Raw genomic sequence first — 57,671 nt, 5'->3', positions numbered from 1 at the left:
CAGAATTGATCTTGGCGAAATCAAAAAAATCAGCACTTAAAGCAAAGTTTTATCAAGAATATGGACAGCTCTGCAAAGTGACCGGGCTGTATAAAAATGCCTTACAGTTTAACTCAAAGGCGTTGTACTATACGCAACGCTGCTCACAAGAGGATGAAAGAAAATATTTTCTGAGTAAGGTTTTTGCAAACCGCGCTGATTTTCTGTACGAAATAAAAAGAATAGATTCATCTCTGATCTATTTTCACAAAGCACTGAAAATTGAAAATACACCATTGATCAACAGTTTAATTGCCAAACATCATCTGTATTATTCAAAACAGCTTGATTCTGCAAAGTTTTATATTGATAAATCTCTTAAGCTTATAAAAAAAGATAAACCCTTGCTGGATGCCCAGGAAGGAATGGTGTACAGAATTGTGGGTGATTATTACAGGGAATTGAAAAACTATCCGGAATCTAAGGATTTTTATCAGAAAGCTTTGGATGTTTTTCTGAAGACTAACCGGGTATATAATATTCCCTTTATCTATCAGTCTATTGCAGAAGCTTATAAAGGGATAGGGGATAAAGGAAAAGAAAGAGAATATGAAAATAAGTACCTTGATGCAAAAACAAAGCTGTCGCAGGATCAAAATGAAACGGTAAACCTTCTGATTGATAAATTATTGACTGAAAAAGAGGATGATATTGAAGGCTTTAAGCTAAAGTTGTTGATTGGGGTGTCGCTTTTTATACTATTATTGATGACTATTTTCACTCTGAAATACAAAAACCTGAAATACAAAAAAAGTAAATTAAAAGAAGAGACCGATATTTTAAAGAACCAGACTGAACTTCTGTCCAATAAGGTGAATGAAAGCTTCAGTGACCTTATTATGCTGGCTAAAAGAAATGATTCTTCCTTTCTTGCCCGGTTTCAGGAGGTGTATCCGGATTTTATAGAAAAATTGCTGGATATCAATGAGGATCTTTCAGGAGCCGATTTACAACTGTGTGCTATGATTAAACTGAATTTCAGTTCAAAAGAAATTGCTACATATATATCTATTCTGCATAAATCTGCTCAGCAGAAAAAATACAGACTTCGCAAAAAACTAAATGTGCCCAGTGATCAGGATCTATATACTTTCTTTCAGGGATTGGATTCCTGATCTACAGATCATAAAATACAGTTATATATGATTGGCTGTACTAGCCTTTCTGAAAATAAAAGATTGATCTTTATATGATCTGTTAATGCTTAAAAGAAATGGTCTCTTGCAGGACCATTTTTTAGGATATATTCTCAATATTTGTTCCTTTTATACACTCCTGTATCCCAATCCTGCTATAATAAAAGAAAAACCGAAACCTAAGCGGTTCAGGAAATTGCACATCATTACAGATCTCTAAAAACAATACTTTATAAGTGGACATCAGACAGAAATTTGATTTGTAACTAACCCGAGTTCGGGATCATAAAATTAAGGATAATAGGCTGGAAGCTGGAAGAGAAAGGCTGGAAGTTACTATCGGAGCTACAATTTCTGACGTTGCCGTAAAATTTGATGAAACAGTCTTTAAAGGAATAATACATTACAGGGTTGTAAGTGTTTTTTTAACCTCAACTCACTTCCCTCTTCCAGCTCCAGGCTTACTTACTTCCTTACTAAAAACAAAAATGTCTTATCCCGAACTCAGGTTAAATACAAATATTGATTACGGAGAGGCAATAAGATCTAGTTATAAGAAACTGTATATGGTACGCTGGATAATATCCGGAAAAGAAAGAAGTTTGTGCAAAAGTTTTAAAGAAATGAAAATTTGAAGCTCTGGATCTTATTAGTCTTAATACCATGATTTCATAAATTACCACTGGCCAGTGTTTTTAGGCGGTGGACCTTTCTTTCCATCTTTGAGGCTTGTTTTCGTTTTCCATTGCTAGGTGTCGGATCTGCCTGTATATACCTGTGCTCAGATTCTTTTGCTGTAAAATGGCAGAAAGAATTCAACATCATTATCATGGCAATTGATGTAAAGAGGGATTTCATGACTTATTATTTTAAATTTATAAATATTCAAATATTCATTCTTTCGTACATAATTTTTAGAAATAATACCCGTTTAGGGTTCATAGGCTTTATGATGGGAAGCATAAAATCCATTAAACGAATGTTGGAATTAAGGGAAAGGTAGTATGGGAAATGAGCAGTTTGTGAAAGAAAGGGCATCACGTTATGCAGCAGCTTTGCGGGGGTCTGAAAAAATGAATCCTACAGATCCGAAATTAATAAAACAGCAGAAAAGTATGCTTGAAACTCAAGCCGGAAAATAGGCTTATGAAACGAAAATTTAAGGAATTAGAAAAAATACATAAGAAGGAAAGCGTAATTCTATTGATCATCAAATTGTATGAATGGCACCATTTACTGTAAATGATGCCATTTTGTTTTTAAGTATATCCTATAAGTTTCTTACTGAGAAATAGGAGTTGGAAGAAGTGAGTCCTGGTATATAAAAAACCACCATTTACTGTAAACGGTGGTTGGCTTGAAATATATTAAAATTGTTTTGCTTTTTATCTAATCATTCTGTTTGATTTGGGGGTTATTATTAATCTCTTTATTCGGGATTTGGAATTTAAATTTATCCGGTGTCAGGTTAAATCTTCCAAAGGTGTGGTTAGTTCCTGTATATATTCTTTCTAAGGGCGTATTTAATCTCTTCATATCAAACCATGCATAGCCTTCACCCCAAAGTTCGATTCTTTTCTGCAGGATGATTTCATTAATCAGATCTGCACCTGCTTTGGTAGATAGGGTATAAGCCTGATCTCTTTTGGATGCAATTTCAAATAACACCTGTTTGGCTTCCGCTTCTCTTCCTTGTCTTGCCAAAGCTTCTGCTTCTATATAATATAAGGAAGAAGCTCTGATGTAGATATAATCCCCTTCAAACATGCTTGGATCTTTGAACTTCCAGCTTACATAGGCAGGATAGTTTTTGGTCTTTCCGTTAAAGGTGTACTTGGCAGGCTGGCTTCCGTTGAACACTTTTTTACGATAATCCGTATCCGGAATGGCTTCATACAAACGCTTGTCAATAAGTTTATAAATCTGAGCTGCTCCTGCATATCCTTCATTGGTATTGTCAAACATGGAGAAGAAAGAAGCATAATAGTTTCCGATACTCATCGTAGAAATCGTATTATGGAATCCCCAGATCACTTCAGGATTACTGATATTGGAAAACCCTGTAGTGGTATAATCATTTTCCGTCATCAGGGGAATTCCCTGTTTACCGTCTGCAGCATATTTTACGGTTTTGGCATAGTCTCCTGTTTGTAAAAATACCTCTGCAGCAATGGCTTTAGCAGTTCTTTGATCGATCTGAGCTCTTGATGGACGGGCAAAGCTCTCCAAAAGAACTATAGATTCTTCAATATCCTGACCGATCTGCGAGTATACTTCTGCTACTGTTGATCTTGGAAGCCCCTGGCTCGGGTTATTGGTTGTAAGAACCAAAGGAAGCCCCGGATCCGACTGATGTCCTTTATAATCATTCGCATAAAAACGGATCAGATGAAAATATGAATACGCTCTTAAGGCAAGCAGCTGCCCTTTAATGGCTTTATTTTTGGGACTTTCATCCCCTTTTAAATCACTAAGAAGTTTATTGATGATGAATATCCTTGCATAAAAAGTAGTCCATACAATTTCTGAAGCGATATTACTGGGATTGGTCGCTTCATAATTATAAAACATTCCCAGATGCTGGTTTTTTGCCTGTATCACATCATTGGACATTAAATCAGCACCTGCCTTTATTCCCATGATCCCGAAATCAGAGTGAGATGAAACATTTCCTCCGGCACCATTACTTCGAAGGTCCAGGTAAATTCCGCCCAGGATTTTTTCTGGTTTTGACTGATCTTCATTCAGTTGTTCACCGGAAATATCTCCCTCCGGTAAGGTATTGAGATCATTAGCACAGCCCGTCGTAATGAGACTTACGGCTAAAGCTGATATAAAGTATTTTATTGTTTTCATAAATTCTTTTAAAATGTTAGTTTGAAACCTAGTGAAACACTGGATAATAAAGAGTATTTGTAAGCATCAGATACTCCTGTTAATGAAGCTCTCGGATCATATCCTTTTCTCTTAGACCATAGATAAAGGTTGTTTCCTGTAGCATAGATTTTTAATGTTGATAAACCAATCTGCTTAGCAAAATCGTCAGATAGCTGATATGATAATGTTACGTCCTGAAGGCTGATATAGTCAGACTTAACCAAGTATAATGTAGAATGCCCATTCTGGTTGGTAGAAGTAAGGTCTACACGCGGTAATGCTGCTGTTGGGTTTTCCGGAGTCCATGTTTTATCAAGATCAGTGGTGTAGTTAGAACCGTAGGTATCAGAGTGGAATAGGGATCTGTAAATATCATCATATCCGTATCCTCCAAACTGATAGGAAAAATTAACTGATAGGTTTACTCTTTTATAGGTTATATCCGTTCCAAATCCACCATACACCTTCGGAATTGCAGATTTCCCGGTATTATAGTCACTCGCTTCCTTATAATTATTGGTAACCGTTTTTTCTACCTGATGCGTGGTTGGGTTTATTGTATTTTTATACCATAATGCATCTCCATTCTCAGGATTTACTCCGGCAAACTCTTTTAGGTAATAAGTATATCGGTCTCCGCCTTCAGCAAGAACAAACAATCCTGAAACCAAACCTGTAGCTCTTTGCTGCTCTGGCAACTTGGTAATCTTGTTTTTGTAATGAGTCGCGTTAGCATAGAAATTCCACTGAAGATCTTCTGTTCGAAGAATATCTACACTAATATTGGCCTGAATCCCTTTATTGTACATGTCTCCAATATTTCCATACTTCACATACGAACCAGAATTGGATATAGCTAATGGAAGCGTATAGATCATATCCGAAACTTTTCTCTCAAAATAATCAGCATTTAAATTTATCCTGTTGTTAAGTAGAGAAAGTTCAAAACCGGCATTCAGGTTTTTGGAAGTTTCCCACTTCAGGTCTCTGTTTCCTTGTTTCTTTAAAGTAAGTACAGGTTTACCATCTCCAAAATCATTAATTCCATAGATGTCCTGATAAGCATAGTAATCTCTGGTCGTGCTGTTCAGAAGTATGTTGTCATTTCCCTGTTGTCCATAAGAGACTTTCAGCTTCAATGCATTAATTACTTTGTTGTCTTTAAGGAAATCTTCTTTGGCAACATTCCATGCTGCTCCTAATCCATAAAATGTACCCCATCTGCTTTCCGGAGCGAAGACTGAAGAGCCGTCTCTACGTACATTCGCATTAAAGAAATATTTACCGTCATAGTTATATAATAGTCTTGAGAAATAACCTTCTACCGCATATTCATATCCGTTTCCTGAAAGGTCTGTGATTTTTACAGCATTATCAAAAGACCATGACTCGGGTAGTAAAAGCTGTTGTTTCGTTCCGGAAAACCCTTCATTCTTTGTTTTATTCAATTCATGACCAACAAGGATATTGAAGTTATGCTTATCCAATTTCTTCTGATATGTAAGCAATTGCTGATGATTCAGAGTGTAATTAAATATGGATTCCTGAGTAATCGTTCCGCCCACAGATGAAGATGTTCCACCCAGCGTATTTCCGAACTGAAGATTTCTTAAATTTTCAAGATAAGCTCCAAAACTGTATGTGAAATCCAATCCTTTAATAATCTCATAATTTAACCCCAGATTGATGTTGCTGATATTGCTGACTCTCTGAGATTTATCCTGCTGAAGGTTTCCTACCGGATTTTCAAAAACAGCATAGGATCTTGTAGCACCGTTGGGACCTTGTCCGTCTCCATAATCATATAAAGCATTTCCGTGGTTGTCATAAAGCTGTTGGTAATTATCATTTCTAAGGAAAACAGGATAAAAAGGCGCTATATTTCTGGCAAACTGAAATGGATTGGAAAACCCACCCGTTTCTCCGAAATTCTGCTTGCTGTAAGTATAAGACAGCGCAGTGGTTAATCTTAACTTTGGCGTGATAGAGTAGTCTACGTTGGATCTGATCCCGAATCTTTCAAAACCGGAAGAAATAAGATATCCCTTATCATCCAGATAATTTAAAGACGTATAAGATTTCACCTGATCGCCACTGGCATTAATTCCTACCGTAGCCTCTCTTCTTAAAGCAGGTCTGAAAAGCAGTTTTTTCCAGTTATCCTGATAAAGCAGCTTGGCATTAGTATTAAAAGATCCGTCCGGAGCGATCAGCTGACTAAAAGGGACATTATAAACATTGTATCCAAGTCCATTCAGTGCAGACAGTCCTGCAGCATGTGGAGTGGTAGTGGAAGGAACAGCTCCCGGCTGCTTCTGTCTTGCAATTTCCCCAATTCGGCCTCTGTTATAGTAAGCGGTATAATAATCCTGTGGCGAAGTATACACTGAATAATCCTCAATAGATCTGAAGTTAACTCCGGTTTTTATATCAAGATCAACACTCAGTTTTTTGTTTTTACCTCTTTTGGTGTTCACAATAATAACTCCATTGGCCCCTCGGGAACCATATAAAGCGTTGGAAGAAGCATCTTCCAGAAAAGAAATACTCTCAATATCTGCTGAAGAAATACTGTTCAGGTCACCACTGTAAGGAATTCCGTCCAATACAATTAAAGGATCACTGGATGCATTAATAGACCCAATTCCTCTCATTCTTATCGTAGGTTGGGAACCAGGTTGTCCGTTGGAGATCACCTGCACCCCTGCCACTTTACCACCAATTCCCTGAAGAACATTTCCGTTTTGAAGATTACCCAGATCTTTAGCCTTTAGCGACTGTACAGAACCTGTAATTTCTTCCTTTTTTTGCTTTCCGAAGGCTACCACCACCACTTCTTTGATGGCAGTCTCCTGCGAAAGACTGTCTTTTCTCTGTGCAAAGCCATATTCTGCGAATAAAAGCACGGCCAATACACCAAGTTTGCATTGTTTTTTTCTCATTATATTAATCTTAGGTTTAAAAAAATTGAATTGTGTATTACTCTTTATCTTCCCGTTTAGGAAAAAATAAGTCCCTGCCTCCCTTTTGTAAGGAGGTGTCAGAAAGAAAATGTTAAAATAGAGGAGATGTACCCGGATTAAATAGGCCTTGAGCTTATCGGGCCTCAATTCCTACAATAATGTGCATATTTCTTTAGGAGCTATGGCATCATCATTTTACATACCATAAATTCAGAGCACATCATTTTAGAAGTAATATTGTGCTGTGAAAGGCTCTTCCCTGTACAACACTTATGTTGAACAGAAACTACAGCCATGGTAGTGCATTGGTAAGAATTAAAGTCATTCTTATTCATGAGAACAGAGTTTTATTTTTTTTAACTGGGTCAAAATTATTTAATAATTCATAAAACTTTGTTAAAAGGGAGTATGAGAAAAATCATATTAGTCTACTAATTTAGTAGGATAATTGAAAAATGAAGATATTTTGTCTTGGTTTTAGCGTTTAATTATTTGTTTATCAAGTGTTTGTTTTTTGTTAAGGAGCGGTTTTAAAAATTCAAAAAAAATCTCATTTTAAGAGATGAATAAAATTTAACACCATAAGTCTATTGTTTTTGTAGACTTTTTGTGTATTTTACGCCCGATTTCTTTTTTTAGGGAGCTTTATCCCGCTATCCACTCATACTCCTCACACCAGGGCTAAGGCTTACGCGTGTTGCGGGGTAACCGTTCCTATCGGGGCTAGGGAAGGATGGTGAAAGATGAAAAATATGTCGTTAAAAGGTTTATCATTTGTTTTTTTCAAATTGAAACTCTTTTACCAAAAAAATAATTATATTTTTGAATACTGTAATGGCAAAGTCTTTTTGCCGGTTGCAGGTTACTATTATTATGAGAAAATACCTTACCTATATTGTAATGTTGGGATTTCCTCTGTTGGGAGCCCAAACTAAAGTGGCAGAAAAAGCCACTTATCAGGAAAACTGGACCGCGCTGGAGAAAGAAAATGCGGCAATGGCCTTTGATGCAGATGTAAAATTATCTGATGCTGAGATCGCCTTGGATAAAAAATTATTCCAGATCAGGAAGCAGTTCCTTACCGAAACAGAAAAACAGCATATACCATTATCTAACCGTTCTTTTAATGAAATAAAACCATTGATAGAAACCGATAAGTTGTTTAAAGTCATTCAGACAATGCCTAAAGGAGGTTTGCTGCACACGCACAGTGGTGGTTTGGCCAGTGCTACATGGCTGATTGCAACAGCTAGAAAATATAAAGAATGCTATGTATATGATCAAAAAGACAATGATAAATTTATTTTCGGCCAGTTAGGTTTCTTTGAGAATGGAAAAGTTCCCAATGGATTTGTCAACCTCAATCAAAAGTTGATTTCAGATCCCGGATTTGAAAAAGAACTGCATGAACTTCTCCTTTTAAAACGGGATAATCTGTGTTCCTACACCGATTATTGGATTGAGTTTGAGAAACGTTTCCAACGCATTAATCTGCTGTTGCCTTACCGTCCTTTTTTTAAAGAATATTATCTAAAAGGCTTTCAGGACTTGGCTAAAGATAAAGTACAGCACGTTGAAATCAGATATGTATTTGATGAATTGTATGATTTCCAGCATGGGAAATATTCATTGGAAACTTCCATTACAGATTTACAGGATATTGTGAAGCAAATGCGTCAATCAGACCCTCAGTTCAGCCTGAAGCTGATATATTCAAGCTTTAAATTTCTGGATTCAGAAAAGATTGAAAAACAACTTGAAATTGCCTTTAAATTAAAGATGCAATTTCCGGATATGATTTCCGGCTTTGATCTTGTTGCTGATGAAGCAGCAGGAAACAGCATTAATTCTTTTCAGAAAAACTGGGCGAAACTCGATGAGATTACTAAAAAATCAGGAGTAGAAATGCCTTTGTTCCTTCATGCAGGAGAAAGCAATTCCGTTTTCAATAAAAATGTACTGGATATTACCTTACTGAACAACCAAAGAATTGGCCATGGTCTTAACCTGATTTACTTCCCAAAATCAATGGAACTGATTAAAAAACAGAATAAATTGGTGGAAGTAAGCCCTATCAGTAACCAGATTTTGGGGTATGTGAGTGACTTGAGAAATCATCCTGCAAGAGTGCTGTTAAGCAATGGAGTACAATGTTCCATTAATAGTGATGATCCTGCTGTATATGGTTATGAAGGATTAAGCTATGATTTTTGGGCAGCCTATGTATATTGGGAATTGGATGTAAAAGCTTTGAAAAAACTGGTTTTCAATTCCATTAATTATTCTTCTTTACATAAAAATGAGAAAAAACAATCCATAGAATACCTGAATACTCAATGGAATAATTTTGTACAGAAAGCCAATCAGGAATTGAATTAATATCCGGACAAAAAAGATGATGGTCTTTTGACTGTCGTCTTATGAATATCAAATAGCATCATTTTCGAATGGTGCTATTTGCTTTTAATTCCTTGATCTTACTTTGTTTTAGATGATCTTATTTAAAAATAAAATTAAGCAGATTGATTTTACGACAAGTTCTGTCGCAGTACTGTAGTAGATTTGTAGAATCAATGAAGGATCATAGAAGCACAATGAAATGTCCTTATACCTGGAAATAATTTATATTAAATCACATTTACAAGACTTGCGTGAACTAAAAAAAGTTAAATTTGTAAAAATTTGAAAAGCTAATTACTCAACTTAAAATAACACGGGAATGAAAAAGATTTATCTCAGTGCATGTACTGTATGCACCATTCTTGGGCTATCTGCCCAGGAAGTTCTCTGGCAGAAAGACATCAAATCCTCTACTCAGGATTTTCTAAGCCAGGTAACCACTACCATCGATCAGCAGTATCTCATTACAGGAAGCTCTATTCAGTCAGGAAGCGGGAAGATGGAGGCTGGAAGCAGACAAAATAACGGCTACGATTTCCATCTGATTAAATTGAATCAGCAGGGAGAAGAAGCCTGGGAAAAGTATTTCTCAGGAAACAATCACGATTATTTATCTGCGACAGTAACTACCCAGGACGGAGGTTTTCTTGTAGCCGGAACCTCTTACTCAGGAAAAGGATTGGATAAGAAAGAGGATTCCAAAGGCGGATCAGATATCTGGCTCATCAGGATCAATGAATTTGGAGATGAACTGTGGCAAAAGACGTTGGGAACTTCTTCTGATGAAGAAGCCAAAGCAGTCATTCAAAGTACAGATCTAGGCTTTTTTATAGCCGGAAATGTACAAAACTCATCCAAAGGATATGGATCCAAAGATGTCTGGATCACCCGACTGGATAAAGACGGAAAGGAACTTTCTCAATTGATCTTAGGCGGAAAAGGGTTGGACGAAGTAGAGAAAATGATTCCGACAAAAGACGGTGGAGCCTTATTGGGAATTTACTCCAGGAGTTCCGAGGTTCGTGTTTCGGGATCCGGAGATAGCCCTCGTGGAGCAGCATCGCCTTCTGAACCTAGTACCGCGAATCCCGCATCCCGCACGGGAAAATCTACAGAAAACTTTGGCGAAGGCGATTACTGGATCATCAAACTGGATAAAACCGGAAAAGTAGAATGGGAAAAGAACTTTGGCGGGAAAGGAGATGACCATGTAAGAACACTGGCCTTAACTTCCAACGGTTATATCATCGGTGGCGAATCCAGATCCGAAAGATCAGGAAACAAAACGGTTGGCATTGAAGAAGGAACAGACCTATGGCTGATTGCTTTAAACGAAAGAGGCGATGAGCAGTGGCAAAAGTCCTATAATTTCAAAAACCGTGATATTCTGATGGGAATGAGCGTGATTCATTCTTCAGATGACAAATCATCCAAAGGAATTTTATTAGGTGGTTATACCCAGGCCGAAGGAAGAATAGAAAAAGATGATGAGACCTTCTGGATGCTGTATCTGGATGGGAATGGAAATGAACAGTGGCGAAAACATGTGGCAGGAGAATCCAGACAAAAAGAAGAGCGACTTTCAGATTTGAAATTAAATAGAGACGGCTCAATTGTTTTAGCGGGAACCAGCGCCAAAGAACTTGGAAAAGAGAACTGGAAGATTGTCAAGTTGGGTGACAAACAGGTGAATGATCTGATTGAAAAATATGACATTAAGATCTATCCGAATCCAGTATCAGACTATGCGTATGTAGAAATCGGTTTTGATTTCAAGGATGCTGATATTATGTTGTATGATATGAGTGGAAGACAGCTTCAGAGCTTCAAAACCAAGAACAGAGTAACTAAAATTAATACTCAGGCTTTGGTACAAGGAGCTTACTTAGTGACGATAAAAACAGATAATAACAAAACAGCCAATGCAAAGCTGATTAAAAAATAAAAAACATTAATCATGAAAAAAATAATACTTCTGGCATCTGCATTGTCAGGTATAATAGTATTGGGGCAGGCTTCCATAGATCCCGGAACAAAAAATGATATTCAAAAGATATTTCCTACTACCCCTGAAACATACAGCATGTTCAAAGCAGGAGACTTTCCGGTAGATTACAGGACAGGTAAGCTTAATGTCTCTGTTCCTTTATATGAAATTAAAACCCGGTATGGAGTAACGATTCCTATCAGTTTAACCTATAATACAGGTGGAATTAAAGTAGATGAAACTTCAGGAGTGGCAGGATTAGGCTGGTCTTTATCCGTTCCAAATGGTATTTCAGTAGAAATGCATGGAAAGGATGATCTTGAAAACGGAGTTTGGTTTCCACAGCAGCCCGGGGATTATGCAACAGGGGATTTAAATACCTTCCCACCAGATGTTTTCCAAAAAATGTCAAGCATAAAGGAGGGGGTTATGGATTCTCAACCCGATATTTATCATTATAACCTACCCACTATTTCAGGTTCCTTTATCAAAGATTCAAACGGGAACTTCAGAACGATTCCTTATGAGGATGTAAAAATCTCTTATGCTGATAATAAATTTACGATCATAGATTCTAAAGGGGTTATCTATACATTATCAAAAGGAAACTCAACCAGTACTATTACTACAGGTAGTTTTGGAGAATCTTATACTTCTTCATTTATTCTTGGAAAAATTAAATTCCCAAATAATGAGGAAGTAAGTTTCAATTATGGGAAAAGAATGCTGTACAGGAATATTACCCACAGTTTTACAGATATTTATATTCCTATAGAACAGAATATTGCAGATTGTGCAAATTCGAGGAAGAGCCAGCATGTAACAACCAATAATATGTACGTAGATGCTTTGCTTACAGAGATTGTTCATAATGATGAGAAGCTTACATTCAATTATGCCAATACTATTCAGGGAGTACAGGGTAGGAAAGATCTGGACGGGGCGGTAGATAATACTTTTGCCCTCAGCGAAATTATAGGGACTTATAAAGATAGAGTGATTCAAAAAATGGCTCTTGAGCATCAATATTTTGAGACTTATGGCGGCGATCAACCTTATAAAAACTTTAGGCTGAAATTGAATAAAGTAAAAAATCTGTTAGATAATACAGAATACTCTTTCGAATATAATGAAAGTGGTAAACCATTTTTAGGAAGTTTTTCTCAGGATATATGGGGGTATTATAATGGTCAGAATAACTATGGGCTCATTCCCAATATGCAGTATTTCAACAGAAATTATACACAGGGTGGAAATCGTAGTGTAGATCCTCAATATTCACAGGCTTACATACTTAAAAAAATACAGTATCCAACCAAAGGATCATCTTCATTTACCTATGAAAATAACAATATCTGGCAAACACTGGTTATTCCACAGGAGGAAATAATTCCAAAATCAAACGTAATTGGGGTCTTGAACCCCGGTGCAGGGTATGCCGAAGAAACAGGACCAGAATTTTACCTTAATGATGCTACAAATGTACCAGGAGAAACTGGGGAATTTCTTGTGGATTGGACGAACAGTTGTGCTAATAATATTCCGGGTGGACCAGGATCTATACAGGTTACCAATGGGAATGGCTATCTGGAAGAACTGCAGCCAACGGGTAGCTGGAAAAGAATAGCACAGTTTAGGAATGATGTTCATGGTCCTATTTTGGAAGTTCCCGGTTCTCATAATCCTGACTATAAAAAACGATTGAGAGTCATGTTACAGTCCAATGACCCGGAAGCAGGCTGCTCTGTGTCTTTTTCTATTTCACGAAAAAGAGTGTTCAAGACTACCGTTAATCAGAATGCCATTGTTGGAGGGTTAAGAATCAAAAGTATTAACGACTTCGATGGCCAGACCAACTATACCAAAAGAACTTTTGAATATAACAAGCCGGATAACTTAAGTACCCAATCTTCAGGACGTACTGCATCCCCGTTGGAATTTTTAAAAACCCATTATAGTGTGACAAGACCTACCGGATCAAGCCAGCAGATTATGTGCAGCAATTACGCTTTAAGTGCAGATCAATCTATTAATTCAAGTCTTTCCGGAAGAGATGTGGTTTCTTATGAATATGTGACGGAACATACTCTGGGAAAAGGTAAAAAGATGTATCAGTTTTCTGCTATTGGAAATAACTTAGATATAACGGTTCCTGATATGGGCTGGAATCCTTATCAGTTTCTGAACAAAAATGTGTTGAATGAAAAGTCATATTCAGAAAGCGGAGCGCTGCTTCAGGAGAAAAACTATGAGTATGAAAACATGCTGCTGAAAAATCCATTGTCTTCAGATCATCTCTCTGCTTCGCCTTATAGTTTGGCCCTTTCCACATCATTTGCTTTCTTTGATTTGAATAGCCAAACTTTCAGCAGAATTAATAATTTTTATGTAGTGGAATCCGGGAAATGGTTATTGACCAAGGCTACCAATAAAACATATCTTAATAATATCCTTACTTCGGAAACCAATAATACCTATTCAGTAAGTGATATTAACAAACCTGTTAATCTTGTAAAGACTGAAACCCGCTCTTTTGACGGATCAGCAGCGGAAGCAACTTTCCAGTATGCAACAGATCAGAATAATACCGATATGATATCGGCTAATATGGTAGGGATCCCAATCCAAACGGAGGGTACAGAAAACGGGAAAGTGATTGCCAAGAACAAAACTGTATATGCTAAAAATGCATCAACCAATAATATGATCTTGCCGGTAGCCACTCAGAAATTTGATAAGGACAATCCAGCTTCAGCAAAAAACACGGTTGATTATAACCAATATGATGTCTATGGCAATATGCTGCAGTATACCACAAAAGGGAGTACTCCAACAGCTATTATATATGGCTATAACAACAGCCTTCCGATTGCAAAGATAGAAGGAGTTACTTATGAGAAAGCGATGAGTTTAGCTGCTGATATTATTGCACAATCTAATGAGGATACAGATGCAGACAAAGAGAAGGTATTGATGAAAGCTCTGGATGATTATAGAAATCAGCCTGCATTTGCGAATGCCAGTGTTACTACCTATACCTATGATCCGCTTATTGGGGTAACAAGTATTACACCGCCTACCGGGCTTAGGGAGTTTTATAAATATGATACAGCAGGCAGATTACAATCTGTAGTGGATGTTAATAACAATATTCTGAAAGAATTAAAATACAACTACAAAAACTAACACAAACCATGAAAAAATATTTGCTCTTAAAAACACTTTTTCTGTTAGGGTCGCTATCACTGCAAGGTCAGGATCTTACACAGACAGAAAATTATGTATACAGCAGGACATATTTAGAGCCTGTAGTTTTTTCCAGCAGTACTGCAAAGCAGGTACAGCGGGTTAACTATCTGGATGGCCTGGGAAGATCCAAACAGAATATCTCTATTAAAGCTACCCCTTCAGGAAAAGATATTGTAGTCCCTGTAGAATATGATGCATGGGGAAGACAGGTTAAAGATATGCTTCCATTGCCACAGCAGACCACCCAGAATGGAGGATTTTTTACCTCTCCGGATATGACGGGAGCTGTTTCAGTCTATGGTGCTGCGTCTAATTACTATTCGGAAAAGGAGCTAGAAAAATCACCCCTTCAAAGATTACAGGAACAGGCAGCTCCTGGAGATCCATGGAAGATAGGATCGGGAAAGACCATACAATATAACTATGAATCCAACCTCAGTTCAGAAGTCAGAAAATTTGTAGTTAATACCTCATGGGCTACTGTTTCAGGGGTAGCGGTAGGGAGTCCGGTGTTAAGCCTTTCTGCAGAAAATACAGATTATGCCTCAGGAGGGTTTTACAAAGCCGGAACACTGTATAAAAATACGGTATCTGATGAAGACGGTAATAAGGTAACCAAATTTACAAACGGTAAAGGGCAGGTTATTCTGGTAAGGAAAAATGATGGAACCCAGAATGTAGATACCTATTATGCTTACAATGAGTACGGGCAGCAGGCTTTTGTCATTCCGCCCTTAGCCGTTAAAGCAATTGAAACAGCAGGAGGAAATACAATACCTGCGGAAGTGCTGGATAATTTATGCTATCAGTACCGCTATGACAATCAGGACAGGCTGGTAGAGAAGAAATTTCCAGGGAAAGGCTGGGAATATATGGTGTACGACCAGCAGGACAGATTGGTATTGATCCAAGACGCTAACCTGAGAACAACCACCAATAATTTTGGAGGTAAAGGCTGGATGTTTACCAAATACGATCTGTTTAACAGGGTGGTATATACGGGATTCTTTGCCAATACGGCGACAAGACAGGTCATGCAGAATGCCCTGAACAGTATGACATCCCAGAATATTGAAAGCAGATCAGACAGGAGCCCTATTGTACAGAACGGGGAAAATATTTATTATACAAAAAGTGCCTTTCCTACAGGAAGTATGACTATCCTTTCTGTTAATTATTATGATTCTTATCCACCGGGTATTAATGTTCCTACAAGGCCAGATAATATCTTAGGACAGAACACTCTTGTCCCATCTCCAACAACTATGACGGTTAATGGAGTAACCACAAGCAGAAGTAGTAACGGGCTTCCTACAGCCAGCTATGTAAGGAATATAGAAGATTCCGGCTGGACTAAAGATTATTTCTGGTATGATACACAGGGAAGACCCATTGGAACTCATTCCATCAATCATTTGGGTGGGTATACCAAGACAGAAACAGAACTTGATTTTACAGGTTTAGCCAAGCAGGTTAAAACATACCATAAGAGGATTGCCAGTGATGTAGAAAAGATCATTACAGAAACCTTTGACTATGATAACCAAAACAGGCTGCTTGTACATAAGCATCAGGTGGATGCTAACCCAATAGAAATCCTTACCCAGAATAAGTACAATGAACTTTCCCAGCTGGAATCTAAAAAAGTGGGTGGAACTTCTTTAGGCTCTTCACTTCAGCAAATTGACTATAAATACAATATCAGAGGCTGGATGACCATGATTAATGATCCGTCAAACTTAGGAAATGATCTGTTTGGTTATAAGATCAATTATAATAAAGTAGAAGGGCAGCAAGTTCCAAATAATGATTATTCAGATCAAAAAGTAAAACCTAAGTACAATGGAAATATTGCTGAAGTATCCTGGAAAACGCTTACAGAAAGCAATGAGCCTCTTAAAACCTATGGTTATGTATATGACTCGCTCAACAGGCTTTCTGCCGGGTTTTATCAAAAAGCAGGAAATGAATTTTCTAAAGAATATTTTGAAAAATTAGAATATGACCTGAATGGGAATATTACAAGGCTTAAAAGATCTGCAGGTATGCTGATGGGAAGCAATACAGCATTGGCTATTGATGATCTAAAGTATGATTATATAGGTAACAAACTGATCCGTGTGACAGATCAGCAAATGAATTATTCAGGTTATCCTTACACAGCAAATCCTGGCAATATAGTTTATGATAATGGAAATATATCTGGAAATGGAAATATGACCAGTCATCCTGATAAAGGGATTTCATCAATTCAATATAATTATTTAAATTTACCTAAGCAGATTGTTCAGAATGCTAAGGTGACAGATTATACCTACAGAGCGGATGGTGTAAAAATAAAGAAGCTCTTTGGAGATTTAGAAACAGATTATCTGGATGGATTTCAATATAAGTCAACAAGACCTTCAGAAGAGAATTTATCAGGAGGGGGACTTGTTGTTGAACCTGATCCTTCCGAAGTAGCTGTACTCAAGCTAAGAATTATTCCTACGTCTGAGGGATATTATGATGTACTTAATAAATTATACATCTATAATTATACAGATCATTTGGGGAATGTGAGACTAAGCTATACGGATACCAATAAAGATGGATTTATCCAGCCAAGACAATATTTTCAGAGACAATGTGACGATGTTTCCTCAGATCCATGGGATATTCCTAATTGTATAGATATTTGGAAACCTGGGGAAATTGTGGAAGTCAATAATTATTATCCTTTTGGATTGCTGCATGATTATACGGCTACAAGCCAGAATGCTTATCAATATAAATTCCTGGGTCAGGAATTACAGGAAACAGGGTTTTATGATATGAATGCCCGTTTCTATATGCCGGATCTGGGTATATTTGGGCAGCACGATCCTTTAAGCGGGAAGACATTAGACCCATATGGATATGCTTATCAAAACCCTATCTTCTTTTCAGATCCCACCGGCTTGGAAGGTGATCCAGTGCCAGGTAGCTCAGGTACTGGTAATCCACAGGCTATAGGAACAGCAATAAGCCCTATTGATGTAGGAGAAATTGTTCTTAATCCTTCAATTAGAGCTGTATCTAATAATAATTTGGCAACCTGCTCATACTGCATGATAGGTCAGGGGCAAAATCTTAGACAACAACTTAATATTCCAGGACCTCCAAACCTAGAAAAGGCTTGTAGAGAGTGTAATGATGCAGCAATGGCTGGAATAGTATTGCCTATACCCTCTGCAGGTGTTTCGACAGGGACTGGAACTGCAGTTAGAAGTATATTAGCAGAATTAGCAGGTGGTTTAAGAGCTGGTTTATGGTCCCTACCTTTAATTCTTAAAGGAGATACACCAAAGAAAGAACCAACAATTACTTTATATCGTGGAGTATCTTCAGCGGCTAAAGGGACTATGTATTTTGAAGCAATTCAAGGAATTGCTATACCTAATGGGTTTAGACAGGTTGCTACTACATGGGGGCCACATAGAGATATGGAAGCGCATGCTGGCGGAGATAATTATAGTATTTGGACAAGTTGGAGCTCTTCTAAGGAAGTGGCCAGAAATTTTGCTACAGGTGTCGCTTTTGGAAAGGCAATACCAGGAATTATAATGTCGAAGAATTTTCACCTTAGTGAAGCCAGCCCAAATCCTTTTACTTTAGGAGAAGCAGAGTGGCTTGTTCCTGGAGTTACATATGGTGCAAAAGTAGAGTATGTTTTACCTCGGGCAGGACAATAATTATTTTTATATGTGAAAATAATTCAAACAATTACAATGAAATTTTGTATTTTTTATTAATATTTGTCTATAATAATATGTTAACAATTGAAGATGCTTTTGATTTAATAAAGCAAGAAAGAAAATTTCTTAATAATATTGAGCATTATAAGATCAAAATAAGCAACAGTAATAATTTTATAAGAGAAAACCTTATAGGTATATATAAGATTAGAGCTTTGAATGCTAAAAGAAATAGTAATGATAAATTAGTTCAGCAAATAGAAAAATTGATTTCAAACCTTGAAAATTGTTCAGATGATTATCTAAGATTTGTAAGTATTTCAGGTGAAAAGTACTATGGAATGTTTTATCTGAGTAAAAGTTGGGAAAGAATTATTGGATATTTAGAAGGAGAAATTGAAGAAGGAAATTCATTATTTTAAAAGAAAGTGATTTCTTAGAGTTACTACATTCTTGAAACAAAAGCTTATACTTTTATATTTTCAAAATTGAGAATATTTAATTAAGGTATTGATTTCAATACCTTAATTTTTAAAAAGTTTAGTTAGAAAAAGAATATGTTCTTGAAGTTGTAAATGCTAATAATTATTATCCTTTTGGATTGCTGCATGATTTTACGGCTACAAGCCAGAATGCATATCAATATAAATTCCTGTGGCAGGAATTACAGGAAACAGGGTTTTATGATATGAATGCCCGTTTCTATATGCCGGATCTGGGTATCTTTGGGCAGCACGATCCTTTAAGCGGCAAGACATTAGACCCATATGGATATGCTTACCAAAACCCTGTCTTCTTTACAGATCCTACAGGATTAGAAGGTGATCCTATACCAGGTAGCTCAGGTACTGGTAATCCACAGGCTATAGGAACAGCAACAAGCCCTATTGATGTTGGGGAAGTGATATTGAATGCTTCTGTAAAAGCAGTGGCTTCCAATACGCTATCTATAATGCCTTCTAACTGGTTAGTATGTAATGGAGGAGGGGTTTCTGCGCCAAGATTGCAGGATACTTCAACACCCAATATACCGGAGATCAGGAGGTCTTATAAGGATTTTTATCCTTACAGACCAGATAACACTATTGAATGGTATGGCTTTGGAGGACGTGCAAACTGGGGAATTGCAACAGCAGCAGCAAGTGTAGAAAATTTATCTGGTCAAGTAAGAGTCACGACTTATGGATCTTCTCTTAAGTTATATCGTCCTAATGCTAATGGAAATGTTTTTATTAAAAATCAATATACTAGAACTATGGGATTGAGTAAAATTGGTAATCTTGCAGGTAAGGCTAGTTTTGGACTTGGAGTTGGAATGGACGCTTGGGGCGTAAAAACTTATTATCAAGATCCAACTTCTCCCAATGCTGTTCATCCTGGTAAGGCAGGTTTTAATACTATTATGGGATATGTGGGACTAAAAGGAGGAATACCTGGTGCCATCATCAGTACTGTTTATTTTGGTGTTGATAATTATTACCCAGGAGGATGGGTTGGTGCATCTGAAACCGCTGACAAAATTGAAAAATATGAACAACAGACGACAGGACATCCATTTTTTAGTAATTCTGCTATAAAATTTTAAATAATGAAAAAAATAAAAACGATATATAATTATATATATTATACGCTATATAAAAATGCGGAAAAATCTCCCACACTTTTCTCCTACAATTTTGTTGCTGATGTATCAATTGATTTTTTAGGGATAATTACTTTTTTTTCATTAATATATTATTTTGATATTGATCTTGGAAAAGGCGCTTATATAGTCTCTGTAATTGTTATAATCTTATTTAACTATTTCATTTTTAAGCATAATAACAACTATAAGAATTATATACAAGAATTTGATAAACTTCCAGAAACGAAAAATAATAAATATAGATTAATTGTTTGGATAGGTATTGGAGGTATAATTTTCAACTTGATATATTCAGTATATTTTATGGACCAGCGTGCAAGAAAAAATCAAATTGGCCCCTATGCTCCGGAAGTTGTTACAAAAGAAAGAAGAGAAGATTCTTTACAGAAAGCCCAGCAAATTGAAAATTTGAAGAAAATATATGGGGAGGATAATAAAAAATAGAAATACAGATTTGTAACCTAATAAGCCATTACATTTTTGTAATGGCTTATACCATCGATAAATAATCTTTAGGCTGCAATTATAAAGGCTTTCTGGGAAATGTAAGACTCAATTATAGTAAAACTGATGGAGGAGGAATTGCGCTTCTGGGAGAAAGCAATTACTATCCTTTCGGATTTAAACATGAAGATTACAATAGCGGTTCTCTTTTAGAGACTAATTATAATTATAAATTCTTAGGCCAGGAATTACAGGAAAACGGATTCTATGATCTAGGAGCCAGGTTCTATGTACCTGAATTGGGAATCTTTGGGCAGCACGATCCTTTAAGCAGCAAGACATTAGACCCTTACGGGTATGCTTACCAAAACCCTATTTTCTTTTCAGATCCCACCGGTTTGGAAGGTGATCCAGTACCAGGCAGCTCAGGTACTGGTAATCCACAGGCTATAGGAACAGCAGCTAGTCCTATTGATGTGGGTGAAATTGTATTGAATGCTCCAATTAAGGTAATGGCTAATAACCCTGGATCAATCTTACCTAATAACTGTACACTTTGCTACAGTGGAAACGGAGCTTCATCAGGGCTAACGCCGCCAGTACTTCCATCAGAGGCAGAAGCGCTGCGTAGGATTCAACAACCTATTTTACATAATGGTTCTGCTCAGATGATGGATAGTATGTGGGATGTGATAGGTATCGCAATTGCAAATAATATAAAGCCTGAAAATAGATATGCTGCTATGGGTGTAACTTTATTGGCAGCATTGATAACAAGATCACCAAGTGTTGCTAAAGCAGAAGTTGGAATTGTAAAAGCTGAGTCTTCAATTTTAAAAGCTGAGTTAATAGCCGAAAAATCTGCATTTACAATAAATAAACATGGAAATTTAACTGATGGAGTATTTACAGTTTCTAAAGAAGGTATGTTAAAGCACAAAATGAATTTAGGAATCGGAGGTAAAAGCATTTTTTATCCCACTATAAATGCAGACGAAGCTGTATTAAAGGCAGCTCAATATGCGGAAAAAAATAATCTTTGGATATACAATGCAGGTACTAAAGCTAAAGTTCCTGTTTTAAATTCTAATATTGGAACATTAAGTAATGGACAGCCAACAAATTTTATAAATGTTTATAGAAATTCTAAAAACATAATACATGGAGCGCCAGGCACTCCTAAATAATAATTAAACTTTATGGATATAACAAATTTAGTAAAGAAAGCAATAAATTTAAATGTAAATTGGAAACATGGTGACTTTTATGAAATGATTGAAATTTTATCAATAAGATATATTGTGAACTATGAAATTAATGAGGAAAAAATTGCAATGATTCAAGTCGAAAATGAAATAATTGGTTTTATATTTTTAAATTATCCTTTGTTTTTTATCGAGAATAAATATTTGTTACAATTAAAAAAGGAACTAGAAAAATATGATTATATACAATTCATAAATGTTGATTCTATTTATCATAAATATTTATCAATAGATGAAAATTTATATAATACATATTTTGATTATATGGATAATATTGATATTTTTTCTGCACAAGATTTTTATTTTTATAATGTAACATAAATAATATAAAGAAAAGTTTATGATCTAGGAGCCAGGTTCTATGTACCAGAACTGGGAATCTTTGGGCAGCACGATCCTTTAAGCGGCAAGACATTAGACCCTTATGGGTATGCTTACCAAAACCCTATTTTCTTTGCAGATCCCACAGGTTTGGAAGGTGATCCAATACCAGGTAGCTCAGGTACTGGTAATCCACAGGCTATAGGAACAGCAACAAGTCCTATTGATGTGGGGGAAGTGATGCTAACTGGGGTTTCTAAAGCTAAACAAATTGACAACTCTCTTTCTTATATGGGAATTCATAGCTTAAGCAGTTACCAGGCATCAAAGAATAGATTAAATGAAGCAATTAATAACTGTAGAGAATGTAAAGAATTAGAAAGTGTAGAAAAAGGGTTATTTATTGGTATTCCATTGCTTTTAGCTACTGGAGGAGCTGGAGGTTTTGTATTTTCTGGAGAGATGACTGTTGGGGCTATAAGTACAAGGGCATTAACCGATGCTGGTGTACAGTTCACAGCAAATTTTTCAACGAATGGTGGTGATATTTCAAATGCAATAAAAAGGGTAAATTTAACACAAACAACATTAGCAGGATTAGGATTGAACTATATTGGTAATGCTGTAATTTCTACTGGAGTTAATGTTTCTATAAGTAGCCAAAGATTTGTTTTGAATGGAACAGTAAGTACCCAAGAATATGTAACTCAAGCAGGGATGAGTGCATTTGGGGGAGCTGCTGTAAGTAAGATTAATAGCTCACAACTATTTAAAAGTACAGTTATAGGAACATACATGCAAACTACAACAAGTTTAGGACAAACAGCAGGAGCAACAGTAGCAAATACATTAATGAATGTTCCTGACTATACCAGAGCTACTATTCAAAATAATATGCCATAATATGAATAAATTAAAAAAAAGACTACATTATTATATTTTTAAAAGACAATCAAAATGGAATTATTTGCTTTTAGTATTAATATTATCTCCTTTATTTTTCTATATATATTATAAGCAATCTCCAGTAGATAAGGGTAATTATACTATTGGTCAGGTATATAAAATATACTGGCCGGTAATTTCTAATAAAACAATAATGTTTTCTTATACCATTAATAATAAAGAATACACAAGTACTGATATATTTGATAGTAGGTACAAACCAGAAGTTGGAAAATTCTATCTGGTTCAAGTTTCCCTAGAAGACAATTCTTTTTCTACAATTTTTCAAAATATATCCGTGCCAGACAGTATAAAAAAAGCTCCAGCACATGGATGGAAAGAATTACCTAAATGGGCAAAGGAGAAGTAGTGTAAATTGTAAAAATTTAGGCGTTGTTTACTTAAACTTATGATTTGCTCTCAATCAATTAATTGATTCAAGACATAATTATTAGACTAATTACGTATCATTTAAAGTTTAGGCCAAACAGCAGGAACCGCAGTTGCTAATGTTTTAATGAATACACCAGATTATACAAGAGCAACTCTTCAAAATAATGTACCATAATGGAAAAACAAAAAAAGACGTTACGATATTATTTGACTGATAAGAGATCCAAGTGGAGCTATTTATTTTATTTCTTATTAGTGTCACCACTATTGTGGTATGTATATTATAAACAATCTCCTATAAAAGAAGGTCGGTATACAATAGCCTATGCAACCAAAATGTATTGGCCTGTAATATCTTATAAAAGAATAGAATACAAGTATAATGTAAATGGCAAAAATTATGAAGCTACCAATATTTACGCATTAGATCCTGAAGTTAAAATTCCAGCAAGATATTTGGTTCAATTTTCATTGGAAGACCAATCTTTTTCTACAATTTATCCCAATATTCCTATACCAGACAGTATTAGAACAGCTCCGCGTGAAGGCTGGAAAGAGCTTCCGGAATGGGCAAAAGGAAAATAATGAAAGTAAGTAAAAACTTTAGTAAATAAAATAAATGAGGTTGTCCTTTTGAGACAGCCTCATTTATCTTACTTTAAATAATCATTAGATTTACCAGTACAAGAACTTTCTGGAAAATGTAAGATTTAGTTACAGCAAAGCTGACGGAGGTGGAATAATGACTTAGGAGCCAGATTTTATATACTTGAACTGGATATCTTTGGGCAGCACGATCCTTTAAGCGGGAAGACATTAGCCCCATATGGATATGCTTACCAAAACCCTGTCTTCTTTTCAGATCCTACAGGATTAGAAGGTGATCCTATACCAGGTAGCTCAGGTACTGGTAATCCACAGGCTATAGGAACTGCAACAAGTCCTATTGATGTGGGGGAGGTGATACTAACAGGTGTTTCTAAAGCTAAACAAATGGACAATTCTCTTTCTTATATGGGGATTCATAGTTTAAGCAGTTACCAGGAATCAAAGAATAGATTAAATGAAGCAATTAATAACTGCAGAGAGTGTAAACAATTAGAAAGTGTAGAAAAAGGATTATTTATTGGTATTCCTGTACTCTTAGCTACTGGTGGAATTGGTGGATTTGCTTTTTCAGGAGAAGTAACATTAAGCTCGTTTGCTGCAAAGTCACTTACTGATGCTTCAGTACAAGCTTCAGCTAATTTTTCAACTAATGGGGGTAACTTCGAGAAGGCAATGAAAAATGTTAATTTAACACAATCAGTTTTAGCTGGTTTGGGAATGAACTATATTGGAAATGCAGTCGTTTCAACTGCTGTTAATATAAATGCTGCTGATAGTAAGTCCGTATTTACAGGAGGAGTGTCTGAGAGGACTTATGTAACTCAGGCAGGACTAAGTGCTGTAGGTGGTGCTGCGGTACAAGGAATCACGTCTTCTTCTGTATTTAAAAGTATAGTTGTAGGATCATATATGAGTACAACAGCAAGTTTAGGACAAACAGCAGGAACCGCAGTTGCTAATGTTTTAATGAATACACCGGATTATACAAGAGCAACTCTTCAAAATAACGTACCATAATGGAAAAATTATTTAAAAAGTTACATTATTATATTTTTATAAGACAATCAAAATGGAATTATTTAATTATTTTTATATTAGTATCACCTTTGTTTGGATATATATTTTATAAACAATCTCCTATAAAAGATGGTCAGTATACAATAGCTTATGCAACCAAAATGTATTGGCCAGTGATATCTTATAAAAGAATAGAATACAATTATAATGTAAAGGGCAAAAATTATGAAGCTACCAATATTTATGCATTAGATCCTGAAGTTAAAATTCCAGCAAGATATTTGGTTCAGTTTTCATTGGAAGATCATTCTTTTTCTACAATTTATCCCAATATTCCTATACCAGACAGTATTAAATCGGCTCCAGCAGAAGGTTGGAAGGAGCTTCCGGAATGGGCAAAAGGGAAATAATGAAAACTCTTTGGATAAAATAAAAGCCATTGCAATTTTGTAATGGTTTTTATCTTACTTTAGATAATCATTAGATTTACCATTATACAGATCATTTGGGTAATGTGAGACTAAGCTATACGGATAGCAATAAAGATGGGGTTTATCCAGCCAAGACAATATTTTCAGAGACAATGTGATGATGTTTCCTCAGATCCATGGGATATTCCTAATTGTATAGATATTTGGAAACCTGGGGAAATTGTGGAAGTCAATAATTATTATCCTTTTGGATTGCTGCATGATTATACGGCTACAAGCCAGAATGCTTATCAATATAAATTCCTGGGTCAGGAATTACAGGAAACAGGGTTTTATGATATGAATGCCCGTTTCTATATGCCGGATCTGGGTATATTTGGGCAGCACGATCCTTTAAGCGGGAAGACATTAGACCCTTATGGATATGCTTACCAAAACCCTGTCTTCTTTACAGATCCTACAGGATTAGAAGGTGATCCTATACCAGGTAGCTCAGGTACTGGTAATCCACAGGCTATAGGAACAGCAACAAGCCCTATTGATGTTGGGGAAGTGATATTGAATGCTTCTGTAAAAGCAGTGGCTTCCAATACGCTATCTATAATGCCTTCTAATTGTTTAGTATGTAATGGAGGAGGGATTTCTGCGCCTAGATTGCAGAATACTTCAACACCAAGTGTACCAACACAGGCACCATCTGAAAGTTGGTATGGTCTTGTGGGTAAAGGAAACTGGTTTTTTGGTACAGCAGGTCTTTTGAGTGGTTTTGCAGGATCTATGCACTCCAGAAATATGTATTCACAAGGTATTAGAAGAGGAATATCCAGAAATTATCAGCTAACCGGAAGAAACTTGAGCTTATTTGGAAAAGCAGCAATAAATAATGCTACTAGACCTATTTCTACATTTGGAAAAATAGGTAAAGGGGTAGGTGCAGGATCATTTTATTTAGGAGTGATATTTGATGGTATTGGTACCTTAAATTATATGGATAATCCTAACTCTTCAAATTCCGTACATCCTGGAAAAGCAACATTAAATACAGTGTTTGGAGTGGTGGGCAATTGGGGAGGACCAATTGGTGCATCTGTTGGGACAATTTATTTTGGAGTTGACAATTATTATGATGGTCCACAAGGACAAGGATAGCCAGGATTCTTTAATGGAGCTAATGATTTTCAAAGTGGATTAGATCAAGGATTTAATAATGCTGGACCTTACAGAATGAATATAATGGGGGCCCATGAACCTAAATAGTAATACTATATTATGATAAAAATAAAAAGAGCCTACTACTATGTTTTCTATAAATTATATAGATCAATAATTTATACCTCTGAAAAAGTTGGTGGAGAATTTTTGTCGGACTTTAAAGCTGTTCTCGCAATAGGAGCTTTAGAAATATGGGTTTTAGTTTCCATTTTTAGCTATTATTCATTAATAAGTAATGTAAGTCTTAATATAGATATTTCCAGTCCAATAGTTATAATTCCATTAGTTATAATATTTCTATTGAATTATTTTTCTTTTATTCACACTGATGTATGGAAAGAATATAATAAAGAGTTTGATCTATTACCTAAAGAAAAGAATAAAAAAAATGGAATGATTGTTTGGAGTATTATTATATTAATAATTTGTAATACAATATTTTCTTATTATTTATTATTTCAACGTGCAAAAAGAAATCAAACGGGTCCATTTGCCCCCGAAATTGTAGCAAAAGAGAGAAGAGAAGATTTCCTTCAGAAAGCCAAACAAATAGAAAATCTTAAAAAAATATATGGTGAAGATAAAAAATAGAAATACAGATTTGTAATCTAATAAGTCAATAAGCCATTACATTTTTGTAATGGCTTATACCATCGATAAATAATCTTAGACTGTAACTATAGAGGCTTTCTGGGAAATATAAGGTTCAGTTACAGCAAAGCTGACGGAGGCGGAATAATGATTCAGATAGAAAGTAACTATTATCCTTTTGGGTTAAAGCATGAAGGATATAACAGTAGTTCTTTCTTAACTGAATTAGAGACTAACTACAAGTATAAATTCTTAGGCCAGGAATTACAGGAAAACGGGTGCTATTTTTTATGAGACTTTGTTTTTCAAAAGTTTGAGTTTCCTTTGTGAAAAAGGTAAAGGATTTATTTATTGTCAGTTTAATAAATAGGTGTATGCTTATTCAAATATTAAATATACTTTTGAGAAAATGTATAATTTATTATAAATGAATGATTTTAACAGAAAAACACAGGCTGGAGCCGTTGCTTATTTTCGCTATTGTATAAAAAATGGTGATGTTGAAGGTGCATTGAGTTGTTTTCACCCTGAAGCAGTTTATATTGACCGGGATGGGAAAGAGTTAAGAAGCCTTGAACAGATACAGGTGGCTATGGAAAGTATATGCAGATTAAAGTTGAATATACAGGGAGAAATTCCGCATGTGACAGTAGTTGGTAATTTAGCAATGTGGCTTGACCGGTGGGTAATGACTGGAATTACTCCCGATGGCCAGCCTATAAAAATGACAGGCCATACTTCCTGCATTATGAAAAAGGATGAAGCTGACAATTGGCTATGGATTGTAGATAACCCTTTTGGCTCAGCAATACTGAATCATTAGTTTTTTAATTGCAGGATATAGAACCCTGCAGGGATTATGGATTTTACTAAACTTTCTTACTATCTCTATAATAGCATTTCTGAATCCACAGATCGTAATTTGATTTTCCAAACAGAAATTCTGTTACAACTTTCCTTGATTGGGATATTCAGATCTTTTATGCTTTTCTGACCATTGTCCTACCAAAACAAAAAGAATAGAGTAGTAATCAGAAATTAAAACAAGATGCAGACAATGTTAGGCGCTAATAGACATATTGTTGAAGAGCTGGCAAGAGAATTAATAAGAAATTTTACATCAGACGTTCGTATTGTCAGCAGAAATGCAAAAAAAAGTAAACGATACAGATGAGATCTTTTCGGCCGATTTATCTATTCGTGAAAAGGCGATTGAAGCAGTAAAGGGCAGTGAAATAGCTTATTTTAACCCGAGTTCGGGATCATAAAATTAAGGATAATAGGCTGGAAGTTGGAAGTTACTATTGGAGCTACCATTTCTGACGTTGTCGTAAAATTTGATGAAGCAGTCTTTAAAGGAATAATACATTACAGGGTTGAAAGTGTTTTTTAACCTCAACTCACTTCCCTCTCTCAGTTCCAGGCTTCCTTCCTTACTAAAAACAGAAATGTCTTATCCCGAACTCAGGTTATTTTACATTAGGACTTCCTATGAGTTCGGTTCTGTGGGAAAAGCAATTTCTATTGATCCTTCAAAATGTAATTGATGCCTGAAAGATCAACAGAACAAAGCTTGTATTCTTTGACATACGAAATCATAGGGAGTACTATTGATGTCCATGAAATTATAGATGGGGACTATAAGAATGTTTATAATCAATGTTTTACAATAAGTGTGTTAAAGACTCAGAGCTTGGTACACGGATGTATTTTATGCTTCGGTTAACTTACTTCATTTCATTTATTGCTATTTCTTTACCCTTTGTAAATTCAAATCCTGAAAATCGAAGCTAAAATCAATATTGGGAGAAATTCCTTTCATTTTTATGCTTTGTGCTTTTCCTTCTTCATCTAAGTTAAACATAGCAAGGGCATCACAATTCATATCTTTATAATCCCATTTAATGGCAAATGTATTTGCTTTATAAAAACTCATGGGTCCGTTTAATTTTGGTGAACGATAAGATTTAAACCATAATTGATTTCCTTTTAAGAAAATTTCAATTTTCCCAAACCATTTATCCTCATACAATCCAATTAGATCCTCATTTTTTATCGTCGTGTTTTTTGCCTTGCTTACCGTTTCCCAAACCTTTTTGGTTACCTCATCTCCAGATTCTTTTTGAGACTTAAAATAAGCTGCATACTTATCTACCCAACCCATATCGTTAAGCCCTAAATAGCTGTCAATAATGGTTTGGCTCACAGAAGAAAAAACACCTGAACCACCATTTTCAGTATTGGTAAGAATTACAATTCCCAAATTTAAATCAGGAATCATGGTAACGATGGAAAGCATTCCCGGTAAACCACCGGTATGGGAAACACTTAGATTTCCTTTTATATCGGATAAATTCCAGCCTAAACCATACCCATTAAAATGTTGGTTATATCTTGGGTTAGGATTAATTTGATCTACAGTACGGATTGTCCACATTTCATTTTGCCTTTCTTTAGTAAAAAGCTGTTGCTCTAAGGCAGATCCATACTTACCCTTGTTTAGCTGAACAAGCATCCATTTGGACATGTCATCAACATTGGAAACGATCCCTCCCGCAGCACCATTCACCATTGCCCCATATAAAGATATCTTTTTGATACTGCCTGATTCTGATGAATGTGGAGAAGCCATTAAACTAATATCTTTTACATGGCTTATGGAACTGAATGTGTTTTGCATCTGTAAGGGCTCCATAATACGTTTTTGGACAAAAGTTTCCCAATTCATTCCACTTACTCTTGCTATGACTTCACCTGCTACCAAATACAATTGATTATCATAATTGAATTGGGTTCGGAAAGCGGAAACAGGTGTGAAATATTGGAAAGACTTTATTACATCTTTAATAGTAAAATCTGTACCATCCGGAAACATCATCAAATCACCAGCTCCCAAACCAAGCCCACTACGGTGACACAATAAATCTTCTATGGTAAAGTTTTCTGTTACATAATCATTATACATTTTAAATTCAGGGATATATTTTTTAACATGATCATCCCAGGAAATTTTTCCTTCATCTACTAAAATTGATAAAGCAGCTGTTGTAAATGCTTTGCTGTTGGAAGCAATTTCAAAATTTGTATGTTCATCAATAGGCGATTTTGTATCTATTGATTTTACACCATATCCCTTTTTGTGAATTACTTTTCCGTCTTTTACAATGGCTACAGCAGCTCCTGCAACATGGAATTTCTCTATTGCATTGTTAACAAGAATATCTACCTCTTTAGAGGTTATTTGGCCAGATAAATGACTGCTTGTAAATAATGTAGTAATGGTAATGATGAGTAAAGACAATCTTAATTTTGTCATAATTGATTATTTATATCATGGTTTTATTAACCACTAAACCTCACGATTTGAGGTAGGTGGATATTAGCAGGACCAAATCTACCGATTAATAGTATAACTTCAAAATATGAAATCAATTTAAAATAGAAAAAAAATGTGATGACAGAGTGTCCTGCTTAAATATTTCAGAGGTATCTATGGTCTTTTGTTTTGATACCGTAAATTACTTACTGAAAACAGAAATGTCTTATCCCGAACTCAGGTTATATTACTATGGAATTGAACACTTTTTTAATGCTCAATTTTTTAGGTGTAACTTTCTCTAACGTCTTGTGGGAAATTGACTACATCATTGATTTGTCGTTCTGTATTTTTAATGATATTTTTAAAGAATAGTCTCATCCTATGATATATTGATGGGCAAGACTTAAAATAAAGACCACATGAAGGATGCTGTGAAATCAAATATAATATGGGTAGTGAAGATGCTGATGATCCTATCCGTATTCACTCTTATAGGCTGTAAAGAAAATAAAAGAACTTCACCGCGGAATATGGTTGGGCATACTGAGACAATACTATCCGTGAAAGTAGTTTCTGCAGGCGGAGAACTGGAGTTCTCTTCCAGTACAGTCATAGATAAAGATTCTATGCATTACCATCGTACCGTAGCTGCCAATGAAGCCGATAATATGGCATATAACAGAAAAGTAAAGCCTGAAGACTGGAAAAATCTGGTTGATAAAATTGATCTGAAAATGTTTGGAGCGGCAAAGGAAGGGCATAGTGTACAGCCTGTAGACGGGATTGATACCAAGATTATCGTAACCACAGGTGCTGGTGATATCTCCAAAATGAATGCCCATGATGATCCCGAATGGAAAAAAATTCTTGATGATGTGGAACAGTATGGTGCACAATATAAATAATTAATTTGGGGGGAATGGCCGTTTATATTCACTTTATAAAAACAAAAGAGCCCTAAAAGAGCTCCTTTGTTAGTTTTCATTATGTTTTTAATGAAATAATTAATGATTCATCTGTTATTGAAACATTCTTCGCCATTTGGTCATGGTATTTCTACTCAATCCAAAATGTTCAGCTACTTGCAGATTATTCATTTTATGATTTTTTTGGTAATTAAGGATGGATAGAATATCCGATTCATTGTAAGAACGGAGTTGCTGATTCATCTTTTTGAAATCTTGATCTTTAGTGCCAAAAATTCTGTTGTTCAGTTCCATAATATCCAGGGCAGAAAGTATTTTTTTTCCCAGTAACTTTTCACATTCTGCTTTCTTATAAGGAAATTTCTGTTCAATGATGTCCGAATAGATTCTTTGATAATTAGGTTGACTCTGTTTTTTCATTATATAAATTTTAAAATTCTAGATGAAGCTATCCAATGCTGAACATTGCTAACTTCTCATTTCTGACTCGATGCCGTTATTTATTTTTTGCAATCCATTTGCATAAAGTAGTGTAAGGAATTCCATACTCATCTGTAATTTGTCGTTTAGTCTTTTCTTGTTTCTCTATCAGTTCCAGAATGAAGTCTATCATTTCCCGCGTATAGATATTTTTCCTGAAACGGGGAAGCTTTGAGACATCAGATTCCCGGATTGGGGCAGAGGGTGGAGCGTAGAGTATCAGATGTTGGGAATAGAGTCTGAAAAAATCATATTCAAGCAGCTTGCTCCATCTCAATAGGACATCGGTGGATAGGCTTTCCTGTATATACATTTCGGAGACTTCATTCTCTGTACATTTAATGAAATTACAGATACGGTGTAAATCAATCTTATTTTCTTTAACCCGCAGATGTATGAGTTTTCCAATGTGAATATTTCTGAAATTTGAATTCATAAGCCTTATTTCTTTTAAAAAGGGAGAGAAGGGCATCACGGTGCTGTAAATCAATGTCTGAATGATATTGATGCTGTAAATGCCTTCCAATTAAAATATTGTTGACATGGTATTTACTACCATTTTTTATCATTATCTAGTTGTCAGTGCTTAAGTGTTGTAAGTAGACACAGGGCTAGGTTATGTATAGCCGCGTATGTTGTGTCATAGTATTGCTTATAGTGTTTAATTATTTAATTCATCCCATAGAATGTTGTAATCCATTGTTTTTAAATTGATAGACTTAGCTCCGTTCCGTATCATACTTTTCGGAGCTAAGAATCTATCAATTAATAAACTAACTTGATTTTTAATCAGGGCATGTCTGTGTGGATATACAATGCCAAGTCATGGATGAGTCACCTTCTTTAAGAGTGTATACCTTCATACATTTGTTGGTGGTATCATATACCATCATACCTTCCACAGGAGCTGTAATGACAGGAGTTACCCCATCAGCAGCAACAGGTTGATTAGATGCATTGAACTTAACCCTGTTTGGTACAAATCCTTTGGTTTTCGCTTCCATTGCTAACCATCCTCCTTTTCTTACCATTGGCCAGTTGTCTGCACTTCCAGCTCCGGCTCTTCCAAGAGAAGTAATTCCCACTTTTGTAGGCAATTCAGGATTACCGGCTGTAGCAATAGCCCCAGGTTTATAACAATAGGTTTTTCCTTCTGCAAACGTGATGTATCTTAAAGCATTATCTGCATTAAAATCATTCATGAATACCCATCTTCCGCCTGTAAATATTCCTGCAATTGTTTTTACGTTCGTGGTAAAAGCAGCATCATCTGCTACAATCATCTGAATATTATTTCCTGAGGAGAAAGTTGCTCCATAAGCTGAGAGATCAGCCTCAAAGTATAAAGCTCCCGGAGTATTTGAACGTTGAGACAACCATGTTCTCTGGATTCTGTTCATTATATTTCCGGCAATCGTAGTGTTTACAAGCGGTGTTGCTGTAACATTGTTATCTCCCATCAGGAAGTAGGTTTTGTCATTTACAAATCCTGTTCGTGTGGAAAGTTGGTTCGGAGATGCAAAATCACTGATTGTGGCAACAGTAAGAATTGTCCCTGCATTGACACTTTTTGAAACTTTCTGTTCAAAGGCTTCAATATCATCTCTGGTAACTCCAAAGATATTATTGTTGAATGTAGTATTAGTGGCTCCGTTCCATACTGTATTTCCATCTGTATTCAGATAGTGGTCTGTATTTACCTGCCCCAGCGTAATACCATATTTGATGGCAAGATAAGAATCCACTCTTCTTCGTTCAGCAGTAGTAAGATTCCCTGAGCCGTAGATAATAGTTTCTCCTAAATTACCTATGAATCCAAGGTTATCACTACCATTACCTCCAAATTGGGAATCACCGAATAAGTGCCCTCCATTCAGATTTCTTACCCCCGTTCCGGTGTGGTTGGTTGTAGCAAAATTTGCACCTCCGTTAAGAGCCTTAGTTGTAGTAAGTGCTGTAAACGTATGATACATAATGCTCGGAATAGTGGTGGAGAATGCTCCAGCAGGAGTTCCATAATAGTCAGTATTACCTCCTATATTGGAAAATCGCTCTATTCTGTTATCCATTACGATACCCAAACCATCCCATCTGCGTAGATCTCCGGTAAGCAATGCATTATCCACAAGAGATCTGAAGATACTCGGATGAGCACCACCACTGGTCATTCCTTCTTTGGTAAATGTAAATACATCATAAGAATCCTCAGAGAATGTTCTTACATTGATATTTCCAAGAGTTTGTGTTCCTGCCGTAAAGTTAACCCCTGGGTTGAAGTTGAAATAATTGGCAGCACCCACCTTGAATTTTGGAAGGGCATTGGTTCCCAGCTGTGCTGAAGTAGTTCCTGAGAACTGATCCGTCCATGCTGTAATATCTGTTCCATCTCCTGTGTTAACGGCATCTTTATCAGCTCGATACCAATAGGAAAGATTATTCACAACCCCTCCTGGAGCACGTCCGAAACCTGCAAAAGTAAAGAACTGTCCATTACTTAAGGTTACATTGGCTGTGTTGTAGATCACTCCATTGATGGTAACTTCCGTTGCCATTGGGGTAAAGCTATCTGTTGTATCAAACATCTCATCCGGAGATTGTACCAGGTACAGGTTTTTAACTCCTTTTGGCCAGGCAACTGTTACTTGTCCAACATTTTTTGTATTCTGGGCTTTCCAAATTGCTTCAAAACGGAAATTCGTTTCACCGTTAGTTCCGCTCGTATAAGCTAAAGGCATTTTCAGTCCTTGTTTCAGATTATTGTCTCCAACCATTAAGAACTGCTGGTTGCTTGGTAACTCAGTATTGTTGGCTGCATTACTCTCGGCAAGTCCTGTTGTAGAGATCACAAGCTTCTGACCACTGTTGACACTTGCTGACTGTTTTTGGTTCAATACAGTGACCTCATCTTTTGCAATACCGAAGATATTGTTATTGTATCCGGTATTGTTGGTTCTGTCCCAAATCACATTGCTGTCTGTGGAAAGATAATTTTCACTTAGGGTAACCCCGTTCTTTACAGCAAGGTAAGTATTGATTCTTGACTGTTCATTGGTTGTTAAGGTACGTTTATACCAAATAACTTCCATGATGTCACCAGGGAAAGCACCGGCAGCATCCCATCCGGCTTGCCCTACCCTTAGGTTACGACCATAAATCTGGAATTTATTGGTGTTGTTGAAGGTAGTTGTTTCATAAGCACCATTCAATCCTAATCTTTTTTCTCCACCCGAGAAAGTAGATGTTCCTCCGTTAGCAACAGAATTATTTGCTATTGTCGAGAACACATTGGATGCACCTATATTGAAATCTGTAGAGAAATCTGTAGAGGTGATAAGATTATAATATTCATAATGTCTTGGCTTTCCATTGGCAATTGAGGTTGCAGGTTCAGAAGCATAGGTTGCATCATCATCAATTCCTGTAATACGTCCGGTTCCTGCCGTAGTAGGTCTTACTGCGGAGAAAATGGAATGAGAAATATTAGGCAGCTCTCCATTGGTAGGGTTCATTACTGAAGCATTATTATAGAATAATTTCGAAGCGCTGTATCCTGTAGTATACGGATGGAAGTTATGAGCTTTGTCAGCTGAAGAAAGAGCCCATGTTCCTACAGCAGGAATATCATTAGCGTTGATGGAATTATCTTTCCATGCGGTTGCAATATTTCCTGCATCATCAGATCTGATCCAGAAATCTGTTCCGGAAACCCCTCCAGGAGCGTATAAATATCCTGCAAAGGTAAAATATTGCCCATTAGCTAATGTTACATTGGCTGTGTTGTATACTACACCATTTACGGTTGTTTCCGTGGTCATTGGGGTGAAAGTAGACGTTGCATCAAAAACAGAACTGGAAGACTGTACCAGATACAGGTTTTTAACCCCTTTAGGCCATGCCACTGTCACAGTTCCTACAGCATTGGTATTCTGAACCTTCCAGATCGCTTCAAAGCGATGATTGGTTTCTCCATTCATTCCTGCTGTGTATACTAATGGCGTGTTCAGGATTTGTTGAAGACCATTGTCTCCTGTGATAAGGAATTGTCCGTCTGTTAGGGAGTTGGTGTTGGCAGCGTTGGTCTCTGCCAATGAATTTCCAGCACCAATGATTAGCTTTTGGCCATCATTCACACTTTGTGATTGCTTTTGGTGCAGAGCAGAAGTATTATCCCTTGCAATACCAAGGACATTGTTGTAATAGTTGCTTGCTAATCCATCCCAAACTACTGTACCTGTAGAACTCAAATAATTTCTATTTTGTTCTTTGTTCAGCGTTTGTCCATATTTAATAGCAAGATAAGATTCTACTCTATTTACTTCTTCATCGGTTAGTTTATCAGCAAAAACGATCATTTCATTTTGTTGTCCAACTAATTGTGCCCCTGCATCCGCTTTTCCAACCATTAGGGCATTACGAGTGACAGCAGTATTTACATTCGAAATATTGGTATTATAAGTCTGATGAAAACCGTTTAATGTGATATTAACAGCATTATTTCCACTTGTTCCTGCACCATTTTCCCAAGTACCCCCACCGATGTAAGAACCATTGATTGTATAAGTACTTTGAGGAGTATATTCACCTATTACAGGATAGAATAAAAATTTATTTCCTGTAAAACTGTACAAACCTGGATCGTCCATTGCATTACCGGATCCGGCTGTTCCAAAACCAAATAAAGAAGATGTTGCGCTGGTTGTATTTCCAGCAGAAAATAAAGCTCCTTTGATTCTGTTCAACATATAACCTTGTGCATCTGCTGGAGCATATTGTAACCACTTTTGGGTTCCATCATAGATTACAGTTGGGTTGAAGTTGGCTAATGTTGCGGCATTGGAAAACTTCGGACGATAACCTGCTGTTGACTGTAGAAGAGAGAAAGGTTTGTTGTTGAATTCATTCCACTGCTGAACAGTTGAATTATCCACGGCTACAGTAGTACCTGCATCTGAGAATAGATTTGAAGCAGCATCTGCACGGTACCAAGCAGCAGAGAATACTCCCCCTGGCGCATAAGCATACCCTGCGAAGGTAAAATATTGTCCATTTGCCAAGGTTACAGTAGCTGTGTTGTATACAACTCCGTTTACGGTAACCTCCGTTGCCATTGATGTAAAGTTGTCAGTAGCATCAATGGTAGCATCAGAAGACTGAACCAGATACATGTTTTTTACCCCTTTAGGCCACGCAATTGTTACAGTTCCTACATTTCCAGTATTTTGAACTTTCCAGATGGATTCAAAACGGGAATTCACTTCTCCATTGGTCCCCGCTGTATAAGGTAACAATGTTTTCAGTTCTTGCTTCAGCCCATTATCTCCAGCGATCAGGAATTGTCCTTCTGTCAAGCTGTTTGTATTAGCTGCATTGGTATTGGCTAATGAATTTCCAACCCCTATGATTAGCTTTTGATTGGAATTTTCACTTCGTGACTGTTTCTGATATAAAGCTGAAAGATTGTCTCTGGCAATACCGAAGATATTGTTTTGATAGGTTGGAGAAGTAGTCCATACAATATTGTTTGTGGAATTTACATAATCACTCAATAGTGTTGTTCCCCATTTAACGGCCAGATAAGAATCTACACGAGCTTTTTCTGCTGCTGTAAGAGGAGTGGCAAATACAATGGCTTCATTCATCTGCCCATCATGGCTACCCCAGTTAGTATCACGTCCGATTCTAAAAGCACGGGCTGTATTTCCTGTATTTACGTTATTAAGCGTATTGTTATAAACAGATTCATTCCCATCTAACCATACTTTAGCTAAAGGATTTGAAGCGGTAGATCCTGCGGCATTCAACCATGAAGATCCAGCTACAAAAGGTTTTTTATCAGCAAATATATTGGTAGATAATGTGGTATAGCCGCTTCCTGCTGTATAGAACAATAATTTGTCTGTAGTGGCATTATTGGAGATATGCAGACCAGGATAATCCATAGTCTGATCAAAACCTGCTAATCCTGCAGCACCTAAGGTGTTCATTTTACCAGAAATATAAATACTTCCTTTAGTACGGTCTATGATTTCATTTCCACTTCCCGGATCTGCAGCCATAAAGCCTCCTTGTCCTGTTCCATGTGCTGTTGAATTGAAGGTTACCGTTGGATTGAAATTCGCAAGGGTATTCTGATTCGAAAAGGTAGGCTGTAGGGTAGTGGTAGCCTGTACAAGATTGTATCCTGTTCCCATTTGGTCAGTCCATTGGTTCAGCGGCGTATTATCCGATGAGGTAATGGCATCTGCTTTGTACCAAACCGCTGCTGCAACACCACCAGGAGATGGAGCGGTAACATTCACCGTCAGATCACTGAAGCTGCTGCAAGTACCGGTGGTAACAGTCCATCTGAAAGTATAGGTTCCGGAGGTGTTAAGTCCTGTAACATTAGTGTTATATAAGGATGGATTAACTATCATAGGATCTGAGGCTCCGGCTGGCTTTGAAACCAATGTCCATGAACCTGTTGATGATACTCCCGGATTGTTTCCGTTGAGGGAAGCTTGTGTTGCCCCTATTCCTAAGGTTTGATTGGATCCTGCATTGGCATTGACCTGTGGGGATACGAATATGGAAAATGTACCTTCCGGAGAAGTCCCAGAGCAGGCATATTCTTGATTTATGAATCCGGAATCCACACCTCCTGCATTAGGAACAGCTTTTATTTTGAAGACATATTCTCCCTGCTTATCCAGATTACTTATCGTGGTAGAGGTACTGGTAAATGTTCTGAGATTACTGGCTTCATAAACAGGATTGGCTGCTCCGGCTGGCTTAGAGACTAGGGTAAAGTCATATTTGCCGGGAAACCCCTGAAGATAACTGGTGTTAACTACTCCTTGATATACTGTAGGTAAAGGAACTGTAGCGGTCACAATACCGGAACCAGTGTAACATATTGTACTATTAGGAACCGTCACATTTGGACGGCTGCCATCGGAAATATGAATATAATAATCCTGACTATTACCGCAGGCACCACTTTTGATTGATAGATTAACGATGTAGGTTCCCACTCGCCATCCTCCGGCAGGAGGTGTTGCTACTACATTCCTGTTCATCGTTCCAGCTCCGTTCAAAACCAAGGCGGGATTTCCTCCAGGAGGAACAATTCCTGAATTGCTTACTGTGGAGGTAATTGTTGCTGGATCTGAGGGGTCAATCTTGAAATAGATGGTAATGGGGGTTGTTTTTCCTGCCATATTGCAGTATACAGCGCCACCGCTACCACTTGCATAGTAAGATTGCATTTGTTCAGGATGGGAAGCATCAATAAAACTTACTAATTTAGGATCTGTTCCATTGTAATTATAGGTAATCTGAGGAGTAGTGTATGTTCCATTGGCATTGGTGACAGTGATGGTGAATACATAGCTTCCTGTAACATTTACACCATTGAAGTACATTGAATCATTCCTTATCTGATAAAATGAAATATTACCTCCAGCCGGCTGGCTGATGACATTAATGGTCACGGTGGTCCCAAATGCAGGATTTCCCGATGAGTTTGCCGTATTGCTTGCAAACACTGGAGAAGTTCCGCTCAAATTGATATACCGGTTGGTATCTGTTGAAGGATAACATCTGTTATGAGTTGCAGGAAGACTTATTTGAGGATTAGGAATGAATCTGACAATAGCATCATCTTCGTACCAACAGTTTGGATTGTTGATAGAGGTTATCCTTAATACCGCACGATAGGCTGGGTCAATATCATGATTAGCTTTCTTTGTTAGGGTTAAGGTAGGGGTTGCTGTTGTCGTATTGGACATGGTTGCATTCGTAGTGGTGGTCTGATTATAGAATTCTTTATTATAAATGTTATAATAAGTCCACGATGCGGTATACCCTGCAGGAATTACTGCGTTTAAGGTTGCAGTCCCTGTAAGGGCAGAAACGTTGGTGATGTCAGGCCCTGCAGTAAAAGTAGAGACTGCTCCCGGAGCCGTAACGGTTACCTGTGAGGTTGCCGTTCCTGTTGTACAGGTCTGGGCAATCTGGAATACATAATTTCCAGGATAGGTCATTCCTGTAACATTGGTATTGTAACCTGAGGGTGTTACAATAACCGGATCCGGTGCACCTGAGGGTTTAGATACGAGGGTCCATAATGGGTTTCCAGCTGTACTTCCGCCGGGGCTTCCCGAGAGATTGGCTGAGGTACCGCAAATAACGGCATTGGCTCCTGCATTGATGTTGCAGTTCTGTGCCAGAATCATCATATTACCCATAATCAGGAATATGAAGAAGAGGACGGTTTGTTTTTTCATGACTTTATAGTTTTTAGCCGGATTTCCGACAAAGGGTGTTTTTAAAGAATAGGACTAATAAAACTGTATTTCTTTCATTTTTTATCGGTTTAAGGTTTCCAAAAACTCCAAACTGTACCATTGTACACCGCTATCTGTTTCTTCACGGTATCATAAGCCATCATTCCGGGGGCAGGGTTAATGATGTTGAGGTGTGGGCTCACCACTTTAGGTAATATCATCGCCTTGTTGGTATCCGTTAAAACCAATACTCCCGGTGTGGGGTCTGTAGCAGCTGCTGATCCGATAGCTGTTTTTGCCGTTGTGGATTCAGTTTTGCTGGTTTGGATCAAAATGTTAGCAGCTCCGGTGTTGTCAACACTTAAGTCGGTCCACGTTCCGGAATCCTTCAGGTATTTTACTTTGTGATCGGTGGTATCATAAATGATGGTACCGTTCTCTGTAATTCCTGTTTTCGTTTCTACATAGGGAAGTATCAATCCCCGATTTTCTGTATCTGCAAACTCCAAGGATACCGCAGTATTGGTCACTGTCGATTTTCCTATGGCAATCTGAGATTGTACAGTACCCGTTACAGCAAGTAGAATTGCCATGGGTAGAAGTAGTTTTTTCATGATTTTTAATTAGGTTTATATGAATGGAATGTTTTCTTTCTTGATATTGTCCTTTCCAAAAAAGGATGGTTTGTTATTCTTATGGGTTTACAGTCAACGTCAATCCGTTGCAGCTTTGTCCTCCTGTCATTATGTTTACAGAGGTGGTTCCGGAAGCAGTGGGAATACCATTGATGTTGTATACCAGGTTTCCGGTTCCTATGCTGAAGTTTCCGGCTGTAAGGGTAAATGTCAATCCATTCTGGGTAAAACTTTGTGCTGTGTAAGTCCCACCATTACCGCCAGTGTAGGGTATTGTAAGTGTACCTGTATATGAAGCGCCTTGAGAGGCCGTTGCTGGGCTGAATGATGCAGAAGAACAAGTAAATCCTGAAACAGTACCGGATACAGAATCCAAGCATCCGGACCACTTTGGAGGATCATCTTGGTATGCTTTTACGCAATGTTCGGATGTATCAAAGACCAACATACCAGGTTGTGGGTCGTTAATGACTGTGGTATTAGATACTCTATTCAGATAAAGTACCTTGTTGACAGCACCGAGGTCAAGGTCGGAGCTGGGGTGTGGAGTTGGAGTCCCTATACCCACTTGAGAGGAAACAAAATTTCCTATGATGATGAGTATAAGCGTTATATATTTATTCATAAGATTTAATTATTTAGTTTTTAAAAGGAGACTGAAACCATCTGCCTTAGATCAGATGGTTTTATAAAACTTATTACTCTTTGATGCAACGTACAGAGCCGCCAAAACCAGGGCTATTATTACCGGTGTTGGTGTAAACAATACCATTCTGCATAAAGGAAGTACCACCAGCGCCACTACTAGTGACATAGCCATCTGCTACCATATAGTGATCGATACTAGTATTGAATACACCAGTATTAACACTGTGAGCACTACCTTCTCCGGCCTTAGTTAATTTCAGTTTTTTGTTGGTAGCATAGATGCCGCCACTGCCAGAAGCAGTGATTACTGCTTGCCATTCTGCTTTTACTGGTACTTTAAAGCCCTGTGGGCATGGGTTATTTGGAGAAGAAGCGAGCCATCGGTTTCCCGGAGGTGGTGTCGTAAGTGATGTCCATTCCAAGCTACTGGTATTATTTATCCTGCTAGGTTGATTAGGTGACCAGGTTGGTACTTGCCCGGTTATAGGCCCATATTTATAAGCCGGATCACTTGAGATACTAAGATCTCTTACTATAAGCTCATGCCCATCCGCTTTTCTACCCCATTGCAAGAGAGATCCCATCGCATTGATATCTGTTTGGCTCGTTGCCTGCTTGGTAAGATTAAATATTGGGGAGTCCACATTGGTATAGTTTGCTCCCAGGTTGTTGTTCAACCAAATTTTGCCGTCTTCTGCCTGTATCGGAAGATAAAGGAAGTTATGCTCATATTTATCGGCATTATCTATCTGTCCAAACATTCTGTCCGGTATGCCTGGTATGTCGCGAAGCTGGTAATTGGTAAGCGTACCTGCTGCGTTGTATGGGTATTGTAAAGTTCCTAATAATAGCCCCAGATAATCATTTCCTATCCCTGCATTGATATCCAGTTTCTTGGCAAGCAGATCATTTCCGACAGCTTTTATGGTCGCCACAAGAGACGTATCATTAGTGGTAAGGGTTTGTGCTGCCCAGGATAATGTTACTTGTGTAGCTATACCATCCTGTGTAAGGTTTGCTGGGATGGTAGTGGTGGTACTCCATGCTGCGACAGTCCCTCCACTTCCTGTTACGGTAGTAGGAATATACACTGTGATACCTGTGGTAGAGATAGTTCCCTGCACATCCACCAAGGTATCCGGTGTACCATCTGCATTGATGATGGCAGTGCTGGCAGGCACTGTTGGTGTGGTATACGGCATATAATCGTTATCATACACTGAGGCTACCCAATAACGGCTGTTCTGTGCTAATGTAATAGTTCCGGGTAATACACCGCCGGGATTGCCTGTTGCAGGATTCACTGTAAGTGATATAGCATTAGCTCCGGAACAACTTTGTCCTCCAATAGTAATATTTACTGTAGTGGTTCCTGCTGTGGTGGGAGTTCCGGTAACATTATAAACCACATTGCCATCTCCGGTGGCAAAAACACCTAAAGGAAGGTTGAATGTGAGCCCGTTCACAGTAGTGGTTTGTGCAGGGTATATTCCGCCATTACCTCCAGTGTAAGGAACCGTTAATGTTCCTGTATAAGTTTGACCCACTGTTGCAAAATTAGGTGTAAAATAAGCGCCAGCACAATTAATGCTGGTAACTGAGCCTGTAAGTCCGCTGTTCCCTATGATACATCCTGACCATCCTGCCGGATTACCCTGGTATGCTTTTATACATTTATCTGTCAGGTCATATATAACCATTCCAGATTGCGGATCGTTGATTACAGAAGTATTGGCGACTCTATTCAGGTAGAGCGCTTTATTGTTGGAAGCCAATTCCAAAGAAGCACTGAGGTGTGGGTTTGCAGTACTGATTCCTACTTGTCCAAAAGCAGTGATGCTAATAAGGAATGTTGCTGGTAAAATTGTTTTTTTTTCATTTTAAGAGGGGTTTAAATGTATGTCAGGGTGAACCCTGATGTGTTTTTATTCTTTCAAGTTTTTTTTAGGCTTAGGTTTGCAGTGTAATATTCTTTTCTTATGATTTAAAATATCATCATCTGTTTTATTGAGTCAATACATGCTACTCCCTGTTCGCTTCGGATAAACCCGGCGAAATGGATGAACTATGCTGAATTTTTCGCTGAATAAAAGAATGGAAACTACCTGATGAATTGAATTAAACGGTAGCCCTTTTGAGGAATGGTGGTGGACGGTTGAAATTTTGGGAAAACGTTAGATTGAAAAACCACTGATCTTTATAAATCTTTTTCAGAAAAATGTCCAGTAGACTCATTAATCCCAGTGTTTTGTTTTCTGCCCCAAACAGAAGGAATTTCATCGTATGCTGGTTGGGTCTTACAATCTGCTTATCATGGTCGGAAATAGCCAATAGAGATTTTTCTGATGGAGTATTCCTGATGAAGATTGATACGGCTTTAGGGCTGTTCTCAACTCTTTGAGAAGTAATCTTCTCTTTTTTCTGTTTTCTTGTGTTGGATACTGTTAAATTCTTTCTTTTGAAAGTTTTCTTTATTTTTTCTTTTTTGGAACTTGGAGCATATATTTGTTCCATACCTGAAACTACGGTGCCCTCAGAAATAAATAATTCATTTGATGAGGGAGAAGGCTCTGATGAAGGAGCCTCATGATGTTTACAAATAGCCTGTACGATCTGAAAGTTCATCAGCAACAAGATCAATAAGAAAAACCTTCTCCCTCCAAATAAATGTAGAGAGAAGTGTTGGTTCATCATGTTATTTTCAGAATCAGTTATCATTTTAATGCAATATTATGATTACCACAATGTCTGTACAAGTCTAGTACAGGAATAATTCGGAAAATTTCATATGCTGTTTAATCTATTTTACAATTTTTGAATACTGTAAATCAATGTGTTGTGTTTTTTTAAAATATTTCTGTATAATAAAGAAAAATAGTAAGTAGGTATTTGTATTTTTGGAAAGTATATTTCATTAAATTTGTACAAATGATAATCGAAAACAGGGTGTGCTATAGGAAAAAATCAATATGATGGGGGTTTGTGATGTATTGAAACTAAAAAATGAATTACTATGAATTTTTTAATAATAAAAGCATATTAATATATATATGATAGTTGCTAAACTTCTTTTTTATTCTAATATAAATGTTGGTATCGCTGTTGTTTTTACCCTATTAAATTCTCACTCTAAAAGCTAATCCCTATTCCCTAATGAAAAAAATCTATTTATTTTTTATTCTTTTTGCCTTTTACTCAGCATTTGCCCAAAATGTAAAAAAGGAGGGCTCTGAACCTATCACAAAAGATGTGATTATTAAGAAACTGAAATACATCAAAGCAAATGGTGATTCTATAGATTTAAAACAACAGGAAAGCATGTTGCTTCAATTAAAGGCAGTGTCAGAAAAACTAAAGTTTGAAAATGGGATCTTATTAAGTGGTAATTATTTGATAGGTGCATATAGTATGCAGGATAAAAATAAGGAGATTGTTGAATTGGGTAATGAACTTAAAAAAATAATTCAAAATAAGAAGGAAGATCCCACGGGAGTCATATCCGGTATATATAGGAGTAATGCATTGGCTTTAATGTATATAGGTCTTGATACTGCCAGTAAAAAGGATGTAGAAATAGCCGTCAGATTTGCAAAGACGATAAAGAATCCAGACAGAAAATACCTAAGATTGACTCAATGCTATATGGATCTACATTCTTACTATATTAGTATGGATCATCAATTCCAAAAGAAAAGATACAAGGATTCAACAGTGTACTATCTTAATAAAGCTTTGGAAGTGGGTCTGAAAATAAAAGATAATAACGGAGAAATATCTAATCAGATTAAATATACCGAAGTCATATTTACCTATACCCGTTTAGGTATGTTTTATCTGGAGCATTCTGATGAAAAAGGTAATCTGGAATTGGCAGAAAAAAAATCTTCTGAAAGCAGAAAAACTTCAGGAGGAAACGAAGGCTTTGCCTATCCGCCCACAAACTACGCTTTTGAATCAACTGAGCTGGCTGTATATGGAAAAAAAGGAATATCAAAAGTCCATTGACTATGCCAATCGTTCATTACAATTGGAAAAGCAGCAAAGGCGGCCATCTTCAAGAGTGGAGTCTTTTGAGTTTTTAGCTACCTGTTATATGGAAATTGGTGAAAAAGAGAAGTCTAAATATTATATGAGAGAATATACTAATCTTAAGGATAGTATAACCACTGCGGGTAGGACAAATGCTGATACTACGATAAAGAAAATGGTTGCAGAGGTAGACAAAGGACACAAGGAGAATTCTAAAAAACAACTGATTATCACCAGTGTTATGGTCCTTATTGCTATAATAGTAAGCATTATCCTTTGGAGAAGGAAAAAAAGAATCATTCACAAGAAATATGAGGAATTGATTACTAAGATCAATGAGGAAACAAAAGAAGTGAGGGAAGCAGAGGTATTGCCCAATCTTAAAAATGATGAAACCAAATCATCCATTGTCATTACTGATGAAACAGTAAAAGCTCTGTTAATTAAACTTGAAAAATTTGAGAAATCAGAGAAATATCTTCGAAAGGATATGAGCCTTACCTGGATGTCCAATCATCTCAATACCAATCCAAAATACCTTTCAGAGGTTATTAAGATTTACAGAGAAAGTAATTTTACCAGTTATATCAACGAGCTACGGATTAACTACATCATCAGGAAGCTTTATGAAAATCCAATATATAGAGAATACAAGATCGCTTATTTGGCAGAAGAATGTGGATATACAACTCCCAAAGTATTTGTAAATGCTTTCAAAAAAGAAACAGGTTTCACACCTTCTTACTTTGTGGAGCAATTGAAAGTTTCTGCATAAATTTTCAATCCTTTACAGCTCAATTCTGAAGAGCCCTTTCAGTCCTTTTATGTTTTTTGACTGTCGGGATCGTGAAAAATACCAATTCAATATAAAATATCATTTTATGGCTAAAAAATTACTTTTGCAAATATCTCGGTTTGTTTGGAAAAGTAGTAATCCGTTTTTTCGAAGATTGTACTCTACTTTTATCTGTTTGTTGTTTTTCTTTTCTTTTTCCTTCGTAAATGGTGCAGTAATTTCATGCCCCGGAAATGAAAATATAGACCAATTAATAGATCAGGCAACCTCTCTTAATAACAACGGGAAAAGTAAAGAGGCTCTAGCACTGTTTCAAAAAGCAAATGATCTTGCTAAGGCTGAGGGATGTGAAAAAGGAGAACTGGAGGCAATAAAAAATATAATGTTGATTTATTCCCAAGATTATGACTATCAAAAGGCTTTGGAAATCTCAGACAGAGTCAGAGATTTGGCAGTGAACCAGAAAGATTATAAAACATTATCTATTTTATACAATAAAAGAGCAATATTACATGAGAACCTAGGCTTATACGATGTGAGCTTAAAGGAATATGAAACTGCTCTGAAATATGCAAAACTGATTCTTGAAACAAATCAAAGGTATTATCAGACTTCTTTGGTCTATTACAACATGGCACCGTATTACCAGGGGCGATCGGATGAAAAAGTCTTGTACTCTTTGGAAAAAAGCAGAGAAGAAATTTTAAAAGTAAGTGATAAGAGTAAAGATGTTCCTTTAGAGCAGAAGATTGATATGCTGATATCCGTAAATATGAATCTGGGGATTCATTACAGGGACTCCAGAAATAAAGGAAGGGATGTTAAACGGTCTGAATTCTATTTTATGGAAGCTTTAAAGCAGCTTGATATTATTAAAGGAGAAGTAAATCCAGAGACAAAAATAGATTTGTATCAGGCACTCCAGGAGTTTTATCAAATGAAAAAAGATTATCAAAAAGCAATAGAATATGGAGAGAGTATGCTGGCTTTGGAGAAGTCTAACAGCATGCCTTATAATCGGAGAGTAGGATATATGGTATTGGCGAAATCTTATCTGGGGATTGGGGATAGCCCAACATCTCAAAAATATCTTGATCTTTTTTCAAAATTGAATGACAGTATCAATTCCATAGAAAAAGAAGCCGTAGAAGTTCCTGTAAAAAAGATCATTTCGGAAACTAAAATCAACGGAGAGAAAAAGGTAAATATAATTGTTTTTATTTCTATTATTATCCTCAGTCTTATCACCGGAGGAATGCTGATCTATCGAAGAAGAAGCAATAAGATTATTCATAAAAAATATAAAGATCTGATTGAGAAAATAAGTCAGGAAAATGAAGGAAATCAAATAGAACCAGTAGTAGAGAGAAATAATGATATAAAATCTTCTATTACCATTACAGATGAAACCGTAAAAGGCTTACTTCTTAAGCTTGAAAAATTTGAAGCCTCAGAAAAATATCTACGGAAGGATTTGAGTCTTACCTGGATGGCCAATAGTCTTACTACCAATCCCAAGTATCTTTCGGAGGTCATAAAGATCTACAAAAATCATAATTTCACCAGTTATATCAATGAGCTTCGTATTAACTATATCATTAAAATGCTCTACACCAACCCAATTTACAGAGAGTACAAGATTGCCTATCTTGCAGAAGAGTGTGGATATGCCACTCCACGAGTATTTGTGAATGCTTTTAAAAAAGAAAAAGGATTCACTCCTTCCTATTTCGTAGAACAATTAAAAACATCTGTACAGGTTTAAATTCTGATTTCAAAGAGGATACAACAAAGATTGTATTTCCATATTGCTTTGTTTTAAGGGTAAGCAGTGTATGTTATTGATTTTAAGCTTTTTTATATTGTTTTTTTTCTTGAAAATATTATCCTTTGAAGTCAAATAGTCATCATTTTTATTGAATTGTTTTTTTTAAAAAAAATTAAGTATCATTTCGATTTGGAATTTGATTAATTTGCATCAAAAACTAAATCATTATGTCCGGACAGAACAGTCTAGATTTTCATAAGAAAATCACCCTTGCAGGATCCCTGATCGCCATAGGAATTGTATTCGGTGATATTGGGACCTCTCCATTATATACACTCAATGCTGTTTTTCACAATAAGATCATCACAGAAGCCATTGCACTTGGTAGCTTGAGTTGTATTTTCTGGACTCTGGTTTTCCAGACTACGATAAAATATGTCATCATTACGCTACAGGCTGACAATAAAGGAGAAGGTGGAATCTTTTCTCTTTACGCACTGGTACGGCGGTTTAGCGGAAAGTGGCTGGTATTTATTGCGATGGCTGGCGGTGCTTTCTTAATGGCGGACGGAATCATCACGCCGCCTATTTCTGTTTCTTCAGCAGTAGAAGGAGTCCAGGCTGTAGTTCCTGGTTTAAATACCGTTCCGGTTATCATCGGAATTTTAGTGTTACTCTTTATTTTTCAACAGTTTGGAACAGATAAAATAGGGAAGGTTTTTGGCCCGGCAATGATTATCTGGTTTGGATTCATTGGTACCATAGGTGTGATGGCAATAGGGGACAACTGGGAAGTTTTCAGAGCTTTAAACCCTTATTACGCCTATCAGATGCTGGTGAATGAACCTAAAGGATTCTGGTTTCTGGGAAGTATTTTTCTATGTACAACCGGAGCAGAGGCTTTATACAGTGATATGGGACATTGTGGAAGAAATAACATCAGAATCACCTGGATTTTTATAAAAGTTGCTCTTATTCTTTGTTATGCAGGCCAAACAACATGGCTTTTAAACCATGTGGGAGAAGAAGTGGGAAGCTTAAGCCCTTTTTACCATATTGTTCCGAAATCAATTTTCTGGTTAGCCTTATGTATTGCAACATTAGCCACCATTATTGCTTCTCAGGCACTGATAAGTGGCTGTTTTACATTGATTAATGAGGCGATACGCCTCAATATATGGCCCAAACACATGGTGCTTTTCCCAAGTAATGTGAAAGGGCAGCTTTATATTCCTGCTATCAACTGGTTTCTGATGTGCGGATGTGTGGGAATGGTACTTTATTTTAAGGAAAGTACCAAAATGGAAGCAGCATTTGGACTGAGTGTGACCCTTACTATGTTGATGAGTACCATCTTAATCAATGCCTATCTTCGTATAAAAAGAGTCCCTTTTATATTGAATATCTTAATTACAGGGATTTTTTTAGCCATTGAATTAAGTTTTTTAGCAGCTAATCTTCAAAAAGTGAAAGAAGGCGGGTGGATTACCCTGTTGCTTGGTTTCTCATTATTTGCCGTTATGTATATCTGGTGGCGGGGAAGAAAGATCAAATCGGATATTCTGTCTTTTGTGAAATTTTCAGATTATCTTCCATTGTTAGCCAAACTAAGTACAGATGAAAAACTTCCGAAATATGCTACCAATCTGGTTTATCTTACCACTTCGGACTCTGAAAAAAGAATTGAAAAAACGCTGATGGATTCAATCCTAAAATTCGGGCTTCCAAAACGTGCCGATATCTATTGGTTTGTGCATGTTAATATTCTGGACGAGCCTTATGCTCAAAAATATTCTGTAGAAACCATTATCAGAAATGATGTGTATTATGTTCAGTTTGATCTCGGATTTCGTGAAGACCCAAGAATTGGATACTATTTCAAACAGGTTGTTAATGACATGATCGAAAATCATGAAGTAGATGTTGAAGACTCTCTGGAACAAGCTTATCAACAGAATAAAATAGGTGATTTTAAATTTATGATTATGGATAGCTTTCTTTCTTATGATAACAGAATGCCATTCTGGAAGAATTTTGTGATGAAAGGATATTATAACCTACGTTATCTTTCTGTAAAAGATTATATCAATTTCGGACTGGATAAAAGCCATATTGAAACAGAGCAATATCCATTAGTGGTGGTTCCGTTTGCAGAGAATAAACTTGAGCGGAAACGGTAAAGGATACTGTTATATTAGACAGATTCAATATTATTTTGAACCATGGCTATAAGGTAGGCTCGGGCAAAAATCGAAGATTTTTGCCCGAGCCTTTTATCATGTTCTCAATGAAACAATTCATTACCTTATTTTAATTCTAAACATTAATATGCTTCACACACCTACTCTTTATGAGGCATAAAAGCAATGGCGTCAACTTCTATCATCATGCCATCCAGTGCTAATCCTGGTACAGGAATTAAAGTACTTGCTGGAAACTTATTGTTTTTCCATACTTTATGCATTTCTTCTGTCCATATCTTGAGTCTCTCCTGATTGTGATCAACAATGAGTACTGTAATTTTCAGAACATCATCAGGCTTCAAATCATATTCTTTAAGCACTGTTTCTAAGTTTCGCAGAGCGAATTGAACTTGTTGTCTAAAATCTTCAGAGAGGTTATGATGTAAGTCTTCACCGCCACTTTGTCCGGATATAAATACATAGTTTCCGTTACCTACGCTGCTTGCTGCATGTGAAAAAGCAAAAGGAGTAGGGTCAAATAGAGTTTCCGGGTTCTTATATGCGATACTTGTCATATTTTTTTGTTTGTTGGTTTTATCATTGTTAGTTTGTAAACAGCTTGAAAATAACAATATAAAAATAAATGAAGCCAGAAGAAGCTTTCCTTTATATATGATATTTTTAAAATGAATCATGATTGGTAAGGTTTACATTGATGAAGCAAAGGTAACCTCAATCATTTTTCAAAACGTTTACATATGTTGAGAGAATTCAATATATAATTCATAAGGTGATTGCTTTCTCAACAGATATAAAGATAAAGCAATAGAGACAATCAGTCATTTATACAGTTCTCCGATGAGGCAGACGATAGTAAAGCCTGAAAATTTGTGTAGATGATGCTTGAGTCAGCACGTTTAGTTTCGAATTTAGCCAAATTTACATAGGGAATTCCTAAATTACTAGGATAAAACTAAAATGGCCATAGAGATAACACCAATAGATTTAAATAAATCTAAATCAGGATTTTATTACAATAATACACAGGCATTGATTGATCAATATTTGTTGGGAGATCATTCTTTAGAGACAGTTAGTGCATTAATAAAAGAACTTATAGACGACGAACTTCCATTTTTTACAGAAGAGGAATTTCCTTATACAGAATTAACCAGATGTGATTATACTGTTATTTCTGAAGATACTTTTAATCAACTGCAACATAATAAAATATTACCTTCTATGTTGAACTATTCTTCGGCTATGTATGTAAATTTTAAATATGAAAATAATGAGTTTATACATCCGGAGGGTGAACAAAATTATTTACATTCAAATATGCCATGCATGGTTTATTTCCAAAATAACATCGTTACATTTTTTATTCTTGATGAAGATGGCGATGCTTATTTTTCATACTCTTTGAGTGATGATGATTTAAAATAACTATTTACGATTACATTAAACAATTAAAATAATAACATGCTGAATATAAAACGAGAATTTAATTACTCTATATGCTACTTTGATTCTACATATGAAGATTCAGTTATTCTATCCAATTATGGAAAAGACTTTGGGCATGGGAAGATAAAAGATATTTTTGGAATAAGCTTAGGATGGGGAGGAGTACAAATATTCTTTTTACCAAAAACTGAAAATGTGCAAGATTTTTGGTCTCCTATAGCGAATTATGATCTTAATCAACAAGCAGAAGATATATATAAAGAAATACTATTCCTAGAGTCTTACATAGTTATACCTTGCAATGAATGGGCAGGACAAGTGAAAATTATAGAACCTGATATTAAAAATTCTTTAATTCAGCCTAAAAAAGAAATGATATTTAAATCTAAAAGTTTTATTTTTTTTATTAGCGAACAGGAATATGAAATTTATAAACAAGAAGTAAAAGAAATACAGGAACTAAATACTTTAGAAGAAGAAAAAGAATATTTAATTATAAGTCATACCCGAACAGAGGATCTGGAAAAGCGTATGAAGATTCCTGTATTCATAAAAGAGAAGATTATTCCTTGCTTTGATAAGCATGATCTCCACTCTATAGAAAGAATAAAGGATGAAAACGATAATATTGTTTTTGGTGGATTTTAATACATTTGTTACAATAATTTAATTTTTTACAAGGGATTAAGTTACCTGCAATATGAAAAATTATAGAAAAGAGTTTAATTATATCATATATTATTCAGATAGTACAAATGACCAAGATGATTTGCATTTTTATGCAGAAGAATTTGGGCCGGAAAAAATGCAAGGTATTTTCAAGCTAACTTTAGGCCTTCATTTTCCAGAAATTTTATTCTTGCCAGGAATTGAAAATATTAATACATATTGGCCTCCTTATATAGATTATCGTTTGATACAATCCGCTGAAGATATATGCAAAGCATTACTTCTTACGGAGTCTTATATTGTTTTGCCTTGCAATGAATGGGCAGGGCAAGTAAGAATATTAGAACCTGAAATTAAAAACCCGATTCCTTCAGATCCAGAAACTTATTATGGATATAAAAGTACCATCTTTTTTATTAGCGAAGAAGAATATAAAAACTATAAACAAGAAGCAAAAAAAATAGAGGATTTAAATGACTTAGAAGAACATAGAGGATATGAAACTATGAGTAAAACCCGGACAGAAGATTTGGAAAAATATATGAAATTACCTGTTTTTATAAAAGAAAAAATACTCCCTTATTTTGATGATCGTGATTTGTATGATATTAGCCGAAAAAAAGATGAAGAAGGTAATATTATTTTTACCCAAACTATAGGAAATAAATAAAAGTATGTCATGTTTCTTTTTTTTTAAATCTTTTTTGATCCTATTGTTATTTTAAATTAAGGAAAATTTTTCCGAACAAATAACTCTATTCGGCCATGAAGTAGTTTACTACGGACATCTATGATTTATTACCTGAATATAACATAAAAGTATAAAGCATTTGAGGAAATACAGGTAGCATTGGACGATACCTAATTTAATAGATATCTGGAAAGCAAAAATGAAACAGAATAACTCAGGCTACTTTCTGAAATTGAAACCCTACTGCCCCAGATTCCTTATTTTTTCGTAGTTTGACCTTTTAAATAGAACAATCACATTGTATATATTATATGAAAAAGAATTTTATCAATCAAAATGGAGTCTCTGATAAGTTTTGGAATATTGAGTACAAGGGAAATACACAAAAAATAATATTTGGAAAAACGGGAACCAAGGGGCGGGAAACCATTAAAGAATTTGTAGATGAAGCGGAGTGCATCCAAGAGTCTGAAAAACTGATCGGACAAAAAATCAAAAAAGGATATACTGAAATATCTGAAAATGATGAGATTCCACAGAAAACAGAACTTTCCGAAGCTGAAAAAGCAGATATTTATTTCTGGGAAGCCATAGAAAAATCCAATAAATACAAAAAAGCCCATTGGAGTGAATATGATATTGATGAACATCTGGAGAATCTCACGACCTATCTTTCCAGATTCGGAAAAGAAAGACTGATCCTTTTTGAAAAGACTCTTCAGGAAAAGCTGAGTGAACTCTATACTGCTGAAATTGCTGAACTCTCCATAATTCTTGAATGTGATTTCACCTCTGAAAACGGCAGCTATATTTTTGATGATTACCTTTCTGATGACGGATTTATTTATTTCCGTTGCTGGCTGCTCTTGAAAGGCAGAGAATTTTTTGAAGATATTAAAAAAGATATCCAGGCATTTGTCAGTGGCAAATATAGTTTCAATATTGGCGACTGCTGGGCAGAAGGATTGTTGTATGTATCTGATGAGGCATATTCGGAAAATCATGACAATGAGGATGAATCAGAAATAAGAGATGCCGTCAACGATCTTTATCCAGACCATCATTATGATAGCATGGATCGTCAGATGAACCGGGAACCCATAGGTGGTGCTGATTTACAGAAAATGTACCCCCAATTGGTAGGAGAAATCAGTGAACTGAGAAATACATAAAATCTGTTAATCTTTATTTCTAACGTTAAATGATCTTTTTAAACAATAAAAAACGGCACATATCTAAGATGTTTGCCGTTTTTTATGAAATAGCCTTTGCCATCATAGATAGTAGAAATTTGATAATTGAAAAAACAAATTTTTATTGATTTTTTTTAATGTGGTAATATCTGTATAGAGATGAAATTACTGTTGTTTTTTTATTCAGCTATTTCATGATCCATAATAAAAATATACTTTTGCATTCGACAATATAAGATCATAACGGATACTGTTGTCAATTAAAAAACTAAAACTAAAACCTGAAAACTAATTAAACCATGAACACACTCATTGTACGAATTCATCATAACTCATTGTTTTCAACAATGTAATCTTACTAAGAACTCACAGTGTCTTTAGCATCAAGTTGTATTTTATCAATATGACTATACGATTATTTTTTCAGATCAAAAAAAAGATACCAAAATATAGGAGGTATCTTGCTATTGATTTGGAGAAAAGTAATGCTTTTGGAACTATTTAAGCAGGTTAAAAATCAAAGAATTTAATAATAAACCAATCAATTTTTATACGATCATGACAAAAAAACTACTAATCATTGCCTTCGCAGGCTTATCAAGTACTATGGCTTTTGCAGCCGATTTATATGTTAGAAACGGGGGAACCGGTGGGGCTTATTCTACCGTAAGTGCAGCCATCACAGCCGCTTCAGATGGAGATAGAATCATCATTCAGCCTAAAACGAACGGTGCTGCCTATGTTGAAAATCTTATCATCAACAAATCGTTAACCTTTGTTTCTGAAACCAATTATAGTAAATATTTTATTCAGGGAACCATTACCATTAATCCGGCAGCGGGAAGAGTAGTAACCATACATAATTTAAGTTCAGGGAATTATAGCATTTACAATGTAGTAGCAAGCGGAGCTACAACAGGGGGAAGAACTACCATCAACCTTTATAATTGCTATTTAAATAAGGTTCTTACCAACCAGGTCAATACAACTACCAATATTTCCGGATCTACAGTGTTGGGGACGATTAATATTTCTCACGGAAGAGTGACGGCTAATAAAGCACAGTCAATTTCAGCTGACGCTACCGCGGTCGATACTAGTCCTGCAACGTCAGATATTGAGGTGTATGGTAATGCTACAAGTCTTGGAATATCGTATGCGCAATCCAGCTATAATTTTAAATTCTATAATAATTTTTGCCGTGGTGTATTTGTGTATGCTATTAAAGCGGGCAGTACCAACGAAATTATTAATAATACAATCTATGATCCTTTTGGTGGTGATATAGCACCATTTTCCATTAACCTAAATAATGGAAGTACCGGAAATATTTCCATTATGAATAATGCAGCATCTTTTGTGGTGGGAGCAACCAATGTTTGTATTAGTAATAACAATAATGCTACAGTGACTGCAAGCTACAACGTATTTACCAATCCATTTGTTACACAGGGAAATATTACCCAAAGTAACAATTCAGGGGGTGTCAATATGAATTTCAGCGATACAGCATTCACTGTAACCGGGATGAATGTAAATGCAGGAAACCCCGATGTAAACTATACAGACTTAGACTTAACCAGAAATGATGCAGGACACTATGGAGGTTCTAACAGCTGGGCTAATTATTGGCCTGCAAATGCTGATAATAAGCCTCAGGTAAACTATTTGTTAACTCCAAGAACTATTAGTGGTGGTACTTTGAATATCAATGGATCTGGTTTTTCTAAATAATTTCTAATGATATAACAATATGAAAAATTATATCTATAGTATAATCGCTTTGCTTATGGTAATACTGTGCCCGGCACAAGTATTTGTAAGCCAGGCCGAATATTTCTGGGATACCGATCCCGGAACAGGAAACGGAACCGCGGTATTAGCTGCGGATGGAAGTTTCAACAGTGTTTTCGAGCAACTTATTAAAACAGATATTGCTACACCAGGTAATGGTCTGCATAAATTCTCTGTCCGTATTAAAGATAATACAGGTGTTTGGGGACCAGTTTTTACTAATGTTATTGACGTTCAGCAGCCTGTAACATCAAATGTGATTTCTCTTTCACAGGCCGAATATTTTTGGGATACTGATCCTGGAGCAGGAAATGGTACTGCGGTATTGGCTGCGGACGGAAGTTTCAACAGTGTTTTTGAACAACTGATCAAAACAGACATTGTTACACCAGGTAATGGTTTGCACAAATTCTCTGTCCGTATCAAAGATAATACAGGGGTTTGGGGACCAGCTTTTAGCAATATTATTGATGTTCAGCAACCTGTAACGTCAAATGTGATTTCTCTTTCACAGGCCGAGTATTTTTGGGATACTGATCCTGGAGCAGGAAACGGTACTCCGGTATTAGCTGTGGATGGTAATTTTAACAGTAGCTATGAACAGCTAACCAAAACAGGTATTGCTTTACCTTCTAATGGTTTGCATGTATTTAACGTCCGTATCAAAGATAATACGGGAGCTTGGGGGCCTGCTTTTAAAAATGTTATTAATGTAGAAACTCCAATACCTACAGGTTGTTGGCAAAGTTTGAGTGCAGGAGGTGAATATTCATTAGGAATAAAAACAGATGGAACACTATGGGCATGGGGTAATAACCAGAATGGACAATTGGGAGATGGAACCTCAATTTCAACAAATGTTCCTGTTCAAATCGGAACAGCAAATAATTGGGTGAAAATAGCTGCTGGAAGTTCTCATGCTTTAGCGATTAAAGCAGATGGAACTTTATGGGCTTGGGGTAAAAATGAGTATGGCCAATTAGGGGATGGAACTAAAATGAATAGATTTACTCCAACTCAGATAGGAACAGGAACAAACTGGCAAAGTATTAGTGCTGGAGTTTATTCTTCAATTGCGATCAAAACAGATGGTACGCTTTGGGGCTGGGGACATAATTATTATGGGCAGTTGGGAGATGGAACAATCTCACCTAAAACTGTCCCAACACAAATAGGAACAGCAACGAATTGGCAAAACGTACAAACAGGTTTATCACATACTCTTGCTATTAAAACAAATGGCACCCTTTGGGCATGGGGATATAATAGTACCGGTCAGCTAGGTGATGGGACTACATTAGAGAAATACGCTCCAACACAAATTGGGGCAGATACGGATTGGCAAAGTATAGATGTTGGGAATATGCACTCTGTAGCACTTAAAACAGACGGAACCCTTTGGGCATGGGGTTATAATGCTTCTGGACAGGTAGGTGATGGAACCAATGTGTATAAAAATATTCCTACACAAATCGGAACAGCGTCCAACTGGCAAAATATATCTGCTGGAGGTAATTTTACTTTTGCAAATAAAACAGATGGTACTCTTTGGAGCTGGGGATCAGC

Annotated in this window: 39 protein-coding genes and 3 pseudogenes (2 of these 42 running past the window's edge); 31 read left to right on the top strand and 11 right to left on the bottom strand. The window is 36.4% G+C overall.

The window, feature by feature from the left end; translation table 11 throughout:
• Positions 1–1,154: the 3' portion of a hypothetical protein gene (locus tag CHSO_RS17940; protein ID WP_045499007.1), read on the top strand. Its footprint begins 304 nt before the window's first position; 1,154 of the gene's 1,458 nt are visible here — the last part of the coding sequence; the start codon falls outside the window, past its left edge; its stop codon occupies positions 1,152–1,154.
• A 1,410-nt stretch (positions 1,155–2,564) separates the two neighbouring features.
• On the opposite strand, the gene CHSO_RS17935 is transcribed toward CHSO_RS17940, so the two are convergent.
• Both CHSO_RS17935 and CHSO_RS17930 read right to left on the bottom strand, forming a co-directional pair.
• The gene (locus tag CHSO_RS17935; RefSeq protein WP_045499005.1) at positions 2,565–4,031 is read right to left on the bottom strand and encodes a RagB/SusD family nutrient uptake outer membrane protein; all 1,467 of its coding nucleotides are present in this window, start codon (positions 4,029–4,031) and stop codon (positions 2,565–2,567) included.
• 8 nt (positions 4,032–4,039) lie between these two features.
• Positions 4,040–6,994, bottom strand: a complete 2,955-nt coding sequence (locus CHSO_RS17930) for a SusC/RagA family TonB-linked outer membrane protein (RefSeq protein WP_045499002.1) — start codon at positions 6,992–6,994, stop codon at positions 4,040–4,042.
• Positions 6,995–7,849: 855 nt separating this feature from the next.
• Here CHSO_RS17930 and CHSO_RS17925 point away from each other — a divergent pair.
• From CHSO_RS17925 to CHSO_RS26325, 19 genes and pseudogenes are all read left to right on the top strand, one after another.
• Positions 7,850–9,394 (top strand): adenosine kinase, encoded by a 1,545-nt coding sequence (locus CHSO_RS17925; protein WP_232509092.1) that lies wholly within the window; start codon positions 7,850–7,852, stop codon positions 9,392–9,394.
• A 340-nt stretch (positions 9,395–9,734) separates the two neighbouring features.
• Positions 9,735–11,360 carry a T9SS type A sorting domain-containing protein gene (locus tag CHSO_RS17920; RefSeq protein ID WP_045498999.1) on the top strand — a complete coding sequence of 542 codons (1,626 nt, stop codon included), beginning with the start codon at positions 9,735–9,737 and terminating at the stop codon, positions 11,358–11,360.
• 12 nt (positions 11,361–11,372) lie between these two features.
• Positions 11,373–14,588, top strand: coding sequence for a hypothetical protein (locus CHSO_RS17915; protein ID WP_144428970.1), 3,216 nt, complete (start codon positions 11,373–11,375; stop codon positions 14,586–14,588).
• Positions 14,589–14,596: 8 nt separating this feature from the next.
• Positions 14,597–18,364, top strand: coding sequence for a DUF6443 domain-containing protein (locus tag CHSO_RS17910; protein ID WP_052480649.1), 3,768 nt, complete (start codon positions 14,597–14,599; stop codon positions 18,362–18,364).
• Between the two features lie 77 nt (positions 18,365–18,441).
• Positions 18,442–18,789: a hypothetical protein gene (locus tag CHSO_RS17905; protein ID WP_045498992.1), complete on the top strand. Its 348-nt coding sequence runs from the start codon at positions 18,442–18,444 to the stop codon at positions 18,787–18,789.
• A 176-nt stretch (positions 18,790–18,965) separates the two neighbouring features.
• Positions 18,966–19,952: pseudogene (locus CHSO_RS17900) on the top strand (RHS repeat-associated core domain-containing protein); the annotation flags it as partial.
• 3 nt (positions 19,953–19,955) lie between these two features.
• A complete protein-coding gene (locus CHSO_RS17895; RefSeq protein ID WP_045498984.1) occupies positions 19,956–20,456 on the top strand; it encodes a hypothetical protein in 501 nt (166 codons plus the stop codon).
• A 92-nt stretch (positions 20,457–20,548) separates the two neighbouring features.
• Entirely contained in the window at positions 20,549–21,643 is a 1,095-nt protein-coding gene (locus CHSO_RS17890; RefSeq protein WP_084221026.1) for an RHS repeat domain-containing protein, read from the top strand.
• A 12-nt stretch (positions 21,644–21,655) separates the two neighbouring features.
• Entirely contained in the window at positions 21,656–22,042 is a 387-nt protein-coding gene (locus tag CHSO_RS17885; protein ID WP_045498978.1) for a hypothetical protein, read from the top strand.
• Between the two features lie 27 nt (positions 22,043–22,069).
• A pseudogene (locus CHSO_RS26670) lies at positions 22,070–22,183 on the top strand (RHS repeat-associated core domain-containing protein); the annotation flags it as partial.
• Between the two features lie 9 nt (positions 22,184–22,192).
• A complete protein-coding gene (locus CHSO_RS17880) occupies positions 22,193–22,945 on the top strand; it encodes a hypothetical protein (protein WP_045498975.1) in 753 nt (250 codons plus the stop codon).
• A gap of 1 nt (position 22,946) precedes the next feature.
• On the top strand, positions 22,947–23,357 hold the full coding sequence (locus CHSO_RS25160; RefSeq protein ID WP_052480648.1) for a hypothetical protein: 411 nt from the start codon (positions 22,947–22,949) through the stop codon (positions 23,355–23,357).
• Positions 23,358–23,554: 197 nt separating this feature from the next.
• A complete protein-coding gene (locus CHSO_RS17870) occupies positions 23,555–23,965 on the top strand; it encodes a hypothetical protein (RefSeq protein ID WP_171817665.1) in 411 nt (136 codons plus the stop codon).
• A gap of 366 nt (positions 23,966–24,331) precedes the next feature.
• Positions 24,332–25,006, top strand: coding sequence for a hypothetical protein (locus tag CHSO_RS17865; RefSeq protein WP_144428968.1), 675 nt, complete (start codon positions 24,332–24,334; stop codon positions 25,004–25,006).
• Positions 25,006–25,416 (top strand): hypothetical protein, encoded by a 411-nt coding sequence (locus CHSO_RS25155; protein ID WP_052480646.1) that lies wholly within the window; start codon positions 25,006–25,008, stop codon positions 25,414–25,416. Before CHSO_RS17865 ends, CHSO_RS25155 begins: the two co-directional genes overlap by 1 nt.
• A 135-nt stretch (positions 25,417–25,551) precedes the next feature.
• Positions 25,552–26,586: an RHS repeat-associated core domain-containing protein gene (locus tag CHSO_RS17855; RefSeq protein ID WP_045498970.1), complete on the top strand. Its 1,035-nt coding sequence runs from the start codon at positions 25,552–25,554 to the stop codon at positions 26,584–26,586.
• Positions 26,587–26,706: 120 nt separating this feature from the next.
• Positions 26,707–27,240 carry a hypothetical protein gene (locus tag CHSO_RS17850; RefSeq protein ID WP_045498967.1) on the top strand — a complete coding sequence of 178 codons (534 nt, stop codon included), beginning with the start codon at positions 26,707–26,709 and terminating at the stop codon, positions 27,238–27,240.
• 427 nt (positions 27,241–27,667) lie between these two features.
• Positions 27,668–28,063, top strand: a complete 396-nt coding sequence (locus CHSO_RS17845; protein ID WP_045498964.1) for a YybH family protein — start codon at positions 27,668–27,670, stop codon at positions 28,061–28,063.
• A gap of 225 nt (positions 28,064–28,288) precedes the next feature.
• Positions 28,289–28,487: pseudogene (locus CHSO_RS26325) on the top strand (NAD-dependent dehydratase); the annotation flags it as partial.
• Positions 28,488–28,987: 500 nt separating this feature from the next.
• On the opposite strand, the gene CHSO_RS17840 reads toward CHSO_RS26325, so the two are convergent.
• Positions 28,988–30,556 (bottom strand): serine hydrolase, encoded by a 1,569-nt coding sequence (locus CHSO_RS17840; RefSeq protein WP_045498962.1) that lies wholly within the window; start codon positions 30,554–30,556, stop codon positions 28,988–28,990.
• A 422-nt stretch (positions 30,557–30,978) separates the two neighbouring features.
• Here CHSO_RS17840 and CHSO_RS17835 point away from each other — a divergent pair, with 422 nt between their 5' ends.
• Positions 30,979–31,464: a hypothetical protein gene (locus CHSO_RS17835; protein WP_045498960.1), complete on the top strand. Its 486-nt coding sequence runs from the start codon at positions 30,979–30,981 to the stop codon at positions 31,462–31,464.
• A 114-nt stretch (positions 31,465–31,578) separates the two neighbouring features.
• On the opposite strand, the gene CHSO_RS17830 is transcribed toward CHSO_RS17835, so the two are convergent.
• The 7 genes from CHSO_RS17830 to CHSO_RS17800 form a co-directional block, all read right to left on the bottom strand.
• Complete coding sequence (locus CHSO_RS17830; RefSeq protein ID WP_045498957.1) at positions 31,579–31,905, bottom strand: hypothetical protein; 327 nt, start codon at positions 31,903–31,905, stop codon at positions 31,579–31,581.
• Between the two features lie 76 nt (positions 31,906–31,981).
• Complete coding sequence (locus CHSO_RS17825) at positions 31,982–32,401, bottom strand: hypothetical protein (protein ID WP_045498954.1); 420 nt, start codon at positions 32,399–32,401, stop codon at positions 31,982–31,984.
• Between the two features lie 349 nt (positions 32,402–32,750).
• The gene (locus CHSO_RS17820; RefSeq protein WP_045498951.1) at positions 32,751–40,232 is read right to left on the bottom strand and encodes a hypothetical protein; all 7,482 of its coding nucleotides are present in this window, start codon (positions 40,230–40,232) and stop codon (positions 32,751–32,753) included.
• 89 nt (positions 40,233–40,321) lie between these two features.
• Positions 40,322–40,846 (bottom strand): hypothetical protein, encoded by a 525-nt coding sequence (locus tag CHSO_RS17815; protein WP_045498948.1) that lies wholly within the window; start codon positions 40,844–40,846, stop codon positions 40,322–40,324.
• A gap of 79 nt (positions 40,847–40,925) precedes the next feature.
• Positions 40,926–41,492 (bottom strand): hypothetical protein, encoded by a 567-nt coding sequence (locus CHSO_RS17810; protein ID WP_045498945.1) that lies wholly within the window; start codon positions 41,490–41,492, stop codon positions 40,926–40,928.
• A 73-nt stretch (positions 41,493–41,565) separates the two neighbouring features.
• On the bottom strand, positions 41,566–43,296 hold the full coding sequence (locus CHSO_RS17805) for an FISUMP domain-containing protein (protein WP_045498942.1): 1,731 nt from the start codon (positions 43,294–43,296) through the stop codon (positions 41,566–41,568).
• Positions 43,297–43,633: 337 nt separating this feature from the next.
• On the bottom strand, positions 43,634–44,209 hold the full coding sequence (locus CHSO_RS17800) for a hypothetical protein (protein ID WP_144428966.1): 576 nt from the start codon (positions 44,207–44,209) through the stop codon (positions 43,634–43,636).
• Between the two features lie 459 nt (positions 44,210–44,668).
• Between CHSO_RS17800 and CHSO_RS26320 the strand changes: the two genes are divergently transcribed.
• The 4 genes from CHSO_RS26320 to CHSO_RS17780 all read left to right on the top strand — a co-directional run bounded on the left by CHSO_RS26320 (position 44,669) and on the right by CHSO_RS17780 (position 50,288).
• Positions 44,669–45,520, top strand: coding sequence for a hypothetical protein (locus CHSO_RS26320; protein ID WP_045498936.1), 852 nt, complete (start codon positions 44,669–44,671; stop codon positions 45,518–45,520).
• A complete protein-coding gene (locus tag CHSO_RS26545) occupies positions 45,489–46,319 on the top strand; it encodes a helix-turn-helix domain-containing protein (RefSeq protein WP_316932474.1) in 831 nt (276 codons plus the stop codon). Before CHSO_RS26320 ends, CHSO_RS26545 begins: the two co-directional genes overlap by 32 nt.
• Positions 46,320–46,425: 106 nt before the next feature.
• Positions 46,426–48,105: a helix-turn-helix domain-containing protein gene (locus CHSO_RS25445; protein ID WP_171817664.1), complete on the top strand. Its 1,680-nt coding sequence runs from the start codon at positions 46,426–46,428 to the stop codon at positions 48,103–48,105.
• 230 nt (positions 48,106–48,335) lie between these two features.
• The gene (locus CHSO_RS17780; protein ID WP_045498931.1) at positions 48,336–50,288 is read left to right on the top strand and encodes a KUP/HAK/KT family potassium transporter; all 1,953 of its coding nucleotides are present in this window, start codon (positions 48,336–48,338) and stop codon (positions 50,286–50,288) included.
• Positions 50,289–50,449: 161 nt separating this feature from the next.
• On the opposite strand, the gene CHSO_RS17775 is transcribed toward CHSO_RS17780, so the two are convergent.
• On the bottom strand, positions 50,450–50,866 hold the full coding sequence (locus CHSO_RS17775) for a RidA family protein (protein ID WP_045502855.1): 417 nt from the start codon (positions 50,864–50,866) through the stop codon (positions 50,450–50,452).
• Positions 50,867–51,269: 403 nt separating this feature from the next.
• Between CHSO_RS17775 and CHSO_RS17770 the strand changes: the two genes are divergently transcribed.
• From CHSO_RS17770 to CHSO_RS25150, 6 genes are all read left to right on the top strand, one after another.
• Positions 51,270–51,737, top strand: a complete 468-nt coding sequence (locus CHSO_RS17770; protein ID WP_045498927.1) for a hypothetical protein — start codon at positions 51,270–51,272, stop codon at positions 51,735–51,737.
• A 36-nt stretch (positions 51,738–51,773) separates the two neighbouring features.
• Positions 51,774–52,406 (top strand): hypothetical protein, encoded by a 633-nt coding sequence (locus tag CHSO_RS17765; protein WP_045498924.1) that lies wholly within the window; start codon positions 51,774–51,776, stop codon positions 52,404–52,406.
• Between the two features lie 52 nt (positions 52,407–52,458).
• Complete coding sequence (locus tag CHSO_RS17760; protein ID WP_045498921.1) at positions 52,459–53,097, top strand: hypothetical protein; 639 nt, start codon at positions 52,459–52,461, stop codon at positions 53,095–53,097.
• A gap of 332 nt (positions 53,098–53,429) precedes the next feature.
• A complete protein-coding gene (locus CHSO_RS17755; protein ID WP_045498918.1) occupies positions 53,430–54,290 on the top strand; it encodes a DUF4240 domain-containing protein in 861 nt (286 codons plus the stop codon).
• Between the two features lie 579 nt (positions 54,291–54,869).
• Positions 54,870–56,045 (top strand): hypothetical protein, encoded by a 1,176-nt coding sequence (locus CHSO_RS17750; RefSeq protein ID WP_144428965.1) that lies wholly within the window; start codon positions 54,870–54,872, stop codon positions 56,043–56,045.
• Positions 56,046–56,064: 19 nt separating this feature from the next.
• Positions 56,065–57,671, top strand: the 5' portion of a protein-coding gene (locus CHSO_RS25150) for a fibronectin type III domain-containing protein (RefSeq protein ID WP_084221022.1). The gene runs 3,178 nt beyond the window's last position; only the first 1,607 of its 4,785 coding nucleotides appear in the window; its start codon is at positions 56,065–56,067; its stop codon lies beyond the right edge, outside the window.

It is taken from the genome of Chryseobacterium sp. StRB126 (genome assembly GCF_000829375.1).
In the GTDB taxonomy this organism is placed as follows: Bacteria; Bacteroidota; Bacteroidia; order Flavobacteriales; family Weeksellaceae; genus Chryseobacterium.
This window is presented reverse-complemented; position numbering and strand designations above follow the sequence as displayed.

Bases quoted from the DNA above. Each gene is read 5' to 3' on its own strand.
- CHSO_RS17910 (WP_052480649.1), top strand. From the start codon at position 14,597: ATGAAAAAATATTTGCTCTTAAAAACACTTTTTCTGTTAGGGTCGCTA.
- CHSO_RS17850 (WP_045498967.1), top strand. From the start codon at position 26,707: ATGATAAAAATAAAAAGAGCCTACTACTATGTTTTCTATAAATTATAT.
- CHSO_RS17765 (WP_045498924.1), top strand. From the start codon at position 51,774: ATGCTGAATATAAAACGAGAATTTAATTACTCTATATGCTACTTTGAT.
- CHSO_RS25445 (WP_171817664.1), top strand. From the start codon at position 46,426: ATGGCTAAAAAATTACTTTTGCAAATATCTCGGTTTGTTTGGAAAAGT.
- CHSO_RS17915 (WP_144428970.1), top strand. From the start codon at position 11,373: ATGAAAAAAATAATACTTCTGGCATCTGCATTGTCAGGTATAATAGTA.
- CHSO_RS17780 (WP_045498931.1), top strand. From the start codon at position 48,336: ATGTCCGGACAGAACAGTCTAGATTTTCATAAGAAAATCACCCTTGCA.
- CHSO_RS17885 (WP_045498978.1), top strand. From the start codon at position 21,656: ATGGATATAACAAATTTAGTAAAGAAAGCAATAAATTTAAATGTAAAT.
- CHSO_RS17830 (WP_045498957.1), bottom strand. From the start codon at position 31,905: ATGAAAAAACAGAGTCAACCTAATTATCAAAGAATCTATTCGGACATC.
- CHSO_RS17820 (WP_045498951.1), bottom strand. From the start codon at position 40,232: ATGAAAAAACAAACCGTCCTCTTCTTCATATTCCTGATTATGGGTAAT.
- CHSO_RS17835 (WP_045498960.1), top strand. From the start codon at position 30,979: ATGAAGGATGCTGTGAAATCAAATATAATATGGGTAGTGAAGATGCTG.
- CHSO_RS17825 (WP_045498954.1), bottom strand. From the start codon at position 32,401: ATGAATTCAAATTTCAGAAATATTCACATTGGAAAACTCATACATCTG.
- CHSO_RS17750 (WP_144428965.1), top strand. From the start codon at position 54,870: ATGACAAAAAAACTACTAATCATTGCCTTCGCAGGCTTATCAAGTACT.
- CHSO_RS17755 (WP_045498918.1), top strand. From the start codon at position 53,430: ATGAAAAAGAATTTTATCAATCAAAATGGAGTCTCTGATAAGTTTTGG.
- CHSO_RS17870 (WP_171817665.1), top strand. From the start codon at position 23,555: ATGGAAAAACAAAAAAAGACGTTACGATATTATTTGACTGATAAGAGA.
- CHSO_RS25160 (WP_052480648.1), top strand. From the start codon at position 22,947: ATGAATAAATTAAAAAAAAGACTACATTATTATATTTTTAAAAGACAA.
- CHSO_RS26545 (WP_316932474.1), top strand. From the start codon at position 45,489: ATGGAAAAAAAGGAATATCAAAAGTCCATTGACTATGCCAATCGTTCA.
- CHSO_RS17775 (WP_045502855.1), bottom strand. From the start codon at position 50,866: ATGACAAGTATCGCATATAAGAACCCGGAAACTCTATTTGACCCTACT.
- CHSO_RS17925 (WP_232509092.1), top strand. From the start codon at position 7,850: ATGGCAAAGTCTTTTTGCCGGTTGCAGGTTACTATTATTATGAGAAAA.
- CHSO_RS17800 (WP_144428966.1), bottom strand. From the start codon at position 44,209: ATGATGAACCAACACTTCTCTCTACATTTATTTGGAGGGAGAAGGTTT.
- CHSO_RS17895 (WP_045498984.1), top strand. From the start codon at position 19,956: ATGAAAAAAATAAAAACGATATATAATTATATATATTATACGCTATAT.
- CHSO_RS17855 (WP_045498970.1), top strand. From the start codon at position 25,552: ATGGGGTTTATCCAGCCAAGACAATATTTTCAGAGACAATGTGATGAT.
- CHSO_RS17840 (WP_045498962.1), bottom strand. From the start codon at position 30,556: ATGACAAAATTAAGATTGTCTTTACTCATCATTACCATTACTACATTA.
- CHSO_RS17845 (WP_045498964.1), top strand. From the start codon at position 27,668: ATGAATGATTTTAACAGAAAAACACAGGCTGGAGCCGTTGCTTATTTT.
- CHSO_RS25155 (WP_052480646.1), top strand. From the start codon at position 25,006: ATGGAAAAATTATTTAAAAAGTTACATTATTATATTTTTATAAGACAA.
- CHSO_RS17815 (WP_045498948.1), bottom strand. From the start codon at position 40,846: ATGAAAAAACTACTTCTACCCATGGCAATTCTACTTGCTGTAACGGGT.
- CHSO_RS26320 (WP_045498936.1), top strand. From the start codon at position 44,669: ATGAAAAAAATCTATTTATTTTTTATTCTTTTTGCCTTTTACTCAGCA.
- CHSO_RS17760 (WP_045498921.1), top strand. From the start codon at position 52,459: ATGAAAAATTATAGAAAAGAGTTTAATTATATCATATATTATTCAGAT.
- CHSO_RS17935 (WP_045499005.1), bottom strand. From the start codon at position 4,031: ATGAAAACAATAAAATACTTTATATCAGCTTTAGCCGTAAGTCTCATT.
- CHSO_RS17920 (WP_045498999.1), top strand. From the start codon at position 9,735: ATGAAAAAGATTTATCTCAGTGCATGTACTGTATGCACCATTCTTGGG.
- CHSO_RS17905 (WP_045498992.1), top strand. From the start codon at position 18,442: ATGTTAACAATTGAAGATGCTTTTGATTTAATAAAGCAAGAAAGAAAA.
- CHSO_RS17930 (WP_045499002.1), bottom strand. From the start codon at position 6,994: ATGAGAAAAAAACAATGCAAACTTGGTGTATTGGCCGTGCTTTTATTC.
- CHSO_RS17810 (WP_045498945.1), bottom strand. From the start codon at position 41,492: ATGAATAAATATATAACGCTTATACTCATCATCATAGGAAATTTTGTT.
- CHSO_RS17770 (WP_045498927.1), top strand. From the start codon at position 51,270: ATGGCCATAGAGATAACACCAATAGATTTAAATAAATCTAAATCAGGA.